Origin of the sequence: Burkholderia sp. LS-044, from assembly GCF_004803625.1 — a bacterium.
GTDB classification, from domain to species: Bacteria; Pseudomonadota; Gammaproteobacteria; order Burkholderiales; family Burkholderiaceae; genus Burkholderia; species Burkholderia cepacia.
In genome coordinates, this window is the sequence record NZ_SSWO01000032.1 from 1 (window position 1) to 41,315 (window position 41,315).

Here is a 41,315-nt window from a genome sequence, read left to right on the forward strand (position 1 = left end):
CGGCCGGCACGCTGGCCGCGCTCGCGGGCGGCGGCGACGTCGAACTGTACGAACTCGGCGAGCCGGGCGCGGAGCCGCGGCTCGCGTCGGTCGGCCGCGCCGACGGCCCGCTGCTGCCGGGTGCCGCGCCGCTGTCGTTCGACGCGTTCGCGCGGCGCGCGCTGACCGAGAAGTTCGACCTGTGCCAGTTCGAATTCGAATCGCAGCCGTGGCGCTTCGACCGCGCGACGGTGAAGCGCCTGCGCGTGCCGCTCGCACTCGCCGCGGCGACGCTCGGCGTGGCGGTGATCGGGATGAACCTGCACTGGTGGAAGCTGTCGCGCGAGCGCGATGCGCTGTCGGCACAGATCACCGAGACGCTGCTGTCCGCATTCCCGAAGACGACGACGGTGCTCGATCCGCCCGCGCAGATGCAGCGCCAGCTCGACCAGTTGCGCGTGGCAGCCGGCGAGCTGTCGCCGAACGATTTCCTCGCGCTGTCGAGCGGGCTGTCGCGATCGATGGGTGCGCTGCCGCTGAACGGCATCGCGTCGCTCGACTATCACGACCGGCGGCTCGACGTCGGCTTCAAGCCGGAGGTCAAGGTCGATCCCGATTTCACGCAGCGCCTCGCGCGTAACGGACTGTCCGGCGAAGTCGACAGCAACACGGGCAAATGGACGATCCGGAGCCGCTCATGAAGACGGAACAACTGAACCAGACGCTGGCCCAGTTCTGGGGCGAACGCTCGCCGCGCGAAAAAATGCTGCTCGGCTGGGGCGGCGCCGTGCTGGCGGTCGCGATCGCGTATTCGGTGCTGTGGTCGCCCGCGCAGGAAGGCCGCGCGCGGATCCAGCGCGAGCTGCCGACGATGCGCCGCGAGCTCGCGCAGATGACCGCGCAGGCGAACGAGGCGAAGTCGCTGGCGGCCGCCGCGCAAGGCGTGGCACCGACCGGCCTCGCGCTGAAGGATGCGCTGACCGCATCGCTGTCCGATCACGGGATGCAGGGTGCGCAGGTGCAGATCGTCGGCAACGGCGTGCAGATCCAGATGAAGAACGTGTCGTTCCCGGCGTGGACGCAGTGGCTCGACGATGCGCGCCGGCAGTTCAAGGTGCAGGTCGGCGAGGCGCATGCCACCGCGCTGAAGGACGACGGCCAGGTCGACCTGACGGCCGTGATGCAACCGTCTACGCAGAAATGACGCAGTGGATGACGCAAGTGGCGGTCGGCCGGTGAGGCCGGGGATCAAGCGGCTCGCCACCGCATTGCCGTGGGTACTGGCGGGCGGACTGGCGACGGCGGTGACGCTCGTCGCGCTCGCGCCGGCCGCGTGGATCGCGCCGCAGTTCGCGCGCGCGACCGGCGGGCACGTGAATCTCGTCGATCCGGACGGGTCGCTGTGGCACGGTTCGGGCACGCTGATGCTCGCGCCGGGGGCCGACCAGAGCGCGGCGACGCTGCTGCCGGGCCGGGTCGAATGGACCACGGGCTTCTGGCCGCTCCTGACCGGGCGCGTGCAGATGCGCATGCGGCAGACCGAGGCGATGCCGGATGCGGTCACGCTCGATGCGACGTGGCGCGGCGCGGTGTTGTCGGCGGGCACGATGGCCGTGCCGGCGTCGCTGCTCGCGGGGCTCGGCACGCCGTTCAACACGCTCGACCTGCAAGGCGACGTGCGGCTCGGCTGGAGCGACTGGCGCCTGATCGGCAACAACGCGTTCGGCCAGCTGACGGTGACGATCGACTCGATGAGTTCGCGCATCTCGCGCGTGAAGCCGCTCGGTTCGTACCGCGCGGTGCTGCAGGCGAAGGGGGCCGGCGCCGATCTCGACCTGTCGACGACGCAGGGCCCGCTGTTTCTCGACGGCCACGGCAACTTCGGCCCCGGCCAGGGATCGTTCCGCGGCACCGCGCATTCGGCGCCCGAGCAGCAGGCGAACCTCGCCGGGCTCCTGAACCTGCTCGGCCACCCGATCGGGAACAACGAGGTTTCGCTGATCTTCGGCGACGCGCAGCGCTGACGCGCGCGTCGCCCTTTCCTTCCTACTTCTGCGCGAGCGGCGCGGTAGCCGCCGGCGCGGCCGCACCGGACGCCGGCACGGGTGCGGGCGCGGCCATGTCGCCGTTCTCGCGCGCCATCTCCGCGACGTTCCACCCGCCGCCGAGCGCCTTCACGAGTCCGACCGACGACACCATCCGCTGCCCGGCGATCGTCGCGAGCTTCTGCTGCGCGGTGAACGCGGTGGTCTGCGCGGTCAGCACGTTCAGGTAGGCGACCGTGCCGGCCTTGTACTGGTTCGTGACGATCGCGAGCGCGTGCTCGGCGCTGTCGACGGCCTGCCGCTGCACGTCGATTTCCTGCGCGAGGATGCGTTGCGACGCGAGGTTGTCCTCGACGTCCTGGAATGCGGTGAGCACCGCGAGGCGGTATGCGGCGACGTCCTGGTCGTAGGTCGCACGCGCGGCGTCGGTCTGCGCGGCGCGCAGCCCTGCGTCGAACAGCGTGGCCGCGAGCTGCGGGCCGACCGTCCAGAAGCGGGCCGGCAGCGTGAACAGCTGCGACCACACCGAGCTCTGGACGCCGCCGGTGGCCGACAGCGTGAGAGTCGGGAAGAACGCCGAGATCGCGACGCCGATCTGCTCGTTCGCGGCCGCCGCACGGCGCTCGGCCGCCGCGATGTCGGGCCGGCGCTCGAGGATCGCGGACGGTACGTCGACCGGCGTGATCGGCGGCTCGGCCGCGAGCGGATTCGGCGGCAGCGAGAAGGTCGACGCCGGTTCGCCGATCAGCGTCGCGATCGCGTGCTCGTACTGCGCGCGTGCGACGCCGTTGTCGATCGACGCCGCCTGCGCGCTCTGCAGTTGCGTCTGCGCCTGGATCACGTCCGCGCGCGCGGCGACGCCCTGCGCGTACTGGTTCTGCGTGAGCGTCAGCGACCGCTGGTACGACTTCACGGTGTCGTCGAGCAGCTTCTGCAGCGCATCGGACGTGCGCAGCTGGTAATAGGTTTGCGCGAGCAGCGCCTGCTGCGACAGCCGCGCGTTCGCGAGATCGGCCGCGGCGGCCGCTTCGCCGGCGCGCTGCGCGCTGACGGTACGGCTTACCTTGCCCCACAGGTCGGGTTCCCAGCTCGCGTCGAGGCCGACGCTGTAGCTGTTGTTGATCGAACCGGACGAACCGCTGCCGAAACCCGACGACGAACCCGACGATATCGACGTGCGCGGCGTGCGGGCGCGCGAGCCCGACGCGGTCAGCCCGACGGTCGGGAAATACGCGGCGCGCGCCTCGGTGACGAGCGCGCGCGCCTGCCGGTAAGCGGCCGCCGATTGCGCGATGGTCTGGTTCGATGCATTGAGCTTGCCGATCAGCGCATCGAGCTGCGGATCGTTGTAGACCGTCCACCACGGGCCGCGATCGGTGCGGTCGGCGGGTTGCGCGACCTTCCAGCCGGCCGGCGCTTCCTTGTATGCGGCGGGGATCGACGTGTCGGGCCGGTGATAGTCGGGCCCGACGGCGCAGCCGGCGAGCAGCACGGCCGTCGCGACGGCGACGGCGGCGCTCAGCGGGCGAAGGGCGCGCGGGAGGGAGGCGTACGGCATGGTGATATTCCTGTCTGGGCGCGACGTCCGGCGAGCGGCGTCGCGCGATGCGGTCGTCGTGCCGCTGGCGGACAAATGGTAACTGACGGCGGGATAGCTGCGCAGCCCAAAGGGTACGGTGCGCGGCGACAGGAATGTGTTACCGGCGCGAGCGGCAGGTTTACCGGCCATTACGGCTCGCCGGCCGGAAGACGGGCGGGCGATGCCGGCCGTGCGGGGCTGCGGCCGGGGTTCGGACGGAACAGTCAGGAAGACAGGCGGGAGGGTGCGCCGTCAGTGGCAGCGCGCGGGCAGCGGGAGCGGTTCGGCGGCGGGCCGCCATGTCGACGGCTCCGTCGCGGCCGGCTGGCCCGTGCGGTGCGCACCGTCTTTCGCGTTGCGCTGCCGGCGATGATCGAACCATGCCACCCCGAGCGCCGCGAGCGAGCCGCCCGGCACCACCAGCATCGTCACGTACAGCGCGATCTTCCAGCCGCGGTGCGGCCCGGAAAACACATGGTGAGCGGTATCGGTCAGGTTGCGGCGCAGCGCGCCGGCGGCATTTTTCAGGAACAGCATCGCGAACATCCTCGGGTGCCCGGCAGCGCGGGCGAATCGGTCAGAACATAGTCTCCGGCAGTGCAACATGCACGTCGTAACTGGTAGTCTCGAATAATATTGACTAAGCAATCAATTTTCAAGATACTGGGCGCGTCCAAATCCGAAACGCACTATTGCGGCGCGCGCAATCGCATGACCGGCGGCCTCTACGATCCCGAGAACATCACGCTGGAAACGAGCCTCGGCTATTACCTGTCGAAGGCGAAGCAGGCGCTCGTCGAGCGGATGGATCGCGCGCTCGAGCCGCTCGACCTCACCGCGCAGCAGATCGGCGTGATCCTGCTGCTGGCGCGCGGTTATGCGCGTACACCGTTCGAGCTGTCCCGCAAGATGTCGTACGACAGCGGCTCGATGACCCGAATGCTCGACCGGCTCGAACGCAAGGGGCTGATTGCCCGTTCGCGCAGCGAGCAGGACCGCCGGATGATCGAGCTGACGCTGACCGAACGCGGCGCCGAAGCCGCCCGTGCGCTGCCGTCGCTGATCGCGACCGCGCTCAACGCGCAGCTCGATGGTTTCTCGGCCGACGAGCTTGCGACGCTCACCGGCCTGCTGCAACGCTTCATCGCCAACGGGCCCGGCACGGCCGGCTGCCCGAAACCCGACGACGAAGCGGACTGCTGATGTGCGCGGAGGCCCCCATGTCTAGGTTAAGCGTTCGCTTATTTATCTGTCTGGGCAGAAGATGACAGGGCACGCGCTCCCCTTTTCCCTTTATCCGTTCCACCCGGCCGGGCTGCGCTGCGGCGCACACCCGTGCGTTGTGCCGGCGCGTCGCGCGCGCCGCGTCTAGGAGATTTCGATGTCCGCCACCACGGCATCCGCCGCCTCCCCCGCCGCCGAACCCGCGCCGCTGTCCGGCGGCGCACTCGCGCTGCTCACCGTCGGGCTGGCGCTCGGCACCTTCATGGAAGTGCTCGACACGTCGATCGCGAACGTCGCGGTGCCGACCATCTCGGGCAGCCTCGGCGTCGCGACGAGCGAAGGCACCTGGGTGATCTCGTCGTACTCGGTCGCGTCCGCGATCGCGGTGCCGCTTACCGGCTGGCTCGCGCGGCGCGTCGGCGAGGTGCGGCTGTTCACGCTGTCGGTGCTCGCGTTCACGATCGCGTCGGCGCTGTGCGGCCTCGCGACCAACTTCGAGACGCTGATCGCGTTCCGGCTGCTGCAGGGCCTCGTGTCGGGGCCGATGGTGCCGCTGTCGCAGACGATCCTGATGCGCAGCTATCCGCCCGCGAAGCGCGGGCTCGCACTCGGGTTATGGGCGATGACGGTGATCGTCGCGCCGATCTTCGGCCCGCTGCTGGGCGGCTGGATCAGCGACAACTACACGTGGCCGTGGATCTTCTACATCAACCTGCCGATCGGCATCTTCTCGGCGACCTGCGCGTATTTCCTGCTGCGCGGCCGCGAGACGAAGACGACGAAGCAGCGGATCGACGCGATCGGCCTCGCGCTGCTCGTGATCGGCGTGTCGTGCCTGCAGATGATGCTCGACCTCGGCAAGGACCGCGACTGGTTCAACTCGACGTTCATCGTCGCGCTCGCGCTGATCGCGGTCGTGTCGCTCGCGTTCATGCTCGTATGGGAGGCGACCGAGAAGGAGCCGGTGGTCGACCTGTCGCTCTTCAAGGACCGCAACTTCGCGCTCGGCGCGCTGATCATCTCGTTCGGCTTCATGGCGTTCTTCGGCTCGGTCGTGATCTTCCCGCTTTGGCTGCAGACGGTGATGGGCTACACGGCGGGCAAGGCCGGCCTCGCGACCGCGCCGGTCGGGCTGCTCGCGCTCGTGCTGTCGCCGCTGATCGGCCGCAACATGCACCGGCTCGACCTGCGGATGGTCGCGAGCTTCGCGTTCATCGTGTTCGCCGGCGTGTCGATCTGGAACTCGACGTTTACGCTCGACGTGCCGTTCAACCATGTGATCCTGCCGCGTCTCGTGCAGGGGATCGGCGTGGCGTGCTTCTTCGTGCCGATGACGACGATCACGCTGTCGAGCATCTCCGACGAGCGGCTCGCGAGCGCGTCGGGGCTGTCGAACTTCCTGCGCACGCTGTCGGGCGCGATCGGCACCGCGGCCAGCTCGACGTTCTGGGAGAACGACGCGATCTACCACCACGCGCGGCTGTCGGAATCGGTGAGCGTGTATGCGCAGAGCACGACCGACTACCAGGGCGCGCTGTCGCAGCTCGGCATCGTCGGCCAGACAGCCAACGCGCAGCTCAACCAGCTCGTCACGCAGCAGGGCTTCATGATGGCGACCAACGACTTCTTCCTGCTGTCGGCCTTCATGTTCGGCGCGCTCGCGGCGCTCGTGTGGATCACGAAGCCGAGGAAGGGGGCGGGGCCGGCGATGGGGCATTGAAATCGGCAAGCGGTTCGAGGGTGACGCATGAAGTTGCTGCTCGACACACGCCTGCTTCTTCGGGCGGCAGCCGGTGCGGCCGAACTGCCCGCCCGCGCCGGTGCGCTCATCGAGGATCCCGCCTGTACACCGCTTTTCAGCGTCGCGAGCCCCTGGGAGATCGTCATCAAGCGTGGTCTGGATCGCGACGATTTCCAGGTGGACCCAAACGTGCTCCGTCGCAATCTCCTCGATGTCGGCTACGTGGAATTGCCGATCACGAGCGCACACGCACTTGCGGTCGAACAACTGCCGCCGATCCATCGAGATCCGTTTGACCGTCTCCGGGTCGCGCAGGCGATCTCGGAAGGCATTACGCTGCTTACCACGACCTTGCCGTCGCCCGCTATCCGGGCCCGATCAGGCACGTCCGAGTGCGCCGGGCATCGCCCGGCCGTCACGCCCTCGCCCGCAACCCGCCGAACGCCAGATCGTCGCCGGGCGCGATGGGCAGCGTCGCTCGCGCGACGTCGAGCCACGCGCGCGCCGCGTGCGACAGATACCCCTTCTTCAGCCAGCCGAGCGCGATCGCCCACGTGATTTCCGGCTCGACAATCGGCCGGCACGTGAACTGGCCCGCGTCGAGCCGCCGGCAGTACGGCTCGGGCAGCAGCGCGATGCCGACTCCCGCATGCACGAGCGCGGCCATGAAATCCCAGTGGCCGCTGCGGCTCACGATCGACGGCGTGAAGCCGGCCTGCCGGCACGCGTCCAGCACCGCGTCGTGCAGCGCGAGGCTTTCCGCGTAGAACACGAACGACTCGCGCGCGAGATCCGCGAGCGGCACGGCCGCGTGATCCTCCCAGCGCGACTCGCGGGGTGCGACGAGCCACAACGGCGCACGCACCATCGGCAGCCGCTCGAAGGTGCCGGGATCCACCGGCTCCAGCAGCCCGCCGAGCTCCAGTTCACCCGACGTCAGCGCGGCCTCGATCATCCGCGCGCCCTGCTCGAACAGCTTCAGCTCGATGTTCGGGTAGCGCTGCTTGTACGCGGCGATGATCGGCGTGAACAGCGAGCCGCCGAGCGGCGGGATGCCGATCGTCAGCTCGCCGCGCCCGAGCGTGCCGAGATCGTTCAGCTCCGACTGCAGCTGCGCCTGCGCGGCGAGCACGTCCTGGCCGCGCTGGAACACGATCCGCCCCGCGTCGGTCAGCACCATCTGCCGACCGTCCCGCAGCAGCAGCGGCGAACCGATCTCGTCCTCCAGCGCCTTCACCATCTTGCTGATGGTCGGCTGGGTCACGAACAGCCTGTCGGCGGCCGCCGTGAAGCTCTGCTGGCGAACCACCTCGACGAAGTACCGCAGTGCGCGCAATTCCATCGATCACTCCCCAGATTGGTGCAACAAACTCAATCAGAATTCCGAATTGGAATGATAAGGATAGAGACAAGTCATTTTATTTATGGTTAGGGGAAACCCTATACTCCTCCCATCGACGCAATATCTGTATGGAGCCTGCCATGACCAAGACGACCGCTACCGCCGCCGCCCGCCCCGCCGCTTCGGGCAGCATCGCGCACACGGGCCGGATCGTGCTGCAGGCCGCCGCGCTCGGCGTGCTGTGGATGGCGGTCGACTGGGCCGTGCGCAGGATCGGGCTGCCGATTCCGTCCGGCGTGATCGGCCTCGCGGTGCTCCTCGTGCTGCTGTTCTCGGGCCGCGTCGCGCCCGCGTGGGTGAAGGACGGCGCGAACTGGCTGCTGTCCGACATGCTGCTGTTCTTCGTGCCGGCCGCCGTCGCGGCCGTGCAGTACGGCGGGTTGTTCCGCGAGGACGGCTGGCGCATCGCGCTGGTGATGCTCGCCGGCACCGCGTTCGTGATGGTCGCGGTGGCCGTCGCGGTCGACCTCGCCGCAAAGCTCGAGCGCCGGCTCGCCGCGCAGCGCGTGTTCGCCGAACGCCGCCGCGCGCGCCTCGCCACCGTGTCCGCCCACTGAGCCGGAGCCTGCCATGTTGCCGCTGCTGTCGAGCCTGTCCGTCGACCAGGTGAATACCGCGATCTCCGTCGGCTGCTTCGTGCTGACGGTCGCGCTGTATTTCGCGTCGAAGCGGCTCTACGCGTACAGGAAGACACTGCTGTTCTCGCCGCTCGTGTTCGTGCCGGGCGTGCTGGTGCTGCTCGTGCTGCTGACCGGCATCCCGTATTCGGTCTACTTCCGCGACACGCGCTGGCTGATGTGGCTGCTCGGCCCGGCGACGATCGCGTTCGCGGTGCCGATTTACGACTATCGCGACCTGATCCGCCGCCACTGGCTGTCGCTGTCGGTCGGCGTCGCGGTCGGGATCGGCGCGGGCGTGTGCGGCTCGCTGCTGCTCGCGAAGCTGCTGCACCTGTCGCCCGAGCTGCAGCGCTCGCTGATGACGCGCTCGGTCTCGACCCCGTTCGCGCTCGCCGTCTCCGACAAGATCCATGCGCCGAAGGACCTCACCGCCCTCTTCGTGATCGCGACCGGCATCTGCGGGATGCTGCTCGGCGAGATCGTGCTCGCGCTGGTGCCGATGCGCACGCGGCTCGCGCGCGGTGCGCTGTTCGGCGCGGCCGCCCACGGCGTGGGCACCGCGAAGGCGCGCGAGATCGGCAGCGAGGAAGGCGTCGTGTCGAGCCTCACGATGATGATCGCGGGCGTCGCGATGGTGCTGATCGCGCCGCTGCTGTCGCTGTTGCCGATCTGACGTTGTCCGGGCGGGCGCCACGGCTCGCCCTCCCCACCGCTCCTCGCCTTTCCCGCCCGACGGAGCGACGGCCCGCCGCCCCGGCCGGTTTCCCCCGCCGTTCCTGCCCTGCACCGAGCCGCGCCGGCCGACAATCGGCTGAGATAGCCGCAAATCCCCCCTCTTTTCCGCCCATCAGGCTCGGCCCGGATGCCGAACAATGCATGCTACGAGACATCACGCACGCATCCACATGGCCTCCACGACCGCAAACCCGACCGCCGACAAGCCGGCTTCGTCCGGCAAGTTCAAGCGCATCGCGCTCATCGCCGTCATCGCGCTGGGCGCGGCGGCCGCCGCAGCCGGCGGCATGTACGTGTTCCTGAGCAAGGAAGGCGTCGGCCATGCGAGCGCGCCCGCCGAGCCGGCGCCCCTCGCCGCGCCGGTGTTCTTCCCGCTCGACCCGCTGACCGTGAACCTGCAGTCCGACGACGGCGCGCAGCACTACCTGCGCGTCGGCCTGTCGCTGAAGCTCACCGACCCGAAGGCGCAGGAGCAGCTGACCGCGCGGATGCCGGAGATCCGCAGCCGGATCCTGCTCGCGCTGTCGAACAAGCATCCCGAGGATCTCGCGACGCCGGACGGCAAACGTTCGCTCGCGAAGGAACTGCGGGAACTGATCGAACAGCCGACGCAGCCGGGCAACCAGCGCGCGAAGGTCGACGACGTGCTGTTCACCGAATTCGTCGTCCAGTAACGCGGCCGCGAAAGGAGCGCGTATGGGCCACCAGGAGTTCATGTCCCAGGAGGAGGTCGATGCCCTCCTCAAGGGCGTCACGGGCGAAACCGATTCAGTCGACGAGCAGCGCGACACGTCGGGCGTCCGCCCCTACAACATCGCGACGCAGGAGCGGATCGTCCGCGGCCGGATGCCCGGCCTCGAGATCATCAACGACCGCTTCGCGCGCCTGTTGCGGATCGGCATCTTCAACTTCATGCGGCGCACGGCGGAAATCTCCGTCAGCCAGGTGAAGGTGCAGAAGTACAGCGAGTTCACCCGCAACCTGCCGATCCCGACGAACCTGAACCTCGTGCACGTGAAGCCGCTGCGCGGCACGTCGCTGTTCGTGTTCGACCCGAACCTCGTGTTCTTCGTCGTCGACAACCTGTTCGGCGGCGACGGGCGCTTCCACACGCGCGTCGAGGGCCGCGATTTCACGGCCACCGAGCAGCGGATCATCGGCAAGCTGCTGAACCTCGTGTTCGAGCACTACACGACCGCGTGGAAGAGCGTGCGGCCGCTGCAGTTCGAATTCGTGCGCTCGGAGATGCACACGCAGTTCGCGAACGTCGCGACGCCGAACGAGATCGTGATCGTCACGCAGTTCTCGATCGAGTTCGGGCCGACGGGCGGCACGCTGCACATCTGCATGCCGTACTCGATGGTCGAGCCGATCCGCGACGTGCTCGCATCGCCGATTCAGGGCGAGGCGCTCGAAGTCGACCGCCGCTGGGTGCGTGTGCTGTCGCAGCAGGTGCAGGCCGCCGAGGTCGAGCTGACCGCGAATCTCGCCGAGATCTCGTCGACCTTCGAGAAGATCCTGAACCTGCGCGCGGGCGACGTGCTGCCGCTGGAGATCGAGGACACGATTACCGCGAAGGTCGACGGCGTGCCGGTGATGGAATGCGGCTACGGAATTTTCAATGGTCAATATGCGTTGCGCGTGCAGAAGATGATCAGCGCGGGCGACTCGATGAAGGAAGGTGGATATGAGTGAGCTGAACCAGACGCCCGAGGACGACGCGCAAGCGATGGCCGACGCGGCCCTCGCGGCCTCGGCCGCCGCCGCGCAGGCGGCGCCGGCCGCAGCGGAGGAAGATCCGGGCATGGACGACTGGGCCGCCGCGCTCGCCGAGCAGAACCAGCAGCCGGTGCAGCCGGGCGCGACGGGCGCCGGCGTGTTCCAGCCGCTGTCGAAGGCCGCAGCCAGCTCGACGCACAACGACATCGAGATGATCCTCGACATCCCGGTCAAGATGACCGTGGAGCTCGGCCGCACGAAGATCGCGATCCGCAACCTGCTGCAGCTCGCGCAGGGTTCGGTCGTCGAGCTGGACGGCATGGCCGGCGAGCCGATGGACGTGCTCGTGAACGGCTGCCTGATCGCGCAGGGCGAGGTGGTGGTCGTCAACGACAAGTTCGGCATCCGCCTGACCGACATCATCACGCCGGCCGAACGCATCCGGAAGCTGAATCGATGAACGTGGCGAAGCCCGGCCGCCGTGCGCGCGTCGCGAGCGCGGTGGCGGCTGTCGCGGCCATCGCGGCGTCGCTCGCGTGCGCACCGGCCGGTGCCGCCGACATGAACGCGGTGAACAACGCCGGGGCGATCGCGTCGAGCGTGACGGTCGGTTCGGCCGCGCCGTCGCTGGGCATCGGCGCGGTGCTGCAGACCCTCGTCGGGCTCGCGGTCGTGATCGGTCTCGTGTTCGCATGCGCGTGGCTCGCGCGCCGCTTCGGCTTCCAGCACGTGCGCCGCGGCGGCCCGCTGAAGGTCGTGTCGAGCGTCGCGGTGGGCGCCAAGGAAAGCGCGACGATCGTCGAGATCGGCGACACCTGGCTCGTGCTCGGCGTCGCGCCGGGCAACGTGCGGCTGCTGCATGCGCTGCCGGCCGGTTCCGCGGCGGCCGGCGCGACGACCGCCTCGACCGGCGCACCTTCCGGCGCCGCACCGTCCGAAGGCGGCCTGCCCGGCACGTTCGGCTCGCGGTTTCGCGACGCGCTCGCGGGCGAAGCCGCGAAGCGCCTCGGTCGCGGCAAGGACCGCTGACATGGCGCCGCGCCCTCTTTCCGACCCCGCATTTCGATGAAACACGCATTCCTGCATCGCGCGGCGCGCTTCGCGCCCGTGCTGATCCTCTGCCTCGCCCCCGCGCTCGCGTGCGCGCAGGCGAACGGCCTGCCCGCGTTCAACGCGAGCCCGGGCCCGCACGGCGGCACCACCTATTCGCTGAGCGTGCAGACGATGCTGCTGCTCACGATGTTGTCGTTCCTGCCGGCGATGCTGCTGATGATGACGAGCTTCACGCGCATCATCATCGTGCTGTCGCTGCTGCGCCAGGCGCTCGGCACCGCGACGACGCCGCCGAACCAGGTGCTCGTCGGCCTCGCGATGTTCCTCACCTTCTTCGTGATGTCGCCGGTGCTCGACCGGGCCTACAACGACGGCTACAAGCCGTTTTCCGACGGCTCGATGCCGATGGAGCAGGCCGTGCAGCGCGGCGTCGCGCCGTTCAAGACCTTCATGCTGAAGCAGACCCGCGAGACCGATCTCGCGCTGTTCGCGAAGATCTCGAAGGCCGCGCCGATGCAGGGCCCGGAAGACGTGCCGCTGTCGCTGCTGGTGCCCGCGTTCGTCACGAGCGAGCTGAAGACCGGCTTCCAGATCGGCTTCACGGTCTTCATCCCGTTCCTGATCATCGACATGGTCGTCGCGAGCGTGCTGATGTCGATGGGGATGATGATGGTGTCGCCGTCTACCGTGTCGCTGCCGTTCAAGCTGATGCTGTTCGTGCTGGTCGACGGCTGGCAGCTGCTGATCGGCTCGCTCGCGCAGAGCTTCACGTAAGGCGCGGAGGAAACGCACGATGACGCCCGAACAGGTGATGACCCTCGCGCACCAGGCCATGATGGTCGGCCTGCTGCTCTCCGCCCCGCTGCTGCTGGTCGCGCTCGCGGTCGGCCTCGTCGTGAGCCTGTTCCAGGCCGCGACGCAGATCAACGAAGCGACGCTGTCGTTCATCCCGAAGCTGCTCGCGGTCGCCGCGACGCTCGTGATCGCCGGCCCGTGGATGATGACGACGATGCTCGACTACCTGCGGCAGACGCTGCTGCACGTCGCGACGCTCGGCGTCGGCTGAGCCGCGCGCGCACGATCCGGCGGCGATGTTCTCGGTTACCTACGCGCAGCTCAACGGCTGGCTCACGGCGTTCCTGTGGCCGTTCGTGCGGATGCTCGCGCTCGTCGCGACCGCGCCCGTCGTGGGCCACGCATCGGTGCCCGCGCGCGTGAAAATCGGCCTGGCCGCGTTCATGGCGCTGGTCGTCGCGCCGACGCTCGGCGCGATGCCGGACGTCACCGTGTTTTCCGCGCAGGGCATCTGGATCCTCGTCACGCAGTTCCTGATCGGCGCCGCGATGGGCTTCACGATGCAGATCGTGTTTGCGGCCGTCGAGGCGGCCGGCGACTTCATCGGGTTGTCGATGGGGCTCGGCTTCGCCACCTTCTTCGATCCGCACACGAGCGGCGCGACGCCCGTGATGGGGCGCTTCCTGAACGCGGTCGCGATGCTCGCGTTCCTCGCGGTGGACGGCCACCTGCAGGTGTTCGCCGCGCTCACCGCGTCGTTCCAGTCGCTGCCGGTGTCGGCCGACCTGCTGCACGCGCCCGGCTGGCGCACGCTCGCCGCGTTCGGCACGACGGTGTTCGAGATGGGGCTGCTGCTCTCGCTGCCGGTGGTCGCGGCGCTCCTGATCACGAACCTCGCGCTCGGCATCCTGAACCGCGCGGCACCGCAGATCGGCGTGTTCCAGATCGGCTTTCCCGTCACGATGCTCGTCGGGCTGTTGCTCGTGCAGCTGATGGTGCCCAACCTCGTGCCGTTCGTGTCGCACCTGTTCGACATGGGGATCGATGCGATGGGGCGCGTGCTGACCGGCTGGCGCTGAGCGCATCCCGCCCCCGTTGGCCGCCTGTTCCGGCCCCCCGTTGCTGGAAAACCCCTAAAGGTTCCACTATCCCGCGAAAGGTTGCGGAAGGTTTCACGTCCCTATACTCGTCGCAACGATGCAGCAAGCATCGCGCCTGACGAATACAACGAACGGAGACAACCCGATGCGACCCATCCTGCGCACCCTCGCCGTGGCAGCCAGCCTGAGCTGCGCGCTTGCCGCCCACCCCGCCCTCGCCGACGACGGCGGCAAGATCACGATCATGGTCGGCGGGATCGCGAAGCTCATCTACCTGCCCGCGCGGCTCACGCAGGAACTCGGCTACTTCAAGGACGAAGGGCTCGACGTCGAGCTGCTGTCGCAGCCGGCCGGCGTCGACGCGGAAAACGAGCTGCTCGCGGGCGCGGTGCAGGGCGTCGTCGGCTTCTACGACCACACGATCGACCTGCAGAGCAAGGGCAAGGACGTGAAGGCGATCGCCGTGTTCGGCCAGGTGCCGGGCGAAGTCGAGATGGTGTCGACCAAGGCCGCGCCGACCTTCAAGTCGATGGCCGATTCGAAGGGCAAGACGCTCGGCGTGACGGGCCTCGGCTCGTCGACCAGCTTCCTCACGCAATATCTCGCGCTCGCGCACGGCGTGCCGTCGACGCAGTACACGATGCTGCCGGTCGGCGCCGACGCGAGCTTCATCGCCGCGATCAAGCAGGGCCGCATCGACGCCGGCATGACGACCGAGCCGACGGTATCCGCGCTCGAGAAGATGGGCGACGCGAAGGTGCTGGTCGACCTGCGCACGCTGGAAGGCACGCGCGCGGCGCTCGGCGGCACCTATCCGGCCGCGAGCCTGTACGTGCAGTCGGCCTGGGCCGATTCGCACAAGGCGCAGGCGACCAGGCTGGCGCATGCGTTCGCGAAGACGATGCAGTTCATCCACACGCACAGCGCCGAGGAAATCGCCGCGAAGATGCCGGCCGACTATCAGAAGGACAAGGCGCTGTACGTCAGCGCGCTGAAGGCGTCGCTGCCGATGTACACCGCCGACGGCAAGATGCCGGCCGACGGCCCGGCCACCGTGCTGAAAGTGTTGTCGGCGTTCAACCCGTCGGTGAAGGGCAAGCATATCGACCTGGCGCGCACCTACACGAACGATTTCGTGAACGCGAAGTGATCGATCCCGATAGCGGCGCGGGCGGCGGCGATCCCGCCGCCTTGCGTGCCCCGTTCCGGCCCGGTTGACCGGCCCGGCGTCGCCACGGTGCGGCGCCCTCCTCACCCGCAGGACGAATGCGATGAACCAGGCAGTCTCCCCGAGCACACCGGCGATCGAGTTTCGCAACGTGTCGTGCCGCTTCATTTCGCCGGAAGGCAAGGCCACCGTCGCGCTGCGCGACTTCAGCATGAGCGTCGCGCGCGGCGAGTTCATCGCGATCGTCGGGCCGACCGGGTGCGGCAAGTCGACGACGCTGAACCTGATCACCGGGCTGCTCAAGCCCGTGTCGGGCGAAGTGCGCGTGATGGGCCGCCCGGTCGACGGGATCGATCCGCGCATCGGCTTCGTGTTCCAGGCCGACGCGGTGTTCCCGTGGCGCAACGTGATCGACAACGTCGCGGCGGGCCCGCTGTTTCGCGGCCGCTCGAAGGACGTCGCGTATGCGCAGGCCGAGGAATGGATCCGCAAGGTCGGCCTCGACAAGTTCACGAAGCACTACCCGCACCAGCTCTCCGGCGGGATGAGAAAGCGCGTCGCGCTCGCGCAGACCTTCATCAACCAGCCGGAAATCCTGCTGATGGACGAGCCGTTCTCCGCGCTCGACATGCAGACGCGCACGCTGATGCAGGACGAGCTGCTGCAGCTCTGGTCCGCGAACAAGGGTTCGGTCGTGTTCGTCACGCACGACCTCGAGGAGGCGATCGCGCTCGCCGACCGCGTGTTCGTGCTGACCGCGCGCCCCGCGACGCTCAAGCGCGTGTACGAGATCGACCTGCCGCGCCCGCGCGTCACGTCGGAAATCCGCTACGACGCGCGCTTCATCGAAATTTCCAAGGACATCTGGCACGACCTGCGCGAAGAAGTGCAGATCGGCTGACGCATACGCCGCACGGCAAGGACAGCAAGGACAGGAGCATGACCGACATGACGCTTCCCCCCACCGCCATCCCGGCGAAGTCGCTCGACGACGAGTCGCGCGCCGCGCAAACCCGGCTGCGCCGCCGCCGGCAACTGATCATCGGCCTGCGGATCGCGGTGCTCGTCGTCGTGCTCGGCGGCTGGGAACTCGCCGCGCGGCTCAAGTGGATCGACCCGTTCTTCTTCTCGCAACCGACGCTGATCTTCGCGCAGATCCAGGACTGGTTCGTCAACGGCACGTCGCAAGGGCCGCTGCTCACGCAGGTGTGGGTGACGCTCGAGGAAACCACGATCGGCTTCCTGATCGGCTCGGTGGCCGGCGTAATCTGCGGGATCGTGCTCGGCCGCAACAAGCTGATGGCCGACGTGTTCGGCCTGTACATCCAGATCGCGAACTCGATCCCGCGCGTCGTGCTCGGCTCGATCTTCGTGATCGCGCTCGGCCTCGGGATGGCGTCGAAGATCGCGCTGGCCGTCGTGATGGTGTTCTTCGTCGTGTTCGGCAACGCGTTCCAGGGCGTGCGCGAAGCCGACCGCTACCTGATCGCGAACGCGCAGATCCTCGGCGCGTCGCGCCGGCAGATCACCACGTCGGTCGTGATCCCGTCCGCGCTCTCGTGGATTCTCGCGAGCCTGCACGTGAGCTTCGGTTTCGCGCTGGTCGGCGCGGTCGTCGGCGAATTCCTGGGTTCCAAGCAGGGCATCGGTTTGCTAATCTCCACCGCCCAGGGCGCGTTCAACGCGAGCGGCGTGTTCGCGGCGATGATCGTGCTGGCCGTGGTCGCGCTGGCCGCCGACTACCTGCTGACCTGGCTCGAGAAGCGGCTGCTGAAGTGGCGGCCCGCGGCATTCTGAACGCCGCCGGCGCACGCCTGACATGACACTTCCGACCGCGCCGGCGCTCCCGGCGCGGTTCGGCATTCCGGAGAAGGAGCGCAACAGGATGGCGCACAGCCTGCGCGGGCGATTGCTGTGGTGGCTGCTGCTGCCGCTCGCGGTGTTCGTGCTGATCGCGGGCGCGATGTCGTACGACACCGCGCGGACCACGGCCGCGCTCGTGCAGGACAGCGCGCTCGTCGCGTCCGCACGCACGATCGGCGAGGACGTCGAATGGCGCAACGGGCTGCCGGTCGCCGACGTGCCGCCGGCCGCGCTGGAGATCTTCGAATCGCCGTCGCGCGATTCGGTGTTCTACAAGGTGATCGACGGGCACGACCGCCTGCTCGCGGGCACGCCGGCACTCGACGTGCCCGCGCGGCACGGCGTCGAGCCGACGCTGTACGACACGTCGCTCGACGGCGTGCCGCTGCGCGCGGTGGCCTACGATCGCCAGCTGTACGACGAAGGGCAGGTCGAGACGGTCACGGTGGTCGTCGCGAAGACGACGCGCTCGCATCGCGCGATGGTCGCCACGATCTGGCGGCCGCAGCTCGTGCGCCTGTCGCTGATGCTGATGCTCGCGATGGGGCTCGTGTACCTCGGCCTCACCTTCGAGATGCGCCCGCTGATGAAGCTGAAGGACGACGTGGCCGACCGCGGGCCGATGGAGCTGGAGCCGATCCGCCCCGAGCGGCTGCAGAACGAGCTGCGGCCGATCGTCGATGCGATCAACCAGTGCATCGCGCGGCTGAACATGCACACGGCCACGCAGCGCCGCTTCATCGCGGATGCCGCGCACCAGTTGCGCACGCCGATCGCGGTGCTCGACACGCAGATCCAGTACGCGCAGCGGCGCGGGCACGACGATCCGGAGCTCGCGTCGGTGCTCGACAGCATGCAGCGCAGCAGCCGCAAGATGGCCGACGTGACCGACAAGCTGCTGCTGCTCGCGCACGCGGAGGCCACGCCGTCGACGCTGCTGACCCAGCGCGTCGATCTCGCGGCCGTGGTATCGAGCGTGCTCGAGGAAACGATCGTGCTCGCGCAGCGGCGCCATATCGATCTCGGCGCCGATCTCGGCGAGCGGCTCGACGTCGCGGGCAGCGACAGCCTGCTGACCGCGCTGGTGATGAACCTCGTCGACAACGCGGTGCGCTACACGCAGCCCGGCGGCTGCGTGACGGTGGCCGCACGCCGCGACGGCGACGCGATCGTGCTCGACGTGATCGACAACGGCCCCGGCATCCCGGCCGAAGCGCGGCCGCACGTGTTCAAGCGGTTCTATCGCGTGTCGGCCGACACCGAAGGCTCGGGTCTCGGGCTCGCGATCGTCCGCGAAATCGCGCAGGCGCACGGCGGCAGCGCGTCGCTCGCGCCGGGAGCCGGCAATCGCGGTATCGTCGTGACCGTGCGGCTGCCCGCCTACGCCTGAAGAGAAGTCGCCATGAAACTCCTGCTGGTCGAAGACAACGCCGAACTCGCGCACTGGATCGTGAACCTGCTGCGCGGCGAGGACTTCGCGGTCGATTCCGTCGGCGACGGCGAGCGCGCCGACACGGTGCTGAAGACCGAACGCTACGACGCGGTGCTGCTCGACATGCGCCTGCCCGGCATCAGCGGCAAGGAAGTGCTCGCGCGGCTGCGCCGCCGCAACGACAACGTGCCGGTGCTGATGCTGACCGCGCACGGCTCGGTCGACGACAAGGTCGACTGCTTCGGCGCGGGCGCCGACGATTACGTCGTGAAGCCGTTCGAGTCGCGCGAACTGGTCGCACGGATTCGCGCGCTGATCCGCCGGCAGGCCGGCGTCGGCACGACGCAGCTCGTGTGCGGCGATCTCGTCTATGCGTTCGGCACGCGCGAATTCCGCTGCGGCGAAACGGTGCTCGCGCTGCGCCGCCGCGAGCATGCGATCCTCGAGACGCTGATGCTGCAGCAGAACAAGACGGTATCGAAGGCGCGGCTGATGGACAGCGTGTTCGCGCTCGACGACGAGCCCAGCGCCGACGCGATCGACATCTATATTCACAGGCTGCGCAAGCATCTCGCGGGCAGCACGGCCGAGATCATCACGCTGCGCGGGCTGGGTTACATCCTGCGCATGAAGAGCGCGCACGACTGACGGGCACGCACCCGCCGCACCGGACGTCGATTCGTAGCACGAAAGGTTGACCAGGCCAGCCGGATGCCCGGCAGGCCCGCTTGTGCACGCGCGCCCGAGCCGTGATCGTTGCGCGTTCGGTGTTTTCACCGATCCGATTCCCGAGTCCGGGAAAGCGGCGTGAAGGATTGCCCCCTCTACGATGCGAGATGTCGGCCCCCTCGCTGTGGCCGTCAACATCCGGCATACATTGCGTACTGCCAACGAACAGATTTCAATGCGGCAGCTCGGAGGAGACGATCTTGAAACGAAAAACCCTTGCCCTTTCCATCGCGGCGGCAGGCCTGTGCGCCGGCACCCAGGCACATGCGCAGTCGAGCGTGCAGCTCTACGGCCTGATGGACCTGAGCTTTCCGACCTACCGGACCCACGCCGACGCGAACGGCAAGCATGTGATCGGGATGGGCAACGAAGGCGAGCCGTGGTTCAGCGGCAGCCGCTGGGGCCTGCGCGGCGCAGAAGACATCGGCGGCGGCACGAAGATCATCTTCCGCCTCGAAAGCGAATTCGTGGTCGCGAACGGCCAGATGGAGGATGAAGGCCAGATCTTCGACCGCGACGCATGGGTGGGCGTCGAGGACGAGCGCTTCGGCAAGCTGACGGCCGGCTTCCAGAACACGATCGCGCGCGACTCGGCGGCGATCTACGGCGATGCGTACGGCTCCGCGAGGCTGTCGACCGAGGAAGGCGGCTGGACCAACTCGAACAACTTCAAGCAGATGATCTTCTACGCAGCCGGCCCGACCGGCACGCGCTACAACAACGGCGTCGCGTGGAAGAAGCTGTTCAGCAACGGCATCTTCGCGAGCGCCGGCTACCAGTTCAGCAACTCGACCTCGTTCGCGACCGGCTCCGCGTATCAGGCCGCGCTCGGCTACAACGGCGGGCCGTTCAACGTGTCGGGCTTCTACAACCACGTGAACCACAACGGCTTCAGGAACCAGACATTCTCGGTCGGCGGCAACTACACGTTCGACATCGTGCGCCTGAACGCCGGCTACTTCCGCTACAACGGCGACCAGGGCCCGCTCGGCCAGCGTCACGACGATTCGTGGACGGTGTCGATGAAGATCGCGCCGAAGGGCGCGCTCGACTACGAGCTCGGCTACCAGCAGATGCGCATCAAGAACGCCGCGAACAACGCCGACGGCTTCACGCCGAACGCGAACCTCGGCGCGTTCAGCCTGACCAACGGCGTCGCCAACGGCTTCAAGGAGACGATCTACGGGTCGGTGTTCTATCACCTGAGCAAGCGCACCGAGGTGTACCTGGCCGGCGACTACATGAAGCTGCACGGCGGCTACACGGTGTCGTCGACGTTCGGCGCGAAGAACCAGCTCGAACTGACGTCGGGCATCCGCACGCGTTTCTGACCTGCGGGCCGGCCATCCGGGCGGGGCGTGCGGTACCCCGCCTTTTCCTCCCTCCGGGATGTCTCCATGCGGGCACGCCGGCGCTTTGCGCCGACCGTGCCCTTTTTTTCGTCCTTTCCGCGGCGCTCCGGGGTGCCCGGACAACGGCCGCCGGCCGCCCGTGCGACAACCGGCCCGAAGCCGCTTGCGGCCCGTGGGGCGGGCGATCGCGGCCGATGCCCGCACGCTCGGGCCACATCGGCGCTTGACCTCGGCCGGTCGACTCGATAGCGTTTCGGGTTTGCCCGGGTGGCCATTGCCGCCGGTGCCGTGAGCGCGCCCGACGTCCTGGCGCGCGCGGCCGGGCTCCGATGGAAAAGACGATGCAGAAACTCGATGCGGCCAGCCCGCAGGCGATGTCGACCGATTTCACCGCCGACAACGTCGCGCGCCTGAAGGCGCTGTTCCCCGAACTCGTGACCGAAGGCCCCGGCGGCGCGTCGGTCGACATCGACGTGCTGAAAGCGCTGGTCGGCGAACGCACGGTCGGCGACGCCGAAGAACGCTACGGCTTCCACTGGCATGGCAAGCGCAGCGCGCGCCAGGCCGCGCTCACGCCGTCGACCGGCACGCTGCGGCCCTGCCCCGACGACAGCGTCGCGTGGGACGACACGCGCCATCTCGTGATCGAGGGCGACAACCTCGACGTGATGAAGCTGCTGCACAAGAGTTACGCCGGCAAGGTGAAGCTCGTCTACATCGACCCGCCGTACAACACCGGCAGCGATTTCGTCTATCCGGACGACTTCAGCGACAGCATCCGCCACTACCTGGCGATGACCGGGCAGACCCAGGGCGGCGTGAAGCGCAGCACCAACACCGAGGCGAACGGCCGGTTCCACACCGACTGGCTGAACATGATGTATCCGCGCCTGAAGCTCGCGCACGCGCTGCTGTCCGACGAAGGGCTGATCGCGGTGCACATCGACGAGCACGAAGTGCACGCGCTGGTGCTGATGCTGCGCGAGATCTTCGGCGAGGAGAACGAGCTCGGCGTCGCCGTGTGGGACAAGCGCAACCCGAAGGGCGACGCACGCGGCGTCGCGTACCAGCACGAATCGCTGGTGCTGTTCGCGCGCAATGCCGAGACGCTGCTCGAACGGGCGCCGCTCAAGCGCCCGAAGCGCAATGCGCAGCGCATGCTCGACGCCGCGCACGACGCCGTGTACCGCAGCGGCAACGCGAAGGACGCGCAGAAGGCGTACCGCGCGTGGATGAAGGCGCAGACCAACCTGTCGGGCGGCGAGGTGATGTACGACCGGCTGTCGGCCGACGGGCGCGTGTACCGTCTCGTATCGATGGCCTGGCCGAACAAGAAGAAGGCGCCGGAAGAGTATTTCACGCCGCTGATCCACCCGGTCACCGGCAAGCCGTGCGCGATGCCGGCGCGCGGCTGGCGCAACCCGCCCGCGACGATGCAGACGCTGATCGAGCGCGGCCAGATCGAGTTCGGCGCGGATGAAACCACGCAGCCGCAGCGGATCTACTACCTCGACGAGAACATGTACGAGAACGTGCCGTCGGTGCTGCCGTTCGCCGGCTCCGACGACGCGCTCCTGAAGACGCTCGGCATCCCGTTCGACCTGCCGAAGCCGGTCGATTTCGCGGCGGCCGTGATCGGCTGGTGCACGCGCGGCGACGACATCGTGCTCGACTGCTTCGCGGGCTCCGGCTCGACCGGCCACGCGGTGATGCAGGTGAACGCGACCGACGGCGGCGCGCGCCGTTACATCCTCGTGCAGTTGCCCGAGGCGCTCGACCGCCGCGACAAGACGCAGCTGGCGGCCGCCGATTTCTGCGCGAAGCTGAAAAAGCCGCTGACGCTCGCCGAAATCACCAAGGAACGCCTGCGCCGCGCCGCGCAGCAGGTCGCGCGCGATTACCCGGAAAGCTATGGCGACCTCGGTTTCCGCGTGTACCGGCTCGACACGACCAACGTGATCGAGTGGGACCCGCGCCGCGACGACTTCGACCACGCGCTGTTCGCATCCGTCGAGCACGTGAAGACCGGCCGCACCGAAGACGACCTGCTCGCCGAACTGACGCTGAAGCTCGGCCTCGACCTGTGCACGCCGGTCGAGCATCACCAGGTGGCGGGCAAGACCGTGCACCTGATCGGCCGCGCGATCGTCGCGTGCTTCGATGCGCGCATCTCGCGCGACGACGCGGGCCCGCTCGCCGACGGCATCGTCGACCTGCTCGACGCGACCGGCACGACGCACGACGTCACGTGCCTGTTCCGCGACAGCGGCTTCGTCGACGACGTTGCGAAGCTCAATCTCGCCGCGCTGCTCGAACAGCACGGCGTGAAGCGCGTGCGGAGCCTGTGATGCGGCTGCATTTCGAAGCGGATCTCGACTACCAGCGCGAGGCGATCGACGCCGTCTGCGACCTGTTTCGCGGCCAGGAATCGTATCGCGGCGACTTCAGCGTGCTCGCGAACGCCGCGCCCGGCACGACGGCCGCCGCGCAAGGCTCGCTCGGCTTCGCGGTGTCGGAACAGGGCGTCGGCAACCGGCTGTCGCTGACCGACGACGCGCTCGCGCGCAATCTCGCCGACGTGCAGCTGCGCGGCGGGCTGCCGCCGTCCGGCCTGCCCGGCTCGCGCGACTTCACCGTCGAGATGGAGACCGGCACCGGCAAGACCTACGTGTACCTGCGCACGATCTTCGAGCTCAACCGCCGCTACGGCTTCACGAAGTTCGTGATCGTCGTGCCGTCGATCGCGATCAAGGAAGGCGTGCACAAGACGCTTTCCATCACCGAGGATCACTTCCGCGCGCTGTACGCGGGCGTGCCGTACGACTACTTCCTGTACGACTCCGCGAAGCTCGGCCAGGTGCGCCACTTCGCGGCGAGCGCGGCGATCCAGATCATGGTGATGACGGTTGCCGCGATCAACAAGAAGGAAATCAACAACCTCTACAAGGACAGCGAGAAGACCGGCGGCGAGAAGCCGATCGACCTGATCCGTGCGACGCGGCCGATCGTGATCGTCGACGAGCCGCAAAGCGTCGACGGCGGGCTCGAGGGGCGCGGGCGCGAAGCGCTCGCCGCGATGGCGCCGCTCTGCACGCTGCGCTATTCGGCCACGCACGTCGATCGCCATCACATGGTGTACCGGCTCGACGCGGTCGACGCTTACGAACGCAAGCTCGTGAAGCAGATCGAGATCGCATCGGCGATCGTCGAGGATGCGCACAACAAGCCGTATGTGCGGCTCGTCGGCGTGTCGAACCGGCGCGGCGCGATCAGCGCGCGCGTCGAGCTCGACGTCGCGACGGCGGCCGGCGTGAAGCGCCAGATCGTGACGGCCACCGACGGCGACGATCTCGAACGCCTGACCCGGCGCGCGCTGTATGCGGGGCTGCGGATCGGCGAGGTGCATGCGGTGAAGGGCGCCGAGTACGTCGAGCTGCGCCATCCGGAAGGCGAGGCGTTCCTGTCGCTCGGCGAGGCGTTCGGCGACATCGATACGCTCGCCGTGCAGCGCGAGATGATCCGCCGCACGATCCGCGAGCATCTCGACAAGGAGCTGCGCCTCGCGGAGCGCGGCGTGAAGGTGCTGTCGCTGTTCTTCGTCGATTCGGTCGAGCGTTATCGCCGCTACGACGAGAACGGTGTGCCCGTGAAGGGCGACTACGCGCTGATCTTCGAAGAGGAATATGCGCGCGCGGCGCGCGTGCCGGCCTACCGTGCGCTGTTCGACGGCGTCGACGTCGCACTCGAAGTCGAGCGTGCGCACAACGGCTACTTCTCGATCGACCGCAAGGGCGGCTGGACCGATACGAGCGAAAGCAGCGCGGCGGCCCGCGAGAACGCGGAACGCGCGTACGGCCTGATCATGCGCGAGAAGGAAGCGCTGCTGTCGTTCGACACGCCGCTGAAGTTCATCTTCTCGCACTCGGCGCTGAAGGAAGGCTGGGACAACCCGAACGTGTTCCAGATCTGCACGCTGCGCGACATCCAGACCGAGCGCGAGCGCCGCCAGACGCTCGGCCGCGGGTTGCGCCTCGCCGTCGACCAGGACGGCGAACGCGTGCGCGACCCGGGCGTGAACACGCTCACCGTGATCGCGACCGAGCGCTACGAGTCGTTCGCGGAGAACCTGCAGAAGGAAATCGAGGCCGATACGGGCATCCGTTTCGGGATCGTCGAGGAACACCAGTTCGCGGCGCTGCCCGTCCAGGAGGGCGACGCGCCCGCGCATGCGCTCGGCATCGAGCTGTCGCGCGTGCTGTGGAATCATCTGCACGAGCAGGGTTACGTCGATGCGCAGGGCAAGGTGCTCGACCGGCTGAAGGATGCGCTGCGCCAGAGCGCGCTCGTGCTGCCCGAGGCGTTCGAGATGCTGCGCGCGCCGATCGTCGCGACGCTGCGCAAGCTGTCGGGCCGTTTTGCCGTGCGCAACGCGGACGAGCGCCGTGCGATCGCGCTGCGGCGCGATGCGTCGGGCAAAGCCGTCGTGTTCGGCGAGGATTTCCGCGCGTTGTGGGACCGCATCCGTCATCGCACCGTGTACCGCGTCGAATTCGACAACGCGAAGCTCGTGCGCGACTGCGCGGCCGCGCTGCACGACGCGCCGGACATCGCGCGCGCCCGGCTGCAGTGGCGCAAGGCCGAGATCGATATCGGCAAGGCCGGCATCGAGGCGATCGAGGTGGCCGGCGCCGGTACGGTGCTGCTCGACGAAGGCGAGCTGCCGCTGCCCGACCTGCTCACCGAGCTGCAGGACCGCACGCAGCTCACGCGCCGTTCGCTTGCGACGATCCTGGCCGACAGCGGCCGGCTCGACGATTTTCGCGTGAATCCGCAGCAGTTCATCGCGGTCGCGGCCGATGCGATCAACCGCTGCAAGCGGCTCGCGCTCGTCGCGGGCATCACGTATCGCAAGCTCGGCGAGCGCCATGTGCATGCGCTCGAATCGTTCGAAAGCGAGGCGCTGACGGGTTACCTGCGCAACCTGCGGCCCGACGCGCAGAAGTCGATCCACGAAGCGGTCGTGTGCGAGACGGACGCGGAGCGCGCGTTCGCCGATGCGCTCGAGGCGCACGACGGCGTGAAGCTGTACGCGAAGCTGCCCGCGTGGTTCCGCGTGCAGACACCGCTCGGCAGCTATCACCCGGACTGGGCCGTGCTCGCGGAGCAGGACGGCGGCGAGCGGCTGTACTTCGTCGTCGATACGCCGAATACGGACGGCCATGTGCCGAGCGAGCACGAGCGTGCGAAGCTCGCGTGCGGCGAAGCGCATTTCCGTGCACTGGTGGACGGCGACGGCGCGGCGCGCTTCGTGCGCGTCAGGCAGGCCGATGCGTTGTTCGAACCTGCGGTGCCGCTGGCAGGCGCCGGGCGGTGATACGAAGGGCGGCGATGAGCCGCCCTTTTTTCTGCCTTGGTGAACGTGCCGGACACCCTCGCCGCGCCCTCTTCACGCGACGGTTTCTCTTCCGTCAACCGCGTGAAGGCGATCCGTGTTCCTGCGCGAGTACGACGCGGTTACGGCTGGTTGCAAATCGGGTCGGCACGACGTTTCCGCGCGACGGCGGCGATGCGGTGCCTCGATGAAAAAAGGGCGCCGAAGCGCCCTTTTCCCGCATGCGTGTGCCGCGCTTACAGCGTGCGGCCGAATGCGTTGTGATGCGAACGATGCGTGGACGTCGACGCATGCGCGGTATGGCCATGCGCATGCCCGTGCGTGTGACCATGACCCGGCTGCACGCCGGCGCGATCGGCGATCGTATCCGAGCGGTCGGCTGCGCGCGACAGGCCCTTGTCGCGGTCCCCCGCGTGCATGCCGTTCGAGTTACTCAGCGCCTGGCCGCTCATGTGGCCGCCGGACATGCCGCCCGCGTTGCCGCCCGAGCCGCCTGCGCCATGACCGCCACCGTTGCCACCGCCATTGCCGCCGGCCGCCGCGTAGGCGGACACCGAGCCGAGCGCGAGCAGCGCGGCCGTCAATACGGACAGATATCGTTGCTGTTTCATCTTGTGCTCCCTGGAGCGCGTTCGTGTGACTGCATTCTATGAACGCGCCAAATTTGCGCCACACGACGTTGTAAATGATCGTAACGGTGCGCGCGGCGCACATTCGTCGGATCAATCCGGGGGTTGCATGAACGGGGAACGAAGCAGGCGGTGGCGGCGCGTGGGCGCCGCCCCGGTGGTGGAGTGCTTACTGCGGCGGCTGCATGCCCTGCGCGGCGGCCTTGTGCTGCGCGGCCTGCTCCTGTGCCTGCTTCTTCGCCATGTGGTGGCCGACGATACAGCCGCCGACCGCACCGACGACCGCGTGGTGCCCCGCGTAGTGGCCGGCGACCCCGCCGACCACCGCACCCTTCATGCAGCCCGCCGCATGCGCGCTGCCGATCGTTGCGAGCGCCACGACAGCGGCGGCGGCACACAGCCTGATGTGACGAATGGGCGTCATGTTGTCACTCTCCTCTCGTGGTGATCAGCCGGGCCACTTAGTCCCAGCGGCCGCCGCGCCAGCCGCCGCGGTCGCGCCACTCGTGCTCGCGCCATTCACGGCGGCGCCATTCGTGTTCGCGCCATTCGCGCCGACGCCAGCCATCGTCACGCCAGCCGTCATCGCGGTAGCCGACCGGCGCGTACATGACAGGCGGCGGCGGTGCGACGTAGACTGGTGCCGGCGCCGCGTAGACGCCCGGCACGCCGATGCCGACCGACAGGTCGACGTGGGCCGACGCGACACCCGAAGCTGCCAGCGCCGCTACACCGAGAACTGCACCGAGAATAAGTTTCTTGCTCATCTCGCGACTCCCTGCACGTGTCGTGCGTCATGTGAATACGGTTCGGAGTCTAGGCACCGGACACAGACACAGGTGAAACGGGTATGCGAGACAGGTAACGGACGTTTACGGATGCCTGCAAAGCCTTGCGGGACAAGGGAGAGGCCATACTCGAAACACCGTTGCGGCGATGCATCGGGCCGGTAAAAAGGGCGTTTCGACACGAAACCGGGCGATTCGATCGAGCTCGCCGGCGTGCGCGGGACGCGAACCGCCCGCACCGCGCGGCGCGAGCGGTTCGCAACAGCGGGCGTTACGCGCGGATATCGTCGACGCTGCGCAGCCAGTGCACGCTGAACAGGTTGTCCGCGTCGGTCCACACGGTATCGGGCGCGAATCCCGCGCGGCGCGCGATCGCATGGAAGCCGTCGATCGTGAACTTGTGCGAATTCTCCGTGTGGATGCGCTCGCCGGCGTCGAAGCGGAACGCGTGGCCGCGCACGTGCACCGTCTGCGCGACATCGCTGACGAGATGCATCTCGATGCGCTGCCGCTCGCTGTCGTAGAACGCGCAATGCGAAAACGCGTTGACGTCGAAATCCGCGCCGAGCTCCGCGTTCGCGCGCACCAGCAGGTTCAGGTTGAACTGCGCGGTCACGCCCTGCGCATCGTTGTACGCGTCGTGCAGCGTGCGCGCGTCCTTCACGAGATCGGCGCCGACCAGCAGGCCGCCGCCGCGCAGCAGCCGTGCGGCATCGCGCAGGAATGCGTCGGCTTCGTCCCGCGAGAAATTGCCGATCGTCGAGCCCGGAAAGAAACCGATGCGCCGCGCCGGTGTCGCGGTCAGCGCGGCCAGTTGCTCGGCCTTCGTGTAGTCGGCGGCGATCGGCGCGACGTCGAGCCACGGATAGGCCGACCGCAGCCGCGCGGCTGCGCCGTGCAGGTAGTCCGCCGAGATGTCGACCGGCACGTAGCGCGCCGGCGCGTTCGCATAGTTGCCCGCGAACGCGTCGAGCAACACGCGGATCTTCTCGAGCGAGCCCGCGCCGAATTCGACGAGTTCCGCATGCGGGCCGACGCGCCGCACGATCTCGGCCGCGCGATCGCGCAGGATGCCGAGCTCGGTACGGGTCGGGTAATACTCGGGCAGTTCGCAGATGCGATCGAACAGCGCGGAGCCGGCCGCATCGTAGAAGTATTTCGGCGGAATGCTGCGCGGCGTACGCGACAGTCCGTCGATCAGGTCGCGCTCGAACGCGCTCGGCCGCGAATCGCGGGCGGGTTGCTGGCCACCGCTCGTGGCCGTCTGGTCAGACGTCTCGCGCAAGTCGCACCCCCGTGAATTGCCAGCGCGCGGCCGGCGGAAAGAAATTGCGGTACGTCGGCCGTTCGTGCCCGGGCGGCGTCGCGATGCTGCTGCCGCGCAGGACCTGCTGGCCGACCATGAACTTGCCGTTGTATTCGGCGGCGACGCCCGCGAGCGGCCGAAAGCCCGGGTACGGCTCGTAGGACGAGCGCGTCCATTGCCACACGTGCCCGAGCATCTGCCGGATGCCTTCGGCGGGGAACGCGGCTTCCCATTCGAATTCGGTCGGCAGGCGGGCGCCGGCCCATTCCGCGTATGCGGCCGCTTCGTAGAAGCTCACGTGGCACACCGGTGCGTCGGGCGCGAGCGGTTCGATGCCGTGCAGGCCGAACGTGCGACGGACGCGCGTGGCGGCCGCATCGTCGTCGTCGGGCAGCCAGTACGCGGGCCCTTGCCACCCTTCCCGCTGCACCGTGGCCCAGCCGTCGGACAGCCAGAACTCGGGGCGGGTGTAGCCGCCGTCGGCGACGAACGCCGCGAACTCCGCGTTCGTCACGAGGCGGTTCGCGATCTCGTACGGCCGCACGAGCGCCGTATGACGCGGCCGTTCGTTGTCGAACGAGAACGCATCGCCGTCGTGGCCGATCTCGACGAGCCCGCCCGGCTGGTGAAGCCAGTGCAGCGCGCCCGCATCGCCCGCGGCCATCGCGTCCGCGTCCGTCCCGTTGCGCGGCCGGAACGCCGGCTTCAGCGGGTTGCACGAGAACGCGTGCAGCATGTCGGTGACGATCAGTTCCTGGTGCTGCTGCTCGTGATGCAGGCCGAGCACGATCTCGGGCGCGATCGTATCGAGCAGCGCCGCATCGGCGCCGGCCAACGCGCGCAGCATCGCGTCGTCGACGTATTGCCGGTACGCATGCACCTCGTCGAGCGACGGGCGCGTGAGCAGCCCGCGCTGCGGCCGCGGATGGCGCGGGCCGAGCGCTTCGTAATAGGAATTGAAGAGGAACTGGAATGCGTCGTCGAACGGCGCGTAGCCGGGCACGCGGCGCATCAGCACGACGGTTTCGAAGAACCAGGTCGTATGCGCGAGATGCCATTTCGTCGGACTCGCGTCGGGCATCGACTGCACGGCCTGGTCTTCAGCGGACAGCGTCGCGGTCAACGCGACGCTATGGGTGCGCACGTCCTGGTAACGGCGCTGAAGCTGTGATGCAAGGAGGCTCATCGGTTTACCGTCCACGTCGCGATTCGCTGCGTTGCGTTGCCGGAAAAGGGAAAGCCTTGCGCATGATGCGCGCGGCTGACGTGCAACCTGCTGCTGCGTCGACGGGCAGCCGGCGCGCGCGCCGGGCCGCGAATGCGGCGTCACTTCATCTGCCCGTGCAGAACAGTATGGTCCAGAAATGTGAATGCTGCGAATCGGGATGCCGGTGAAACGCGAACGAAAGAGAAATGAAAGTGTTGGCTGCGCGCATGTCGCACGCGTGACACGCCGGACAGGCCTGCCGGTTCGGGCGTGAACGCCGTGCGCGACGCGCTGGTCCGCGCAGGCGGGCTGCTGACGCCCCATGACATCCGCACAGCGATCGTGAGTGAATGCCCCGAGATGCCCGGATTTGTCTGACGAACGTGTTCGTGCGCCGCAACCGGCACGGAGATGAACCGCCCCGCCCTTTGTCCGGGTTCGCAGCCAAACGAGCTTCGGAAAAAATTTTTTCGCCGATGTCACACACGCGGGGGGCTCGCTCGTCATGTCACCGGAACCCACACGAAAGGAGAAGGACCATGACTGCGAAACTCAATCCGTTTGCCGCCGCCCCCGCACTGATGAAGAGCTGGATGACCGTATCGGTCGCCGCTGCCGGGAGCCTCGAGCCGACGCTGATCGAGCTCGTCAAGATCCGCGCATCGCAGATCAACGCGTGCGCGAACTGCATTAACATGCACACGGCCGAGGCGCGCGAGCAAGGCGAGACCGAGCAGCGCATCTATCTGCTCGCCGCGTGGCGCGAAGCGCCCTGCTACACCGACCGCGAACGCGCGGCGCTCGGCTGGACCGAAGCGCTCACGCGGCTGTCGGAGGGCCACGCCGCACACGAAGCAGCCTACGCGGCGCTGAACGACCACTTCAGCCAGGAGGAACAGGTGAAGCTCACGCTGATGATCAACGTGATCAACGGCTGGAACCGGCTCGCCGTCGGCTTCGGGCTGTGGATCGACCCGGCCGACGCGAAGGCCGTCGCCGCGAAGATGGTGGCCTGATGGCGACCCTCGACCCGGCCAGGGGCAGCGCCGAAGCACAGGCCGACGCGGCGGCGAGCTTCGACCCGCTGCGTCGCACGCTGATTCGCGTTGCGTACCGGATGCTCGGTTCCGTCGCGGATGCCGAGGACATGGTGCAGGAAGCGTTCATCCGCTGGATGGACGTCGACCGTACCGAGGTGCGCGTGCCCGAGGCGTTCCTGCGCCGCATGGTGATGCGCATGTGCCTCGACCAGCTGAAGTCCGCACGGCACCAGCGTGAGACCTATATCGGCCCGTGGCTGCCCGAGCCGGTCGTCGAGGAAGACGAACAGGAAGACGTCACGCTGCCGCTGCTGCTCGCGCTCGAACGGCTCTCGCCGCTCGAACGCGCGGCGTTCCTCCTGCACGACGTGTTCGGCCTCGAGTTCGACGAAGTGGCCACGACGATCCAGCGCGACCCGGCCGCGTGCCGGCAGCTCGCCGCGCGGGCCCGCACGCATGTGCGCGAGGCGCGGCCGCGCTTTCATGTCGAGAAACAGCGCGGGATCGAATTGGCGGAAGCGTTTTTTGCCGCGTCACGCAGCGGCGACATGCGCACGCTCGGCGCGATGCTCGCCGAGGACGTGAGCCTGCATTCGGACGGTGGCGGCAAGCGCTCGGCGGCGGGCAAGCCGGTGTTCGGCTTCGAACGCGTGATGAAGGTGCACGAGTATCTGGCCGAGCTGTTTGCGACACATGCATCGAAGCTTGTGCGTGCCGGGTTCGTCAACGGGCTGCCGGGTTTCGTCACGCTGGAATCCGATGGCGAGCTGCAGACCACGGCGCTCGAGATCGAGGACGGAAAGATCGTCGCGATCTATGTCGTGCGCAATCCTGACAAGTTGAAGCATCTGCATTGAAGGTGGCGGGATCGCGCGCCGGGTGCCGTGCGCAGGCACGGCCGCGATGCGCGCTGTTCACCGCCCTGCTTTACCGGCCGCCGGTTCGTGCTCGCGCTCGTACTCGTGCGATCAATACGTGCCGACCACGACGTTGCGGATCACGATCATCAGGAAGCCGAGCAACGGCGTCGCGATCGCGAAACCGGTCGCCGCGAGCCAGTTCGTGCCGCCCTGCGCTTCCAGCAACGCGAGAAACGATTCGCGCGACGTCGCGTTCGGGCGCAGCTTGTCGACCCGGCGCTCGACGTGCGCCTTGTAGAGGCCGTTCCCGTACCAGCCGAGCGAAACCGCGATCCCGATCGTGACCGGATCGAGCGTGCTCGATTCGAAGTATGTCGGGAAGAACAGCAGCTCGACCAGCGTGATCGCGAGCGACGCGCCGAGGACGGCCGCGGCCTGCCAGTACATGCATCGATACGCCATCCAGACCGGGCCCAGGAAACAGGCTGCCCAGTTCCACGACTGCCGGTTCTTGCGCGACGCGGCGATCGTCCATTTCCGCTCGAACCAGGCAGCCTTCTTGCCGACATAAGCGGCGATTTCGTCGTTGCTCGCGGACGATGCAGCGGTCGTGACGTCGGACATGGTCGGGTGCTCTCAGTCGCGCGGGTCGCGCGTTGTTGTTTTGATGTGGTCGGGTGCGGTGAAAATCGAACGGCGCAGCCGCTTCGGTCGCACACGATTCTACCTGCCGTGCAGCGCAGGTCGTAGCGTCACGGGCCAGGATGTCGGTGGAGATGCGATGCCGTGGATCGCGCAACGCATCGGGGCGATATGCGTCGTTTCGCGTTGTTTCGGCCGGAAAAAGAAAAACGCCACGCGAGGTTGCCGCGTGGCGTTTGTATGTTTGGCGAGCCGCGTTGCCTGTAGGCAATTTGCGCTGCCGGACCCCTTCATTTTGTTCGTTGGTAGGCTCGATTGGATTCGAACCAACGACCCCCACCATGTCAAGGTGGTGCTCTAACCAACTGAGCTACGAGCCTAAGAAGCCGCGAATTATAGAGAGGGTTTTTGAGGAGCACAAGCCCTTTCGTGAAAATTTTTTGAATCGGCGCGTGCGGGGGCAAACGATCGACGGTGCCTGGCGATGCCAGGCACGTCGCCTTCACCGCTTCGCGTCACAGCAAAACGCGTCGATGCGCGGTGATGTTATCCACATTGCCCTCTGGATAACCGTCCGGCAAGCCTCTGGATTCACAGTGGAACGATTGAGGATATGTCGGCGAGTCTGTGAATCGGCGAAAAGTTGTTCTGTGCTGCGCGGAGCTGTTCACGTGCGACACCCATGGTTATGCATCCCGCTTCGTGCTGAAAATTCAGTGCGTTACGGAGGTTATCCACTGTGAGGCACAGCGCTTGTTAACTATCACTACGTATATATACGAACCCTGTTAACACCTTTGGATAAGCACAGTCCGTCGACTGTGATCCGCCCGGGATATGCACTGCGTGCGGCGAACAGAAGAACGAATCGGGAAGCTGTGAAGCGCGTGGGTGATGTGCGGACCGTCATGTCTGTAGAATCGCCGGCATTCAGGATGCAAAGGCCCGTCGGACAGGCTCACGACACATGACCGATTCTTCGTTGTCCAGGCTCGACACGCTCGACATCGACACAGTCGTACATCGAATGCAGCAACATCCGGGCGACATCGTGTTCGAGCAACGCGTGTCGATCCCGGAAGCCGACGTCCTGTGCTGCCGCTACAAAGGCGAGCGATTCAACGTGAAGTTCGATCTCGACTACGGGGTATTTGTCGATCGCGTCGGAAAGCTGTCTCGCCAAGACATCGAAGACATCGTCGGATGGCTCGCAACGGTGTGAACCGGATGACGAGAGGCACAGGCACATGATTGATTCTTTGACTGCGCTGCAGCGCTGGTACGAATCGCGTTGCGATGGCGTCTGGGAACACGCGCACGGCATCGAGGTCGTCACGCTGGACAATCCGGGATGGAAGGTGAAGCTTGACGGCGCGACGTCCGGCAAGGTGATCGATCTGTCGATCGAGCGCAACGAGTCGGACTGGATATCCGTGCGTGCGACCAGCGCTGAATTCGCCGGCTACGGCGGCCCGGGCAATTTGCCGGAGCTCCTCGCGCTCGCGGTCGAGTGGATTGACTGGCGCGCGACGAACGACGAAGGTCGAAGCGATCGATGAAGGCACCTGTCGACGAAATGCTGGCGACGGAGATTGCCGGCCATGTTGCGGTTGTCGTGACGAAGGTGGTGGCCGCCGCCGATGGGCTGGCACGGTTGGGCTTCGCTCGGCAATCCGGGCGCGGGGAATGGGCGATCGCCTGGCGCGGGCCGAGACAGTGCGTCATCGAAACGCGATGAATGCGGTGTGCGATCGCTCGATGTCTTCCACGGCGCGACGAAACCGAAGAAAGAACAGGGCGACGCAAGCGGCGCTCGCAACTGGAGTGAGTAATGGGACCGATCGTTTGCCATCGACACGGACGCGCTTCCACGGCGACAACATCGAAGGGGGTGGACACACGCATCAGGTTGCGCGGGCAGTGTGTGCCCGGTGAACTCGTGAAGGTCTCGCTCGACCGGCCGAGATACAGCCGGGAGATGTGGATGTTGCGCGCCGAGCTCGACGAGCACGAGGTCCATGCGATCTTCGTCGACCAGGTCGCGCACGTGAAGGCATTTCCGAAGATCGCGGCATTGGAGCGCATGCGCGCGTATGTCTGTCTGGCGTGTCTGGACGAACTGCTCGTGCGTTCCGGCGAGGTGCCCCATCAACCGACGACGAAAGAGCAGGCGTTCGATACGTCCGTCGTCGCGGCGAATGCAAAGTGGCCGAGCGATTTCGCGCGATGCGAACTTCACGGGCTGATCCGGCCGACGCGGGCGTCGCCGGATATCGAAACGGCGATTCTCACGATCGATGTGATCCGTGATTGTCACGTCGTGCGGGTGATCGATGCCCGTGTGAAGCACGAGCCCAAGTATTGGTTCGACGAAGCGTTTTTGCGCAAGGTGCTCGGGCCGGATATCGACATCGTCGATTCGACGTTCCGGATCGACGATCCGGCCATGTTCGTGCGGCTGTGGGACGCCGGTGAGTATGTGTGTCCGGTGTGCCTGCGGGAGGTGTTGAAACGCAGCGGCCTGGGCGATGACGCTGCGCCAGCGTGAACGCAAAGGAGAGGGCATGACGGGCAGGCAACCGGTGCCGATGCGAGACGATCAATGATGACCGACACGATCGAGCAGTACGACATGACGGACGACGCCACCCGGCGCAAGATTTTCTGGCTGCTGCAACGCCTGACGAGCCTGTCGCTCTGGGCGCGCAAGCGCGAGGCATTCGAGCGCTTCGCGAACGCGTACGAGCATGCAGTGAACGCGTGGCCCGATGACGATCCGGATGGCATTCATGACAAGCACTTTCCGATCATCGCCGACATTCTCGCGGCTTACGATCGAGGGCTGACCGAGCTGGCTCGAGGGAACCGGATTGGCTGGCGGAGCGGTGGGCCGTTCAAGCACGTGTACCGGCAATACCGCCTTCTGGACGCGTATTTCTACCCTAATCCCGATTACTGGGATCGCGGTGGGCAGATTGCCCCATACCCGCCGAAGATCGACGCGCTGGCCCGACTGCTGCACGCATCGGAATACCAGATGGAGTATGCGCCGTTCGATTCGGACGATCGATTCGGCAACCTCGCACGTCTGCGCTCGGCAAGACAGCTGTTGTCCCCGGATGCCCATGAGCGCAACTTCCACACGCTTTCGTATCCGGTGTTTCCGGAGGAGCTGCCCGCGGTTCCAGAAGCTGTGGGCCCGATCATCTGGACCGGCCGGAAAGTGCCGTGCGACGGCATCTGGGAGCCTGTCGTCGTCAAGTGGTCGAGGCGGCCGGGCCTCGTGCCGATCGTCATGCCCGGTTTGCGTAATGGAGGTTGCTTCAATTACTTCACTCGGGGCACGCGTGCGCCGCACCTGACGGACGATTTCCTGGGATTGTTCATCCCGACGTGCTGGCGATTGTTATGGGAAGACCGGCGTTACGTGAACGGCGTCATTCCCGACGAATCGCAGTATTTCCTCGAGCCGCGGCAAGCGCCGCAGACGAACCCGAACCCGTGATATCCGGAGAACGCCATGAGCAAGCTGAATTTCGGCGAGGTCGATCGATGTTCCGTCCGGCTCAATACCGCGACGCTGCTCGGCCTGAAGGCCGCCTATGACGACTTCGCGAAAACCGGGCAGGATCTGCACACCTTCGAGATCTGCATCACGGACGAAAGTGCCGCGAGGGTCGATCCGAAACCGGGCGACCACGTCATCGGCGTGACGTTTCTGGCGAAGATGCCTCCCGGCATGCGCGGGCTCGGCAATGCGAGTCCGCTCGGAACGTCGATGGGATACGTCATCTCCCCGGAGACCGGCGAGATTCTCAAGGTTCATCTGACCAAGTGACCTGGGCGGCGGTGAAGGTGGTCAGCCTTCGTATGTGGGTAACCGCGGCGCAAATGACGTGAAATGCTGTGCGGGCAATAGGTGAGCATGCGCTCGGATCGCAAGCGGAGGGCGGATCCCGGCGAATTCTGACCGTGACGAGCCGATCCGGATACGTGAGCCCGCGACTGAGTGCAGAAATGCCGGCTCCACGATGCGAGCGCGGGGGAAAGTGCATCACGTTCGTGCGCTTGCCGACGTGCCGCATGTGGACAACCTGCACGCCCAACCAGTCGAATCGCTGTGCATCGGACAGGTGAGCGCCATGCACTCGACCGTGTGAATCAGCCCGAATGCCTTGTTGGACAGGGTTTTTCCGGAATGGAGCAGGTGATGGGGAGAATGTTCGCGCGATCCGCCGTGACTGAGTGCCATGTGGATATCGAGCAGCCAAGACACTCGAAATCCTGTGCATTCAACGGGTGAGGGTACGCGAATGTGGTGAGGATGTTTGCGTCACCTCCCGGGTTGTGGATATCACGCATCCACGCAACTCGAAACGCTGTGCAGACCCAAGGTGAGCGAACCGAACGATATCAGCATGTAGCGTCACCACGATCAAGCTGACCGGCCTCCACGATTCCCGGTGCGGTTCAGACACCGACTCGACTGGCGTCGCGAGAGAAGGCGGCATATGCCAGGACAAAGTCGCACGGCGAGGATGATCGTTCGCTATGCTGCCGGTGACAACGCACCTATCCATCGGATACACATGAGCGCAACTGCGCGGATCATTCTCAAAGCCATGCTGAGCCTCCCCATTGCCTTTGGGCTCGCCTATCCCCTTGTCTATCCTTCAGAAGACGGTGGCGTTCTCGGCGAAATGGAGAGGCTTGGGACAATCGGCGGCATCGTCGTCATCACGGTTTTCCTGGCTCTGGTCTATGCCTACGCGAGCGACCTGAGGACTACCCTGAAATCGGTCAACCAAGGATCGCGTGCGGCCGAACCCGACAGCGTCTGGCTCATGTTCCTCTTGCCGTACAACTTCATCGAGGATTTCTTCATTATTTCCAACGTTGCGAAGTCCCTGGAAGCGGAGTCCCGTATCAATCCGGCGCTGTCGGGTCTGCGCTCGTTCGGCCGGATCAGTGGCATCGGGTGGTGTCTTGCGCAGGTTGTTTCGTTGATACCCGATACCCTTGGCTCCATCGCCGGTGGCGTTGCAGTTTTCCTCTGGGTTTGGCACTGGGTGTTCGTGCGTCGAGCGAACAAGATGCTTGCCGGCAGCCAGGTCTCGGTGGCGACTCTACCTGGACGGACAGGATCGTAGCCATCCTTGGAAGCCGGATCGCTTACCCGTGATCGATGTGGACATCCTGTTCCGCAGCGACTCGAAACCCTGTGATTCCCAAAGGTGAGGGCACCGGAGCGGCTTCGATGTGCATAACAGCCAGGGAAAGTCAGTCGAAACACTGTGCAAGCGAGTGGTGAGCGTGCGCCCGTTCAAGCCCGCCGGGCCGCGCCACAAAACACAAAACGCGCTGGCGGCCGCCCCCAACCGCCGACCGGGCGCGCATCCTGCTACTTCAAGTCTGCTGATCGAGCGCCTGCACGACCGCTTTCTCCGCGAGGTTCCCAGCCGGCCCGACCACCGCATAGTTGAGCCCGTTCACCGACCCGTACCGCGCGAGCAACGCGCCATCCACACGTTGCCCGGCCGGCAGCAGGCGATGTTTCGATTCTGCCGGCCGGAGATAGAAGCTGAGCGTCCGCCCGGCCTCGTCTTCATAGAGCACCATCGCAGCTGTGGCCCCGCTGTCCGTCGTGAACAACCGCCCACCGACCGGCCTGAACCCCGCAGCGCTCAGATCCGGCAGCCGCGCCGATGCCCCGACGCGCCGGGTGAGCCACCCCTGCAAATCGCCCGCACCGGTCGGCCGGTAATCCACCTTCGCCGTCTGATCGACCACCATCATCCGGTAAGCCTCGACTGCATCGCTCATCGGTGCGATGGGCGGCGCCGCGTTCCATCCACGCGCCTGCCATCCGCCGAATGTCCCCAGCCCGACGCAGAACACGAACGAAGCCGCGATCGCGAACCGCATCCGTGTGCGCTCCGCCTGCCTGCCGCGAATGGCGGCAGGATCCAGCGCAAGGTTATCCGCTGGCATCCGCACGCTTTCCAGCGCGGCTCGCAACCGCTGCGCATCCTGCTGCCATTGCTTCACCTGTTCCGCGCGCGCCGGATGCAGCGCGAGATAACGCTCGACCGCGGCGCGCGCATCGTCGTCGAGCTGGCCGTCGACGTAGGCCTGGAGGTCGTGTTCGTTCGGAGGCGTGTTCATTTCTTCATCAGTCGCAAAGAAGGAGCAGGAAGCTCGCCGTCGCTGAGCTGGCGCAGCGCCTGGCGCGCGCGGGAGAGCCGCGACATCACGGTGCCGATCGGCACCTCGAGCAGGTCGGCGACCTCCTGATAGGTGAAGCCCTCGACCGCGACGAGCAGCAGCAGGCTGCGCTGTTCGTCGGAGAGCCGGCCGAACGCTTCGAGCGTCGCGCGCGCCGCGAATTCGCGTTCGGCGGACGGCCAGTGCGCTTCGTCGTCGTCGCGGATGCGCCCGAGCAGCCACGCGTAGCGCTTTGCGCTGCGTTTGCCGTCGAGAAACTGCCGGTACAGGATCGTGAAGAGCCAGCTGCGCAGCGACGCGTCGTCGCGGCGGCTCGTCCAGCGCGACAGTGCGCGCTCGAGCGTCGACTGGACGAGATCGTCGGCGGCGTGGACGTCGCGCGCGAGCCAGAGCGCGAAGCGTCGCAGCCTGGGGATGAGTTCGCGCAGTACGTCGTCGTCGAGGGCGGTAGAGGGCATGGCCGGGCCGGTTGCCGAATGGGTCGGGATGCAGCGTAGGACGCCGGTGGGCGCCGCGTATTCCACCAGCATAGGAAAAAAATTTTCGTGGAATAAAGCGGCGCGGGTGGCGTCCTACGCGGGTTCGACAATGACCTGATGGTCGGGAGCACATTCATGGAGCGATCTTCTTCCTCTTCTTCGCCGCAGCGCGAGCCCGGGCGCGGGTGGTGGCGCTGGGCCGCGATCGGCGGCGCGGTGGCCGGCGTGGCCGTGGCGTTCGGGTATGTCGGCGGATGGCTTGCGCCGGCGCGTCTGACCCCGCACCGGATCGTCGACGCATTGCAGACGGCCGGCGGCGGCATTCACCCGGGCTTCCGGCGCAATCACGCGAAGGGCGTGTGCGTGACCGGTTACTTCGAAGGCAACGGCGCCGCGAGCTCGTATTCGGTCGCGCCGTTCTTCAAGGCGGTGCGCACGCCGGTGGTCGGGCGCTTCGCGTTGCCGGGCGGGAACCCGTACGCGCCCGACAGCAGCGTGCCGATCCGCAGCCTCGCGCTGAAGCTCACCGCGCCCGATGGCGAGCAATGGCGAACCGGGATGAACGCGATGCCCGTGTTTCCGGTGGCGACGCCGCAGGCGTTCTACGCGCAATTGATGGCGACCCGGCCCGATCCGAAGACGGGCAAGCCCGACCCGGCGAAGGTAAAGGCGTTTTTCGGCGCGCACCCGGAGGCGGGCGCGTTCCTGCAATGGGTGAAGGGTGCGAAGCCGAGCGCGAGCTACGTCACCGAAAGCTATTACGGATTGAACGCGTTCTACTTCGTCGACGCGGCCGGCAAGCGCCAGGCGGTGCGGTGGCGCGTCGTGCCGGAGCAGACGGCCGGCGCCGGCGACGTCGCGACGGCGGCGGACCCGAACGTGTTGCAGCAGGACGTGACGCAGCGTATCGCGGCGGGTGCGCAGAAGTGGAAGCTGCTGGTCACGCTGGCGGAGCCCGGCGATCCGGTGGACGACGCCACGAAGGTCTGGCCCGCGCAGCGCACGACGATCGACGCGGGCACGCTCGTGCTCGACCGCGTGGAGGCGCAGGACAGCGGGCCGTGCCGGGATGTGAATTACGACCCGACGGTGCTGCCGCAGGGGATCCAGGTGTCGGGGGATCCGTTGCTGGCGGCGCGCTCGGCTGCTTATGCGGATTCGTATCTGCGCAGGACGAGTGAAGAGGCCGGCGTGGCGGGTGTGGCCAGGTTGAGTTCGGAGGGACGGTGATGAAGACTTCTGCGACGTTTGGTTTGCCCGCGAGGGTGCTGCACTGGGTGATGGCCGCGATGATCATCGCGATGCTGTTCATCGGGGTGGGGATGGTGGCGTCCGTTTCCGGGCGGCATGAGGTTCTGGTGGCGATTCACAAGCCGCTGGGTGTGGCCGTGCTGGTGCTGGTGTGCGTGCGGATCGTGGTGCGGGTGTTGTCGAAGCCGCCGGCGTTGCCCGAGGATCTGCCGTGGTGGCAGAAGGTGGCCGCGCACGGATCGCATCTTGTGCTGTATGCGCTGATGGTGGCGATGCCGCTGATCGGGTGGGCGATGCTGTCGGCGGGCGGGTATCCGGTGACGTTGGGCGGCGGCGTGCAGCTGCCGGCGCTGGTGTCGGCTGATCCGGTGACGTTCGCCTGGCTGAGGGTCGCGCATCGCGTGCTGGCCTATCTGTTCTTCTTGACGTTCCTCGCGCACTTTGCGGCGGCGCTGTATCACGGACTGATTCGGCGGGACGGTGTGGTGAGGGCGATGGTGGGGCGGTAACTGACGGAAGGTCGAGTTCGCGGCGGCGGGGCTGTACACGGGCGACCGGGGCAGCTCTTGCCGTTTCGCTTATATATGACCACTGGGCAGGCTCGGCTGCTCCCGGCATAGCATGTCAAAAATATTTCACGAAAGGGCTTGCGTGGATGGGGGCAGGTGCTTAGAATCACGCCTCTTTCGCGCTAACGGAAACGCAGCGCGGGGGAAGAAGGGAAGCGGTGCTGTTGAAGTTGGTTTTAGCAACTCCAGTACATACGAAATTAAACCGCAGTCGTCGCAACGAAGTAGTTAAAAAAGTTGTTGACGAGTTTTAAAAAACGGTTAATAATCTCGCTTCTCTGCTGCTGAAAACGCAGCGCTGCCGGGAAACACGAAGTTCCTCGCAGATTGCTCTTTAAAAATTAACAGCCGATAAGTGTGGGCGCTTGATGGAAGCGAGCTGATCTTCGGA

At 66.9% G+C, this 41,315-nt stretch carries 44 protein-coding genes, 1 tRNA gene and 1 pseudogene; 34 read left to right on the forward strand and 12 right to left on the reverse strand.

Translation table 11 applies throughout. The features are described 5' to 3' along the window. The 3 genes from gspL to E9536_RS39995 all read left to right on the forward strand — a co-directional run. Nucleotides 1-680: type II secretion system protein GspL (gspL, locus tag E9536_RS39985; RefSeq protein ID WP_136473116.1), on the forward strand; the 680-nt coding region annotated here is incomplete at its 5' end. Then, on the forward strand, nt 677-1,183 hold the full coding sequence (locus tag E9536_RS39990; RefSeq protein ID WP_021162223.1) for a type II secretion system protein M: 507 nt from the start codon (nt 677-679) through the stop codon (nt 1,181-1,183). The genes gspL and E9536_RS39990, both read left to right, overlap by 4 nt. 31 nt (nt 1,184-1,214) lie before the next feature. Further along, nucleotides 1,215-2,003, forward strand: coding sequence for a type II secretion system protein N (locus E9536_RS39995; protein WP_124544919.1), 789 nt, complete (start codon nt 1,215-1,217; stop codon nt 2,001-2,003). Between the two features lie 22 nt (nt 2,004-2,025). Here the strand turns inward: E9536_RS39995 and E9536_RS40000 are convergent, their stop codons facing one another. Together E9536_RS40000 and E9536_RS40010 are read right to left on the reverse strand one after the other, a co-directional pair. Next, a complete protein-coding gene (locus E9536_RS40000) occupies nt 2,026-3,582 on the reverse strand; it encodes an efflux transporter outer membrane subunit (RefSeq protein WP_060357227.1) in 1,557 nt (518 codons plus the stop codon). Between the two features lie 273 nt (nt 3,583-3,855). Then, nucleotides 3,856-4,140: a multidrug ABC transporter ATPase gene (locus E9536_RS40010; RefSeq protein WP_081079010.1), complete on the reverse strand. Its 285-nt coding sequence runs from the start codon at nt 4,138-4,140 to the stop codon at nt 3,856-3,858. Nucleotides 4,141-4,314: 174 nt separating this feature from the next. Between E9536_RS40010 and E9536_RS40015 the strand changes: the two genes are divergently transcribed. From E9536_RS40015 to E9536_RS42460, 3 genes and pseudogenes are all read left to right on the forward strand, one after another. After that, a complete protein-coding gene (locus E9536_RS40015; RefSeq protein ID WP_027788745.1) occupies nt 4,315-4,806 on the forward strand; it encodes a MarR family transcriptional regulator in 492 nt (163 codons plus the stop codon). A 178-nt stretch (nt 4,807-4,984) separates the two neighbouring features. After that, a complete protein-coding gene (locus tag E9536_RS40020; RefSeq protein ID WP_027788746.1) occupies nt 4,985-6,547 on the forward strand; it encodes a DHA2 family efflux MFS transporter permease subunit in 1,563 nt (520 codons plus the stop codon). A 27-nt stretch (nt 6,548-6,574) separates the two neighbouring features. Continuing rightward, a pseudogene (locus E9536_RS42460) lies at nt 6,575-6,957 on the forward strand (type II toxin-antitoxin system VapC family toxin); the annotation flags it as partial. 26 nt (nt 6,958-6,983) lie between these two features. On the opposite strand, the gene E9536_RS40030 reads toward E9536_RS42460, so the two are convergent. Continuing rightward, on the reverse strand, nt 6,984-7,910 hold the full coding sequence (locus E9536_RS40030) for a LysR family transcriptional regulator (RefSeq protein ID WP_027788749.1): 927 nt from the start codon (nt 7,908-7,910) through the stop codon (nt 6,984-6,986). A 140-nt stretch (nt 7,911-8,050) separates the two neighbouring features. Between E9536_RS40030 and E9536_RS40035 the strand changes: the two genes are divergently transcribed. The 17 genes from E9536_RS40035 to E9536_RS40115 all read left to right on the forward strand — a co-directional run bounded on the left by E9536_RS40035 (nt 8,051) and on the right by E9536_RS40115 (nt 25,910). Then, the gene (locus tag E9536_RS40035) at nt 8,051-8,527 is read left to right on the forward strand and encodes a CidA/LrgA family protein (protein WP_027788750.1); all 477 of its coding nucleotides are present in this window, start codon (nt 8,051-8,053) and stop codon (nt 8,525-8,527) included. A gap of 13 nt (nt 8,528-8,540) precedes the next feature. Continuing rightward, on the forward strand, nt 8,541-9,263 hold the full coding sequence (locus E9536_RS40040) for an LrgB family protein (protein WP_027788751.1): 723 nt from the start codon (nt 8,541-8,543) through the stop codon (nt 9,261-9,263). 199 nt (nt 9,264-9,462) lie between these two features. Beyond that, complete coding sequence (gene fliL, locus E9536_RS40045; protein ID WP_049097223.1) at nt 9,463-9,999, forward strand: flagellar basal body-associated protein FliL; 537 nt, start codon at nt 9,463-9,465, stop codon at nt 9,997-9,999. 22 nt (nt 10,000-10,021) lie between these two features. Continuing rightward, on the forward strand, nt 10,022-11,020 hold the full coding sequence (gene fliM / locus E9536_RS40050; RefSeq protein WP_059687930.1) for a flagellar motor switch protein FliM: 999 nt from the start codon (nt 10,022-10,024) through the stop codon (nt 11,018-11,020). Then, on the forward strand, nt 11,013-11,504 hold the full coding sequence (fliN, locus tag E9536_RS40055) for a flagellar motor switch protein FliN (protein WP_021162235.1): 492 nt from the start codon (nt 11,013-11,015) through the stop codon (nt 11,502-11,504). Before fliM ends, fliN begins: the two co-directional genes overlap by 8 nt. Beyond that, nucleotides 11,501-12,073 (forward strand): flagellar biosynthetic protein FliO, encoded by a 573-nt coding sequence (gene fliO, locus E9536_RS40060; protein WP_027788753.1) that lies wholly within the window; start codon nt 11,501-11,503, stop codon nt 12,071-12,073. The genes fliN and fliO overlap by 4 nt, the downstream gene beginning before the upstream one ends. Before the next feature lie 36 nt (nt 12,074-12,109). Beyond that, nucleotides 12,110-12,871, forward strand: coding sequence for a flagellar type III secretion system pore protein FliP (fliP, locus tag E9536_RS40065; RefSeq protein ID WP_027788754.1), 762 nt, complete (start codon nt 12,110-12,112; stop codon nt 12,869-12,871). Nucleotides 12,872-12,890: 19 nt separating this feature from the next. Beyond that, nucleotides 12,891-13,163 carry a flagellar biosynthesis protein FliQ gene (gene fliQ / locus E9536_RS40070; protein WP_021162238.1) on the forward strand — a complete coding sequence of 91 codons (273 nt, stop codon included), beginning with the start codon at nt 12,891-12,893 and terminating at the stop codon, nt 13,161-13,163. Between the two features lie 25 nt (nt 13,164-13,188). After that, nucleotides 13,189-13,971, forward strand: coding sequence for a flagellar biosynthetic protein FliR (gene fliR, locus E9536_RS40075; RefSeq protein WP_059694492.1), 783 nt, complete (start codon nt 13,189-13,191; stop codon nt 13,969-13,971). Nucleotides 13,972-14,137: 166 nt separating this feature from the next. Continuing rightward, nucleotides 14,138-15,142 carry an ABC transporter substrate-binding protein gene (locus E9536_RS40080; protein ID WP_060316444.1) on the forward strand — a complete coding sequence of 335 codons (1,005 nt, stop codon included), beginning with the start codon at nt 14,138-14,140 and terminating at the stop codon, nt 15,140-15,142. Between the two features lie 121 nt (nt 15,143-15,263). Beyond that, on the forward strand, nt 15,264-16,061 hold the full coding sequence (locus E9536_RS40085; RefSeq protein WP_040142661.1) for an ABC transporter ATP-binding protein: 798 nt from the start codon (nt 15,264-15,266) through the stop codon (nt 16,059-16,061). A gap of 38 nt (nt 16,062-16,099) precedes the next feature. Then, on the forward strand, nt 16,100-16,957 hold the full coding sequence (locus tag E9536_RS40090; RefSeq protein WP_088611334.1) for an ABC transporter permease: 858 nt from the start codon (nt 16,100-16,102) through the stop codon (nt 16,955-16,957). Between the two features lie 88 nt (nt 16,958-17,045). Then, nucleotides 17,046-18,413 carry a sensor histidine kinase gene (locus tag E9536_RS40095; protein ID WP_059694517.1) on the forward strand — a complete coding sequence of 456 codons (1,368 nt, stop codon included), beginning with the start codon at nt 17,046-17,048 and terminating at the stop codon, nt 18,411-18,413. A gap of 12 nt (nt 18,414-18,425) precedes the next feature. Then, nucleotides 18,426-19,103 carry a response regulator gene (locus tag E9536_RS40100; RefSeq protein ID WP_027788760.1) on the forward strand — a complete coding sequence of 226 codons (678 nt, stop codon included), beginning with the start codon at nt 18,426-18,428 and terminating at the stop codon, nt 19,101-19,103. Nucleotides 19,104-19,384: 281 nt separating this feature from the next. Further along, on the forward strand, nt 19,385-20,515 hold the full coding sequence (locus E9536_RS40105) for a porin (protein WP_059694493.1): 1,131 nt from the start codon (nt 19,385-19,387) through the stop codon (nt 20,513-20,515). Nucleotides 20,516-20,865: 350 nt separating this feature from the next. Beyond that, nucleotides 20,866-22,884 carry a site-specific DNA-methyltransferase gene (locus E9536_RS40110; protein WP_136473118.1) on the forward strand — a complete coding sequence of 673 codons (2,019 nt, stop codon included), beginning with the start codon at nt 20,866-20,868 and terminating at the stop codon, nt 22,882-22,884. Further along, nucleotides 22,884-25,910 carry a DEAD/DEAH box helicase family protein gene (locus tag E9536_RS40115; protein ID WP_091922580.1) on the forward strand — a complete coding sequence of 1,009 codons (3,027 nt, stop codon included), beginning with the start codon at nt 22,884-22,886 and terminating at the stop codon, nt 25,908-25,910. Before E9536_RS40110 ends, E9536_RS40115 begins: the two co-directional genes overlap by 1 nt. 254 nt (nt 25,911-26,164) lie before the next feature. Here E9536_RS40115 and E9536_RS40120 read toward each other — a convergent pair whose 3' ends face one another. The 5 genes from E9536_RS40120 to egtB form a co-directional block, all read right to left on the reverse strand. Further along, on the reverse strand, nt 26,165-26,539 hold the full coding sequence (locus E9536_RS40120) for a hypothetical protein (RefSeq protein ID WP_059687936.1): 375 nt from the start codon (nt 26,537-26,539) through the stop codon (nt 26,165-26,167). A gap of 187 nt (nt 26,540-26,726) precedes the next feature. Next, a complete protein-coding gene (locus E9536_RS40125) occupies nt 26,727-26,981 on the reverse strand; it encodes a hypothetical protein (RefSeq protein WP_060316389.1) in 255 nt (84 codons plus the stop codon). A gap of 37 nt (nt 26,982-27,018) precedes the next feature. Further along, on the reverse strand, nt 27,019-27,324 hold the full coding sequence (locus tag E9536_RS40130; protein ID WP_027788766.1) for a hypothetical protein: 306 nt from the start codon (nt 27,322-27,324) through the stop codon (nt 27,019-27,021). Between the two features lie 292 nt (nt 27,325-27,616). Continuing rightward, entirely contained in the window at nt 27,617-28,630 is a 1,014-nt protein-coding gene (egtD, locus tag E9536_RS40135; RefSeq protein WP_136473120.1) for an L-histidine N(alpha)-methyltransferase, read from the reverse strand. Then, nucleotides 28,614-29,837 carry an ergothioneine biosynthesis protein EgtB gene (gene egtB / locus E9536_RS40140; protein WP_027788768.1) on the reverse strand — a complete coding sequence of 408 codons (1,224 nt, stop codon included), beginning with the start codon at nt 29,835-29,837 and terminating at the stop codon, nt 28,614-28,616. The genes egtD and egtB overlap by 17 nt, the downstream gene beginning before the upstream one ends. A gap of 560 nt (nt 29,838-30,397) precedes the next feature. Here egtB and E9536_RS40145 point away from each other — a divergent pair. Together E9536_RS40145 and E9536_RS40150 are read left to right on the forward strand one after the other, a co-directional pair. Continuing rightward, a complete protein-coding gene (locus E9536_RS40145) occupies nt 30,398-30,874 on the forward strand; it encodes a carboxymuconolactone decarboxylase family protein (RefSeq protein WP_136473122.1) in 477 nt (158 codons plus the stop codon). Beyond that, nucleotides 30,874-31,755, forward strand: coding sequence for a sigma-70 family RNA polymerase sigma factor (locus tag E9536_RS40150; RefSeq protein ID WP_027788770.1), 882 nt, complete (start codon nt 30,874-30,876; stop codon nt 31,753-31,755). Before E9536_RS40145 ends, E9536_RS40150 begins: the two co-directional genes overlap by 1 nt. A 111-nt stretch (nt 31,756-31,866) precedes the next feature. On the opposite strand, the gene E9536_RS40155 is transcribed toward E9536_RS40150, so the two are convergent. Then, entirely contained in the window at nt 31,867-32,382 is a 516-nt protein-coding gene (locus E9536_RS40155; protein WP_136473124.1) for a DUF2628 domain-containing protein, read from the reverse strand. A 321-nt stretch (nt 32,383-32,703) separates the two neighbouring features. Continuing rightward, nucleotides 32,704-32,780 (reverse strand) — tRNA-Val (locus E9536_RS40160). A 587-nt stretch (nt 32,781-33,367) separates the two neighbouring features. Here E9536_RS40160 and E9536_RS40165 point away from each other — a divergent pair. The 7 genes from E9536_RS40165 to E9536_RS40195 all read left to right on the forward strand — a co-directional run bounded on the left by E9536_RS40165 (nt 33,368) and on the right by E9536_RS40195 (nt 37,550). Continuing rightward, entirely contained in the window at nt 33,368-33,622 is a 255-nt protein-coding gene (locus E9536_RS40165) for a hypothetical protein (RefSeq protein WP_124533430.1), read from the forward strand. Between the two features lie 25 nt (nt 33,623-33,647). After that, a complete protein-coding gene (locus E9536_RS40170) occupies nt 33,648-33,959 on the forward strand; it encodes an Imm53 family immunity protein (protein WP_060280116.1) in 312 nt (103 codons plus the stop codon). After that, the gene (locus E9536_RS40175; protein ID WP_119337438.1) at nt 33,956-34,138 is read left to right on the forward strand and encodes a hypothetical protein; all 183 of its coding nucleotides are present in this window, start codon (nt 33,956-33,958) and stop codon (nt 34,136-34,138) included. The genes E9536_RS40170 and E9536_RS40175 overlap by 4 nt, the downstream gene beginning before the upstream one ends. Nucleotides 34,139-34,339: 201 nt before the next feature. Then, nucleotides 34,340-34,948, forward strand: a complete 609-nt coding sequence (locus E9536_RS40180; protein ID WP_136473126.1) for a hypothetical protein — start codon at nt 34,340-34,342, stop codon at nt 34,946-34,948. Between the two features lie 57 nt (nt 34,949-35,005). Then, nucleotides 35,006-35,905: an Imm72 family immunity protein gene (locus E9536_RS40185; protein WP_136473128.1), complete on the forward strand. Its 900-nt coding sequence runs from the start codon at nt 35,006-35,008 to the stop codon at nt 35,903-35,905. 15 nt (nt 35,906-35,920) lie between these two features. Next, nucleotides 35,921-36,238: a hypothetical protein gene (locus tag E9536_RS40190; RefSeq protein WP_136473130.1), complete on the forward strand. Its 318-nt coding sequence runs from the start codon at nt 35,921-35,923 to the stop codon at nt 36,236-36,238. A 751-nt stretch (nt 36,239-36,989) separates the two neighbouring features. Then, nucleotides 36,990-37,550: a hypothetical protein gene (locus tag E9536_RS40195; RefSeq protein WP_136473132.1), complete on the forward strand. Its 561-nt coding sequence runs from the start codon at nt 36,990-36,992 to the stop codon at nt 37,548-37,550. 256 nt (nt 37,551-37,806) lie between these two features. On the opposite strand, the gene E9536_RS40200 is transcribed toward E9536_RS40195, so the two are convergent. Together E9536_RS40200 and E9536_RS40205 are read right to left on the reverse strand one after the other, a co-directional pair. Next, on the reverse strand, nt 37,807-38,565 hold the full coding sequence (locus E9536_RS40200; protein WP_136473134.1) for an anti-sigma factor: 759 nt from the start codon (nt 38,563-38,565) through the stop codon (nt 37,807-37,809). After that, nucleotides 38,562-39,083, reverse strand: coding sequence for a sigma-70 family RNA polymerase sigma factor (locus E9536_RS40205; RefSeq protein ID WP_027788777.1), 522 nt, complete (start codon nt 39,081-39,083; stop codon nt 38,562-38,564). Before E9536_RS40205 ends, E9536_RS40200 begins: the two co-directional genes overlap by 4 nt. A gap of 156 nt (nt 39,084-39,239) precedes the next feature. Between E9536_RS40205 and E9536_RS40210 the strand changes: the two genes are divergently transcribed. Then, the gene (locus E9536_RS40210) at nt 39,240-40,334 is read left to right on the forward strand and encodes a catalase family peroxidase (protein WP_136473136.1); all 1,095 of its coding nucleotides are present in this window, start codon (nt 39,240-39,242) and stop codon (nt 40,332-40,334) included. Continuing rightward, nucleotides 40,334-40,864, forward strand: coding sequence for a cytochrome b (locus E9536_RS40215; RefSeq protein WP_175757937.1), 531 nt, complete (start codon nt 40,334-40,336; stop codon nt 40,862-40,864). Before E9536_RS40210 ends, E9536_RS40215 begins: the two co-directional genes overlap by 1 nt. Nucleotides 40,865-41,315 lie beyond the last annotated feature (451 nt).

Excerpts from the sequence above, each read along its gene's own strand:
- E9536_RS40150 (WP_027788770.1), top strand. The coding sequence starts at position 30,874 with ATGGCGACCCTCGACCCGGCCAGGGGCAGCGCCGAAGCACAGGCCGAC.
- E9536_RS40115 (WP_091922580.1), top strand. The coding sequence starts at position 22,884 with ATGCGGCTGCATTTCGAAGCGGATCTCGACTACCAGCGCGAGGCGATC.
- E9536_RS40215 (WP_175757937.1), top strand. The coding sequence starts at position 40,334 with ATGAAGACTTCTGCGACGTTTGGTTTGCCCGCGAGGGTGCTGCACTGG.
- E9536_RS40015 (WP_027788745.1), top strand. The coding sequence starts at position 4,315 with ATGACCGGCGGCCTCTACGATCCCGAGAACATCACGCTGGAAACGAGC.
- fliR (WP_059694492.1), top strand. The coding sequence starts at position 13,189 with ATGTTCTCGGTTACCTACGCGCAGCTCAACGGCTGGCTCACGGCGTTC.
- E9536_RS40130 (WP_027788766.1), bottom strand. The coding sequence starts at position 27,324 with ATGAGCAAGAAACTTATTCTCGGTGCAGTTCTCGGTGTAGCGGCGCTG.
- E9536_RS39990 (WP_021162223.1), top strand. The coding sequence starts at position 677 with ATGAAGACGGAACAACTGAACCAGACGCTGGCCCAGTTCTGGGGCGAA.
- fliQ (WP_021162238.1), top strand. The coding sequence starts at position 12,891 with ATGACGCCCGAACAGGTGATGACCCTCGCGCACCAGGCCATGATGGTC.
- E9536_RS40170 (WP_060280116.1), top strand. The coding sequence starts at position 33,648 with ATGATTGATTCTTTGACTGCGCTGCAGCGCTGGTACGAATCGCGTTGC.
- E9536_RS40120 (WP_059687936.1), bottom strand. The coding sequence starts at position 26,539 with ATGAAACAGCAACGATATCTGTCCGTATTGACGGCCGCGCTGCTCGCG.
- fliM (WP_059687930.1), top strand. The coding sequence starts at position 10,022 with ATGGGCCACCAGGAGTTCATGTCCCAGGAGGAGGTCGATGCCCTCCTC.
- E9536_RS40095 (WP_059694517.1), top strand. The coding sequence starts at position 17,046 with ATGGCGCACAGCCTGCGCGGGCGATTGCTGTGGTGGCTGCTGCTGCCG.
- E9536_RS40185 (WP_136473128.1), top strand. The coding sequence starts at position 35,006 with ATGACCGACACGATCGAGCAGTACGACATGACGGACGACGCCACCCGG.
- E9536_RS40175 (WP_119337438.1), top strand. The coding sequence starts at position 33,956 with ATGAAGGCACCTGTCGACGAAATGCTGGCGACGGAGATTGCCGGCCAT.
- fliN (WP_021162235.1), top strand. The coding sequence starts at position 11,013 with ATGAGTGAGCTGAACCAGACGCCCGAGGACGACGCGCAAGCGATGGCC.
- E9536_RS40195 (WP_136473132.1), top strand. The coding sequence starts at position 36,990 with ATGAGCGCAACTGCGCGGATCATTCTCAAAGCCATGCTGAGCCTCCCC.
- E9536_RS40030 (WP_027788749.1), bottom strand. The coding sequence starts at position 7,910 with ATGGAATTGCGCGCACTGCGGTACTTCGTCGAGGTGGTTCGCCAGCAG.
- E9536_RS40145 (WP_136473122.1), top strand. The coding sequence starts at position 30,398 with ATGACTGCGAAACTCAATCCGTTTGCCGCCGCCCCCGCACTGATGAAG.
- E9536_RS40205 (WP_027788777.1), bottom strand. The coding sequence starts at position 39,083 with ATGCCCTCTACCGCCCTCGACGACGACGTACTGCGCGAACTCATCCCC.
- E9536_RS40100 (WP_027788760.1), top strand. The coding sequence starts at position 18,426 with ATGAAACTCCTGCTGGTCGAAGACAACGCCGAACTCGCGCACTGGATC.
- E9536_RS40090 (WP_088611334.1), top strand. The coding sequence starts at position 16,100 with ATGACCGACATGACGCTTCCCCCCACCGCCATCCCGGCGAAGTCGCTC.
- E9536_RS40200 (WP_136473134.1), bottom strand. The coding sequence starts at position 38,565 with ATGAACACGCCTCCGAACGAACACGACCTCCAGGCCTACGTCGACGGC.
- E9536_RS40010 (WP_081079010.1), bottom strand. The coding sequence starts at position 4,140 with ATGCTGTTCCTGAAAAATGCCGCCGGCGCGCTGCGCCGCAACCTGACC.
- E9536_RS40000 (WP_060357227.1), bottom strand. The coding sequence starts at position 3,582 with ATGCCGTACGCCTCCCTCCCGCGCGCCCTTCGCCCGCTGAGCGCCGCC.
- E9536_RS40210 (WP_136473136.1), top strand. The coding sequence starts at position 39,240 with ATGGAGCGATCTTCTTCCTCTTCTTCGCCGCAGCGCGAGCCCGGGCGC.
- fliO (WP_027788753.1), top strand. The coding sequence starts at position 11,501 with ATGAACGTGGCGAAGCCCGGCCGCCGTGCGCGCGTCGCGAGCGCGGTG.
- egtB (WP_027788768.1), bottom strand. The coding sequence starts at position 29,837 with ATGAGCCTCCTTGCATCACAGCTTCAGCGCCGTTACCAGGACGTGCGC.
- E9536_RS40155 (WP_136473124.1), bottom strand. The coding sequence starts at position 32,382 with ATGTCCGACGTCACGACCGCTGCATCGTCCGCGAGCAACGACGAAATC.
- E9536_RS40190 (WP_136473130.1), top strand. The coding sequence starts at position 35,921 with ATGAGCAAGCTGAATTTCGGCGAGGTCGATCGATGTTCCGTCCGGCTC.
- fliP (WP_027788754.1), top strand. The coding sequence starts at position 12,110 with ATGAAACACGCATTCCTGCATCGCGCGGCGCGCTTCGCGCCCGTGCTG.
- E9536_RS40020 (WP_027788746.1), top strand. The coding sequence starts at position 4,985 with ATGTCCGCCACCACGGCATCCGCCGCCTCCCCCGCCGCCGAACCCGCG.
- E9536_RS40110 (WP_136473118.1), top strand. The coding sequence starts at position 20,866 with ATGGAAAAGACGATGCAGAAACTCGATGCGGCCAGCCCGCAGGCGATG.
- fliL (WP_049097223.1), top strand. The coding sequence starts at position 9,463 with ATGCATGCTACGAGACATCACGCACGCATCCACATGGCCTCCACGACC.
- E9536_RS40040 (WP_027788751.1), top strand. The coding sequence starts at position 8,541 with ATGTTGCCGCTGCTGTCGAGCCTGTCCGTCGACCAGGTGAATACCGCG.
- E9536_RS40165 (WP_124533430.1), top strand. The coding sequence starts at position 33,368 with ATGACCGATTCTTCGTTGTCCAGGCTCGACACGCTCGACATCGACACA.
- E9536_RS40125 (WP_060316389.1), bottom strand. The coding sequence starts at position 26,981 with ATGACGCCCATTCGTCACATCAGGCTGTGTGCCGCCGCCGCTGTCGTG.
- E9536_RS40080 (WP_060316444.1), top strand. The coding sequence starts at position 14,138 with ATGCGACCCATCCTGCGCACCCTCGCCGTGGCAGCCAGCCTGAGCTGC.
- E9536_RS40085 (WP_040142661.1), top strand. The coding sequence starts at position 15,264 with ATGAACCAGGCAGTCTCCCCGAGCACACCGGCGATCGAGTTTCGCAAC.
- E9536_RS40035 (WP_027788750.1), top strand. The coding sequence starts at position 8,051 with ATGACCAAGACGACCGCTACCGCCGCCGCCCGCCCCGCCGCTTCGGGC.